General features: G+C 43.1%; 52 protein-coding genes and 2 tRNA genes. 25 read left to right on the forward strand and 29 right to left on the reverse strand.

Annotation, left to right across the window (positions count from 1 at the left end; all coding sequences use genetic code 11):
* The first annotated feature begins 242 nt into the window (after positions 1 to 242).
* Entirely contained in the window at positions 243 to 719 is a 477-nt protein-coding gene (locus DDT91_RS20770) for a GRAM domain-containing protein (protein ID WP_370539278.1), read from the forward strand.
* A 14-nt stretch (positions 720 to 733) separates the two neighbouring features.
* On the opposite strand, the gene DDT91_RS01070 is transcribed toward DDT91_RS20770, so the two are convergent.
* Complete coding sequence (locus tag DDT91_RS01070; protein ID WP_187174274.1) at positions 734 to 1,003, reverse strand: DUF6364 family protein; 270 nt, start codon at positions 1,001 to 1,003, stop codon at positions 734 to 736.
* A gap of 76 nt (positions 1,004 to 1,079) precedes the next feature.
* Here DDT91_RS01070 and queG point away from each other — a divergent pair, with 76 nt between their 5' ends.
* Positions 1,080 to 2,066 carry a tRNA epoxyqueuosine(34) reductase QueG gene (queG, locus tag DDT91_RS01075; protein WP_187174275.1) on the forward strand — a complete coding sequence of 329 codons (987 nt, stop codon included), beginning with the start codon at positions 1,080 to 1,082 and terminating at the stop codon, positions 2,064 to 2,066.
* Between the two features lie 39 nt (positions 2,067 to 2,105).
* Here queG and DDT91_RS01080 read toward each other — a convergent pair whose 3' ends face one another.
* From DDT91_RS01080 to DDT91_RS01090, 3 genes are all read right to left on the reverse strand, one after another.
* Complete coding sequence (locus DDT91_RS01080) at positions 2,106 to 2,516, reverse strand: META domain-containing protein (protein ID WP_187174276.1); 411 nt, start codon at positions 2,514 to 2,516, stop codon at positions 2,106 to 2,108.
* Between the two features lie 81 nt (positions 2,517 to 2,597).
* Entirely contained in the window at positions 2,598 to 3,455 is an 858-nt protein-coding gene (gene nadC, locus DDT91_RS01085) for a carboxylating nicotinate-nucleotide diphosphorylase (RefSeq protein WP_187174277.1), read from the reverse strand.
* Between the two features lie 52 nt (positions 3,456 to 3,507).
* Positions 3,508 to 3,900, reverse strand: a complete 393-nt coding sequence (locus tag DDT91_RS01090; RefSeq protein WP_187174278.1) for a DUF4783 domain-containing protein — start codon at positions 3,898 to 3,900, stop codon at positions 3,508 to 3,510.
* Positions 3,901 to 4,036: 136 nt separating this feature from the next.
* Between DDT91_RS01090 and gpmI the strand changes: the two genes are divergently transcribed.
* Together gpmI and DDT91_RS01100 are read left to right on the forward strand one after the other, a co-directional pair.
* Positions 4,037 to 5,563, forward strand: coding sequence for a 2,3-bisphosphoglycerate-independent phosphoglycerate mutase (gpmI, locus tag DDT91_RS01095; RefSeq protein WP_187174279.1), 1,527 nt, complete (start codon positions 4,037 to 4,039; stop codon positions 5,561 to 5,563).
* Complete coding sequence (locus DDT91_RS01100; RefSeq protein ID WP_187174280.1) at positions 5,560 to 6,117, forward strand: hypothetical protein; 558 nt, start codon at positions 5,560 to 5,562, stop codon at positions 6,115 to 6,117. Before gpmI ends, DDT91_RS01100 begins: the two co-directional genes overlap by 4 nt.
* 21 nt (positions 6,118 to 6,138) lie before the next feature.
* Here the strand turns inward: DDT91_RS01100 and DDT91_RS01105 are convergent, their stop codons facing one another.
* The 6 genes from DDT91_RS01105 to dapF form a co-directional block, all read right to left on the reverse strand.
* Positions 6,139 to 6,789, reverse strand: a complete 651-nt coding sequence (locus tag DDT91_RS01105; RefSeq protein WP_187174281.1) for a response regulator transcription factor — start codon at positions 6,787 to 6,789, stop codon at positions 6,139 to 6,141.
* Positions 6,790 to 6,870: 81 nt separating this feature from the next.
* Positions 6,871 to 7,644, reverse strand: a complete 774-nt coding sequence (locus tag DDT91_RS01110; RefSeq protein WP_187174282.1) for a S1/P1 nuclease — start codon at positions 7,642 to 7,644, stop codon at positions 6,871 to 6,873.
* Between the two features lie 55 nt (positions 7,645 to 7,699).
* The gene (locus DDT91_RS01115) at positions 7,700 to 8,890 is read right to left on the reverse strand and encodes a M20 family metallopeptidase (protein ID WP_187174283.1); all 1,191 of its coding nucleotides are present in this window, start codon (positions 8,888 to 8,890) and stop codon (positions 7,700 to 7,702) included.
* On the reverse strand, positions 8,871 to 9,413 hold the full coding sequence (locus DDT91_RS01120) for a hypothetical protein (RefSeq protein WP_187174284.1): 543 nt from the start codon (positions 9,411 to 9,413) through the stop codon (positions 8,871 to 8,873). The genes DDT91_RS01115 and DDT91_RS01120 overlap by 20 nt, the downstream gene beginning before the upstream one ends.
* Positions 9,414 to 9,509: 96 nt before the next feature.
* Positions 9,510 to 12,890 carry a preprotein translocase subunit SecA gene (gene secA / locus DDT91_RS01125; RefSeq protein ID WP_187174285.1) on the reverse strand — a complete coding sequence of 1,127 codons (3,381 nt, stop codon included), beginning with the start codon at positions 12,888 to 12,890 and terminating at the stop codon, positions 9,510 to 9,512.
* 99 nt (positions 12,891 to 12,989) lie between these two features.
* Entirely contained in the window at positions 12,990 to 13,763 is a 774-nt protein-coding gene (dapF, locus tag DDT91_RS01130) for a diaminopimelate epimerase (RefSeq protein ID WP_187174286.1), read from the reverse strand.
* A gap of 188 nt (positions 13,764 to 13,951) precedes the next feature.
* Here dapF and DDT91_RS01135 point away from each other — a divergent pair, with 188 nt between their 5' ends.
* Together DDT91_RS01135 and DDT91_RS01140 are read left to right on the forward strand one after the other, a co-directional pair.
* A complete protein-coding gene (locus tag DDT91_RS01135; RefSeq protein WP_187174287.1) occupies positions 13,952 to 14,707 on the forward strand; it encodes a superoxide dismutase in 756 nt (251 codons plus the stop codon).
* Between the two features lie 71 nt (positions 14,708 to 14,778).
* Positions 14,779 to 15,246, forward strand: coding sequence for a nucleoside triphosphate pyrophosphohydrolase family protein (locus DDT91_RS01140; protein WP_187174288.1), 468 nt, complete (start codon positions 14,779 to 14,781; stop codon positions 15,244 to 15,246).
* A 246-nt stretch (positions 15,247 to 15,492) separates the two neighbouring features.
* On the opposite strand, the gene DDT91_RS01145 is transcribed toward DDT91_RS01140, so the two are convergent.
* The 5 genes from DDT91_RS01145 to mutS form a co-directional block, all read right to left on the reverse strand.
* Positions 15,493 to 15,684 (reverse strand): GIY-YIG nuclease family protein, encoded by a 192-nt coding sequence (locus tag DDT91_RS01145; protein WP_370539279.1) that lies wholly within the window; start codon positions 15,682 to 15,684, stop codon positions 15,493 to 15,495.
* Positions 15,685 to 15,771: 87 nt separating this feature from the next.
* Positions 15,772 to 15,856, reverse strand: a tRNA-Leu gene (locus tag DDT91_RS01150).
* Between the two features lie 83 nt (positions 15,857 to 15,939).
* A tRNA-Gly gene (locus tag DDT91_RS01155) sits at positions 15,940 to 16,012 on the reverse strand.
* A gap of 129 nt (positions 16,013 to 16,141) precedes the next feature.
* The gene (locus DDT91_RS01160; protein WP_187174289.1) at positions 16,142 to 16,939 is read right to left on the reverse strand and encodes a LuxR C-terminal-related transcriptional regulator; all 798 of its coding nucleotides are present in this window, start codon (positions 16,937 to 16,939) and stop codon (positions 16,142 to 16,144) included.
* Between the two features lie 60 nt (positions 16,940 to 16,999).
* On the reverse strand, positions 17,000 to 19,603 hold the full coding sequence (gene mutS / locus DDT91_RS01165) for a DNA mismatch repair protein MutS (protein WP_187174290.1): 2,604 nt from the start codon (positions 19,601 to 19,603) through the stop codon (positions 17,000 to 17,002).
* A gap of 79 nt (positions 19,604 to 19,682) precedes the next feature.
* Here mutS and DDT91_RS01170 point away from each other — a divergent pair, with 79 nt between their 5' ends.
* The gene (locus DDT91_RS01170) at positions 19,683 to 20,216 is read left to right on the forward strand and encodes an RNA methyltransferase (RefSeq protein WP_187174291.1); all 534 of its coding nucleotides are present in this window, start codon (positions 19,683 to 19,685) and stop codon (positions 20,214 to 20,216) included.
* Here DDT91_RS01170 and DDT91_RS01175 read toward each other — a convergent pair.
* The 6 genes from DDT91_RS01175 to DDT91_RS01200 are packed head-to-tail and all read right to left on the reverse strand — an operon-like array spanning position 20,213 to position 23,756.
* Positions 20,213 to 20,620, reverse strand: a complete 408-nt coding sequence (locus tag DDT91_RS01175; protein ID WP_187174292.1) for a hypothetical protein — start codon at positions 20,618 to 20,620, stop codon at positions 20,213 to 20,215. The two genes, DDT91_RS01170 and DDT91_RS01175, sit on opposite strands and share 4 nt — an antisense overlap.
* A 23-nt stretch (positions 20,621 to 20,643) precedes the next feature.
* The gene (locus tag DDT91_RS01180; protein WP_187174293.1) at positions 20,644 to 21,102 is read right to left on the reverse strand and encodes a PaaI family thioesterase; all 459 of its coding nucleotides are present in this window, start codon (positions 21,100 to 21,102) and stop codon (positions 20,644 to 20,646) included.
* Positions 21,102 to 21,689, reverse strand: coding sequence for a hypothetical protein (locus DDT91_RS01185; RefSeq protein WP_187174294.1), 588 nt, complete (start codon positions 21,687 to 21,689; stop codon positions 21,102 to 21,104). Before DDT91_RS01185 ends, DDT91_RS01180 begins: the two co-directional genes overlap by 1 nt.
* Positions 21,690 to 21,739: 50 nt before the next feature.
* Positions 21,740 to 22,498, reverse strand: coding sequence for an SDR family NAD(P)-dependent oxidoreductase (locus DDT91_RS01190; protein ID WP_187174295.1), 759 nt, complete (start codon positions 22,496 to 22,498; stop codon positions 21,740 to 21,742).
* A 13-nt stretch (positions 22,499 to 22,511) separates the two neighbouring features.
* Positions 22,512 to 23,051 carry a YfiT family bacillithiol transferase gene (locus tag DDT91_RS01195; RefSeq protein ID WP_187174296.1) on the reverse strand — a complete coding sequence of 180 codons (540 nt, stop codon included), beginning with the start codon at positions 23,049 to 23,051 and terminating at the stop codon, positions 22,512 to 22,514.
* Between the two features lie 9 nt (positions 23,052 to 23,060).
* The gene (locus DDT91_RS01200; protein WP_187174297.1) at positions 23,061 to 23,756 is read right to left on the reverse strand and encodes a ComF family protein; all 696 of its coding nucleotides are present in this window, start codon (positions 23,754 to 23,756) and stop codon (positions 23,061 to 23,063) included.
* Positions 23,757 to 23,836: 80 nt separating this feature from the next.
* Between DDT91_RS01200 and DDT91_RS01205 the strand changes: the two genes are divergently transcribed.
* The 15 genes from DDT91_RS01205 to DDT91_RS01275 all read left to right on the forward strand — a co-directional run bounded on the left by DDT91_RS01205 (position 23,837) and on the right by DDT91_RS01275 (position 40,026).
* Positions 23,837 to 24,181 (forward strand): carboxymuconolactone decarboxylase family protein, encoded by a 345-nt coding sequence (locus DDT91_RS01205; RefSeq protein ID WP_187174298.1) that lies wholly within the window; start codon positions 23,837 to 23,839, stop codon positions 24,179 to 24,181.
* 5 nt (positions 24,182 to 24,186) lie between these two features.
* Positions 24,187 to 24,546, forward strand: a complete 360-nt coding sequence (locus tag DDT91_RS01210) for a hypothetical protein (protein WP_187174299.1) — start codon at positions 24,187 to 24,189, stop codon at positions 24,544 to 24,546.
* Complete coding sequence (locus DDT91_RS01215) at positions 24,547 to 25,308, forward strand: exodeoxyribonuclease III (RefSeq protein ID WP_187174300.1); 762 nt, start codon at positions 24,547 to 24,549, stop codon at positions 25,306 to 25,308.
* A 40-nt stretch (positions 25,309 to 25,348) separates the two neighbouring features.
* Positions 25,349 to 25,750: an ATP-binding protein gene (locus tag DDT91_RS01220; RefSeq protein WP_187174301.1), complete on the forward strand. Its 402-nt coding sequence runs from the start codon at positions 25,349 to 25,351 to the stop codon at positions 25,748 to 25,750.
* A gap of 3 nt (positions 25,751 to 25,753) precedes the next feature.
* Entirely contained in the window at positions 25,754 to 26,179 is a 426-nt protein-coding gene (gene ybeY, locus DDT91_RS01225) for an rRNA maturation RNase YbeY (protein ID WP_187174302.1), read from the forward strand.
* A gap of 76 nt (positions 26,180 to 26,255) precedes the next feature.
* A complete protein-coding gene (gene mnmG, locus DDT91_RS01230) occupies positions 26,256 to 28,121 on the forward strand; it encodes a tRNA uridine-5-carboxymethylaminomethyl(34) synthesis enzyme MnmG (protein WP_187174459.1) in 1,866 nt (621 codons plus the stop codon).
* A gap of 1 nt (position 28,122) precedes the next feature.
* A complete protein-coding gene (locus tag DDT91_RS01235; protein WP_187174303.1) occupies positions 28,123 to 29,016 on the forward strand; it encodes a class I SAM-dependent methyltransferase in 894 nt (297 codons plus the stop codon).
* Positions 29,013 to 30,704: an Ig-like domain-containing domain gene (locus DDT91_RS01240; RefSeq protein WP_187174304.1), complete on the forward strand. Its 1,692-nt coding sequence runs from the start codon at positions 29,013 to 29,015 to the stop codon at positions 30,702 to 30,704. The genes DDT91_RS01235 and DDT91_RS01240 overlap by 4 nt, the downstream gene beginning before the upstream one ends.
* Positions 30,705 to 31,160: 456 nt before the next feature.
* Positions 31,161 to 32,909: a long-chain fatty acid--CoA ligase gene (locus DDT91_RS01245; RefSeq protein ID WP_187174305.1), complete on the forward strand. Its 1,749-nt coding sequence runs from the start codon at positions 31,161 to 31,163 to the stop codon at positions 32,907 to 32,909.
* Positions 32,910 to 33,162: 253 nt separating this feature from the next.
* The gene (locus DDT91_RS01250) at positions 33,163 to 33,624 is read left to right on the forward strand and encodes a MarR family winged helix-turn-helix transcriptional regulator (protein ID WP_187174306.1); all 462 of its coding nucleotides are present in this window, start codon (positions 33,163 to 33,165) and stop codon (positions 33,622 to 33,624) included.
* Between the two features lie 44 nt (positions 33,625 to 33,668).
* Positions 33,669 to 36,074 (forward strand): 3-hydroxyacyl-CoA dehydrogenase/enoyl-CoA hydratase family protein, encoded by a 2,406-nt coding sequence (locus tag DDT91_RS01255; RefSeq protein ID WP_187174307.1) that lies wholly within the window; start codon positions 33,669 to 33,671, stop codon positions 36,072 to 36,074.
* A gap of 74 nt (positions 36,075 to 36,148) precedes the next feature.
* The gene (locus DDT91_RS01260; RefSeq protein WP_187174308.1) at positions 36,149 to 36,520 is read left to right on the forward strand and encodes a four helix bundle protein; all 372 of its coding nucleotides are present in this window, start codon (positions 36,149 to 36,151) and stop codon (positions 36,518 to 36,520) included.
* Between the two features lie 79 nt (positions 36,521 to 36,599).
* Positions 36,600 to 37,775, forward strand: a complete 1,176-nt coding sequence (locus DDT91_RS01265; protein ID WP_187174309.1) for an acetyl-CoA C-acyltransferase — start codon at positions 36,600 to 36,602, stop codon at positions 37,773 to 37,775.
* Positions 37,776 to 37,829: 54 nt separating this feature from the next.
* Positions 37,830 to 38,189, forward strand: coding sequence for a four helix bundle protein (locus DDT91_RS01270; RefSeq protein ID WP_187174310.1), 360 nt, complete (start codon positions 37,830 to 37,832; stop codon positions 38,187 to 38,189).
* 43 nt (positions 38,190 to 38,232) lie between these two features.
* Complete coding sequence (locus DDT91_RS01275) at positions 38,233 to 40,026, forward strand: acyl-CoA dehydrogenase family protein (RefSeq protein WP_187174311.1); 1,794 nt, start codon at positions 38,233 to 38,235, stop codon at positions 40,024 to 40,026.
* A 137-nt stretch (positions 40,027 to 40,163) separates the two neighbouring features.
* Here the strand turns inward: DDT91_RS01275 and DDT91_RS01280 are convergent, their stop codons facing one another.
* The 3 genes from DDT91_RS01280 to DDT91_RS01290 form a co-directional block, all read right to left on the reverse strand.
* Positions 40,164 to 40,664, reverse strand: coding sequence for a nuclear transport factor 2 family protein (locus tag DDT91_RS01280; RefSeq protein WP_187174312.1), 501 nt, complete (start codon positions 40,662 to 40,664; stop codon positions 40,164 to 40,166).
* Between the two features lie 19 nt (positions 40,665 to 40,683).
* Positions 40,684 to 41,217, reverse strand: coding sequence for a glycine zipper domain-containing protein (locus tag DDT91_RS01285; protein ID WP_255501988.1), 534 nt, complete (start codon positions 41,215 to 41,217; stop codon positions 40,684 to 40,686).
* 102 nt (positions 41,218 to 41,319) lie between these two features.
* Positions 41,320 to 42,117, reverse strand: coding sequence for a hypothetical protein (locus DDT91_RS01290; RefSeq protein WP_187174313.1), 798 nt, complete (start codon positions 42,115 to 42,117; stop codon positions 41,320 to 41,322).
* A 177-nt stretch (positions 42,118 to 42,294) separates the two neighbouring features.
* Here DDT91_RS01290 and DDT91_RS01295 point away from each other — a divergent pair, with 177 nt between their 5' ends.
* Both DDT91_RS01295 and DDT91_RS01300 read left to right on the forward strand, forming a co-directional pair.
* On the forward strand, positions 42,295 to 43,962 hold the full coding sequence (locus tag DDT91_RS01295) for a PQQ-dependent sugar dehydrogenase (RefSeq protein ID WP_187174314.1): 1,668 nt from the start codon (positions 42,295 to 42,297) through the stop codon (positions 43,960 to 43,962).
* Between the two features lie 87 nt (positions 43,963 to 44,049).
* On the forward strand, positions 44,050 to 45,114 hold the full coding sequence (locus DDT91_RS01300) for a PAS domain-containing sensor histidine kinase (protein ID WP_187174315.1): 1,065 nt from the start codon (positions 44,050 to 44,052) through the stop codon (positions 45,112 to 45,114).
* Here the strand turns inward: DDT91_RS01300 and DDT91_RS01305 are convergent.
* The 5 genes from DDT91_RS01305 to DDT91_RS01325 form a co-directional block, all read right to left on the reverse strand.
* A complete protein-coding gene (locus DDT91_RS01305; protein WP_187174316.1) occupies positions 45,111 to 46,718 on the reverse strand; it encodes a GMC family oxidoreductase in 1,608 nt (535 codons plus the stop codon). The two genes, DDT91_RS01300 and DDT91_RS01305, sit on opposite strands and share 4 nt — an antisense overlap.
* A 139-nt stretch (positions 46,719 to 46,857) precedes the next feature.
* Positions 46,858 to 48,513 carry an alpha-glucan family phosphorylase gene (gene glgP, locus DDT91_RS01310; protein WP_187174317.1) on the reverse strand — a complete coding sequence of 552 codons (1,656 nt, stop codon included), beginning with the start codon at positions 48,511 to 48,513 and terminating at the stop codon, positions 46,858 to 46,860.
* A gap of 85 nt (positions 48,514 to 48,598) precedes the next feature.
* Entirely contained in the window at positions 48,599 to 48,970 is a 372-nt protein-coding gene (locus tag DDT91_RS01315) for a hypothetical protein (protein WP_187174318.1), read from the reverse strand.
* A gap of 85 nt (positions 48,971 to 49,055) precedes the next feature.
* Positions 49,056 to 50,723, reverse strand: a complete 1,668-nt coding sequence (locus DDT91_RS01320; RefSeq protein WP_187174319.1) for a carboxylesterase/lipase family protein — start codon at positions 50,721 to 50,723, stop codon at positions 49,056 to 49,058.
* A 118-nt stretch (positions 50,724 to 50,841) separates the two neighbouring features.
* A complete protein-coding gene (locus DDT91_RS01325) occupies positions 50,842 to 53,997 on the reverse strand; it encodes an ATP-binding protein (RefSeq protein ID WP_187174320.1) in 3,156 nt (1,051 codons plus the stop codon).
* A 335-nt stretch (positions 53,998 to 54,332) separates the two neighbouring features.
* Here DDT91_RS01325 and DDT91_RS01330 point away from each other — a divergent pair, with 335 nt between their 5' ends.
* Positions 54,333 to 57,617, forward strand: a complete 3,285-nt coding sequence (locus DDT91_RS01330) for a S41 family peptidase (protein ID WP_187174321.1) — start codon at positions 54,333 to 54,335, stop codon at positions 57,615 to 57,617.
* Positions 57,618 to 57,671 lie beyond the last annotated feature (54 nt).

The following is a 57,671-nucleotide window of genomic DNA, read 5'->3' on the forward strand; positions in this document are numbered from 1 at the left end:
AAAATACACCAAAAACAAGCTTTCTTACCCTACCGATGAAGCTGTGCTCAAATCGGTCTTCTTGGCCGTGATGGAGGCTACAAAAAAATGGACCATGCCCATCCGAGACTGGGGCATGATCCTAAACCAATTTATGATTATGTTTGAAAACCGTCTAAAACTCTAACTAACCCCAAAATCTATTTACACACTTTTCGGGATAGTGTCGGTTTTCTAAAAAGCTAACAAAGGCCTCCTATGTAATGGGTTTTTTTTATTCTATCATTTTCTTTACTTCAAGATTTTTTTCAAATGATTATTCATTGATCGCTTCCTTATTTGGTTCAATCGCTGGAGGATTTGTTGGCTCCTACGTCTACTATCTAATTACAAAAAAAATTACTTTTTCACTTTTGGAGGAAATTGAGAGAGGTTTCCAAGCTACTATCATTCCCGAGTCAAGATTTGAGAGTTTTGTTGAAATTGGCGAGCATTTCAGCAAGAAAAGCGGTAAAATTTTTGTCACAGATGACTACCTGATTTTCAAACCAAATAGGTTTAATAGCTCTGAAAATCAACCTTTTGATAAAATACCTTTGAAGGATATCTCCTTAGTATCGGTTGAAAAGCCTCTTTTCTTAGGAAATGAAAAAATCAAAATTTCAGTTAATGAAAATCAATTTGTCATCACCCCTTTCGAAGAATGCTCCGAGGTGATGAAGTATTTGAAATCAGCGTGAAAAGGCTCTAAATTTTAACTCTTTTCCTCCTCCAATCCATATTTTTTCGCTAAGTACTCATGGCGCATTTCCTTGTCAGATTTTTCTTGGGGAGGAAAAGGGGGCTGATTTTTCAAATGCTCCAAAAGTCGTTTTGCAGCAAGTTGACTAGGTGACAAATCTTCATCCAAAGATTCCAATTTTCTTGAAATCAACTCAGAAAGAGAAATTCCCTGACTTTTAGCTAAGGCTTTGGCCTGATCAGCGATTTCTGTTTTTAAAGTGATTGTGATTTTTTTCTTCATAATAAGTTGGCTTCAGCTTTAGAAATTTACCTTTTTTCAAAGGGAAAAGCCAGAATCGAGCTATTTTCGAGTCCCTATGACCCCCGCCGAAAAACATGCTCAAATTCTCAAATCCACTGCCAAGCGATTGGGGTTTGACTATTGCGGGATTGCCAAGGCGGAGTTTTTGGAGTCGGAAGCACCCCGATTGGAAGAGTGGCTCAATCGGAACTATCAAGGAAAAATGGCCTACCTAGCCAATCATTTTGACAAACGACTGGACCCCACCAAACTCGTCGAAGGTGCCAAAACGGTGGTTTCCCTGATCTACAATTACTACCCGGAAAAGCAGCTTCCCCATCAACCCAGTGACATCAAACTGGCCAAATACGCCTACGGAGCTGATTACCATGATGTGATTCGGGCCAAATTGACTGAATTTTTGGAAGTCCTTCGGGAAGAAATCGGGGAAATCAACGGCCGCTCGTTTGTGGATTCGGCACCCGTCATGGAGCGGCAATGGGCGCAGCGGGCAGGACTGGGTTGGATAGGAAAAAACAGCTTGCTACTCAATCGGCAAATGGGCAGTTTTTTCTTTTTGGCGGAGTTGATCATCGATCTGGAAGCGACTCCGGACATGCCCTTGGCGAAAGACTACTGCGGCACTTGTACCGCCTGCATGGATGCCTGCCCCACCGATGCGATTGTGCAGCCAGAGGTGATCGACGCCTCAAAGTGCATCTCCTATTTGACAATCGAACTCAAAGAAGCCATTCCGAACGAGTTTGCAGCTAAGATGGAAAACTGGGTCTTTGGCTGCGATATTTGCCAGGATGTGTGTCCTTGGAATCGCTTTTCACGAACGCATCAGGAACCAGCTTTTCAACCTAATCCTGAACTTTCCCAATTCACCAATCGGGAATGGATCGAAATGACTGAGGAAACCTTTAAGCGGGTTTTTGCCAAATCTGCGGTGAAGCGGACCAAGTTTTCCGGAATCAAACGGAATGTGGATTTTTTGAAAAATGGGCTGACCTTAAAGGACGCGCGTGAGGACACTCGCTTGGGCGATCGAAGATCATGAAACAAAAAAAAGCTGAGATCTAGCTCAGCTTTTCTTCAATTACCTAAGTTTCAAAATCACTCGCTTTTTACTGTCTTTCAGCCAAAGTTCCCCACCGGAAATTTGGTAGCTCTCCACGGAACGAAGGGTTTCAAGGTATTTGTTTTCAAAGGCCTGATTTTGGCAAGCCATCATGGTAGAAGCCAAGTTTCCAAATTTCAGTGAGTTTCTTTTTCCAATCTCATAGGGACCGAAAATCCGATTACAGCTACCGTTTCCGTTGACCATTTTTTCACCGGAATTGAAAATCAAATGAGCGTCTTGGGGTGTATTTGAAGTTTGAACCGGCACGCCTAGCATTTCCACCACAGTCCATTGCTTGTTGGTCCATTTAGTGTCCGGAAAAGTTGATTTACATGCTGAAAAAGCCATCATCATCACAAGCGCCAAAATCACATTTCTAGTTTGCATATCTCTCAATAATTTGTTTTCAAGGATGTTCTTACGCATAAAAGAGGCCAAAAAATGAAAAATTGACCTTAAAATTAGTTTTTAAAATGCTTTCAGACTGATATCCAAGCTGTTTACTGAGTGAGTCAAAGCTCCCATAGAAATGTAATCTACCCCACATTCTGCCACTTTGGGGAGCGTTTGTTCGGTAATTCCCCCAGAAGCCTCGGTGCTGTACCGACCATCGATCAACTTTACAGCTTCCCTCATGGTGGCATAATCCATATTATCGAGCATAATATAATCCACTCCACCGACGTCGAGTACTTGCTGTACTTCGTCGAGGTTTCGGGTTTCGATTTCGATTTTGAGATTCAGACTATTCTCCGCGAGGTACTTTTTTGTTCGCGTGATCGCCTCCCGTATTCCTCCTGCAAAATCCACATGATTGTCTTTAAGCATGACCATATCATAGAGTGCAAAGCGATGATTTACCCCGCCTCCGATGTGTACGGCCCATTTTTCCATCAATCGAAAATTGGGCGTTGTCTTGCGGGTATCCATCAATTTTGCTTTGGTATGGGAAATGAGTTGGCTCAATCGATGAGTCTTGGTGGCAATGGCACTCATGCGTTGCATGCAGTTCAGAACCAGGCGCTCAGCAGACAAAATTGATGATGCTGAACCTTCGACCGTCAGTCCTATGTCTCCAGCACTGACCGCGTCACCGTCCTTTTTTAGCAAGTTTACCTTGATTTGGGGATCTACAGCCGCAAAAATCCGTTGGGCCATTTCTACTCCTGCCAGGATTCCGTCTTCTTTGATGAGCAGTCTTGCTCTACCTGTTTTTCCCTCAGGGATGGATGAAAGTGAAGAGTAATCACCCGGACCAATGTCCTCCTCCAATGCGGATTGAATAAAGTGCTGTAAGGCTTCGGGGGTCAAGTAGCTTGGTCTCATCCTGCAAAAATAGCCATTTCGACGGGCTAGAGACCGAAATCTTTTTTTGAAATCAGCTTTTCACAAAATCAAGGCTATAAATCCTGAACTGGTTGTCGGCCTGGGAGACTTTTATAAATACCTTATAGAGGGACTGGGCCGAAGCATATTCTCCAATGTAAGTGCTCACGCTTGTGTTATTTTCATTCTTAAACACTAAAGCAAAACCTTGGGGTGGATTTTTTTTGAAAAAGTCTCTTAAAACAATCTCTGCTTGATTTTTGGAGTAGTCACCCTGTTGCCCATTGATATTCAAAGAGATACTTGGATTGAAATATCGGGCTAATTCACTGCTAGACCCTCCTTGAATAGCAGAGATGACAGGGTCAATCTGTGCCATAGGTCTTTCACCACCTGTAGGCGAAATCCAAAGGAAGAGGAAAAGAAGAAGATTTTGGATTAGCATCAACCCCACGTTGGCAAAATCCAAGCCAAAAAGTGTATCAATAGGTTGTTTTCTAAATCAGGAGGAATTCTAAGACAAGATTTGTCCCAAATCTTTTTGGAAAGAAGTTTGGATCGAAAAGTAATATATTTGCCCCATGGACAAGAAAGTTTTACTGATGATTTTGGACGGTTGGGGAATTGCTACCAACCCAGCAGTTTCTGCGATTGACAAAGCCAAAACACCTTTTGTAGATAGCTTATACACCAAATATCCCAATGCCAAATTGGAAGCTTCGGGCCTTGCCGTAGGCCTTCCTGAAGGTCAAATGGGAAACTCGGAAGTGGGCCACATGAATATTGGGGCCGGTAGGGTAGTTTATCAGGATTTGGTGAAAATCAATCAAGCCGTAAAACATGGGGAGCTCAATACCAATCCGGTATTAGCCGCCGCTTTTGAAAAAACCAAAGCTGCCAAGAAAAAAGCCCACTTCATAGGATTGGTGTCTGATGGAGGTGTCCATGCACATATTGATCATCTCAAAGGGCTTTGCGATGCTGCCAAGCACCATGGAATGGAGCAAGTCTTTATTCATGCTTTTACTGATGGTCGGGATACCGACCCTAAAGGTGGAATCAAATACCTGGCAGATCTTCAAGAGTATTTGAAAACATCAGCCGGGAAAATTGCTACAGTAATCGGCAGATACTATGCAATGGACCGTGACAACCGCTGGGAGCGCGTCAAGCTTGCTTATGACGCAATGGTTCATGGGGAAGGAGAAAAGTCCAAAGACATCCTCGCTTCCATCAAAAAGTCATACGATAATAACGTTACTGACGAATTTATCCGTCCGATAATTCAGGCAGGAGCTAACAATAAGCCAATAGCAACCATAGAAGAAGGAGACCTGGTAGTCTGCTTCAATTTCCGAACGGATCGCGGACGTGAAATCACACAAGTCTTGACTCAGCGTGATTTTGAGGATTACAACATGAAGAAGTTGAATCTCGATTACATCACTTTCACCAACTATGACGATACTTTTAAAGGAGTTCAGGTCCTTTTTGACAAAGACAACCTGAACAATACCCTTGGGGAGGTTTTGGAAAAAGCCGGAAAAAAGCAAATCCGCATCGCCGAGACGGAAAAGTATCCTCATGTGACTTTCTTTTTCTCCGGTGGAAGGGAAAAAGAATTTGAAGGGGAAAGCAGAATCCTCTGTCCTTCCCCCAAGGTGGCGACCTACGATCTCAAGCCTGAAATGAGTGCTTTTGAAATTGCCGCCAAAATCAATCCTGAGTTGAAGAAAAAAAGTGCAGACTTTATCTGTCTCAACTTTGCCAATGCGGACATGGTGGGACATACCGGTGATTTCGATGCAGCTGTGAAAGCCTGCGAAGCAGTGGATACCTGTGCCCAAAGCGTAACTACCACTGCCTTGGCAAACGGGTATACAGTGATCGTCATTGCTGATCATGGCAACTCTGACATGATGATCAATGAAGACGGCACCCCTAATACTGCTCATACCACCAATTTGGTACCTTTTATTTTGGTTGATGACAAAGAACAAATTCCGGTCAAAGACGGAAAATTGGGAGATTTGGCACCTACCATCCTGAACCTTATGGGTGTGGATATCCCTGCTGAAATGACCGGAGAAATCCTGTTAAATTCATGAAGATTACAAAACTTGCATTCCTGGGGCTGTTCTTTTGGACAGCCTTTTCCTGTGTTCCTTCGAATGAAGAGGTAAAAATGGAAAAGTTGCCCTATTACGATATCAAGGGCCTTTTGAACCTGGAACTAGGCAAACTAGACAGTGCGACGGTAATCAAAACTTCCCGTATCAATGGAAAGGAGCACACCGAGGAAGTAGTATATTCTTTGCAGGACTGGAAAGAGGAGTTTGAATATTTCTATCAGGCAGACATCAATATTCCCTCTCTTGCTTCTTCCTATTCCACCGAGACCAAGTCAGATTACCTTATTCATAGGCTTTTACCTGATTCCAAGGGAAAAGTGAAGGAAATCACTATACGGTATGTTCAGAATTACCCGGCTTCTGTATTTTTCAAAATGAAAGAAGAAAACATCTTTTTTACATCCACCACCACTGGTGAATTTTACATCAGTCAAAGCAGCGGTAAACTGGATCATTACTACGTGGAGACTACTCAAAAGGTGATGTTTCTAAAACCGACAAATATTAAGATTTCAGGTCTTTTGAAATAATTATTCACTTGCTCCCCTTGTTTATCCCTCAATAATCCGGTTTTTAACCGCCTTCTGCACCGCTTCCATCTTGTTATGCACCTGGAGCTTTGCATAGATATTTTCGATGTGTTTACGGACAGTTTTTGGAGAAATGAAAAGATTTTCACCGATCTGATGGTAGTTGAGTCCTTTGGCTGTTTGTTCGAGAATCTCAATTTCCCTTGCGGTTAGGTTAATTTCTTCCTTGGTTTCTTCAAATTTCGGAGGATTACGAAGCAGCTTGAGTGCTTTCATTGCAATGGAAGGAGTCATCGCGGCACCACCTTCCAACGTGTCCAAAATACCTTGGTGTAGAGTAGGAGGATCCACCTCTTTCAAAAAATAGCCGTGCGCCCCGGCTTGAATCGCTTTGAAAATATGCTCGTCGTGGTCAAAGACGGTCAGCATGATCATTTTGATCTGCGGATATTTTTGAGCGACCTTTTCTACCGCCTCTATCCCATTCATCTTGGGCATCTCGATGTCCATAAGGATAAGGTGCACATTGGAGTCCTGTTCCAACCTATCCAAAAGCTCCTGTCCATTAGTTGCACAAAACTTCACTTCCAAATCTGAGAAAAGAGAAATTTTTTCCATAATAGCTTTAAGCAAAAAGCTATTGTCTTCGGCAATGGCAAGCTTGATGGGCATAGGCGTAACGTTTGAATGAAAATAAAAAAACGGCTCTCGTCATCCTAAGAGACAAAAGCCGTTTTTCAAAAGATTTGACTTTTATGGATAAATCTCTTCCAAAATCTGGGCTAGCCGAACACTTGCAGCAATCAGACGCTCTTCAGCAATATGATAGTTTTCGTACATGTACTGATAACTGATTTTCTTGTTTTCAGGCAGATTATACACCATAGGACGATAGCTGACAGCTTCTTTGAGCCAATCCAGCATAGAAGCCGAGCGATATTTTGCTTGCATTTCGGGAGTCAATCTCCGGTATAATTCATCACCGATTTCGGTGTAACTCATTCCCTGTCGGTCAATCATTCCACTGTCCCAGAGTGCATGCAGATTAGTAGGTTGATTGAAAAACTCAATTTTCACATCATTTCCGCCGCGGTCATCACCTGTGCCCACATGAAGTGGCTGGTGGATATCCTCTACCATGTGAATCAACATTTTTAGCTTTTCGGCCTCCGTTTTGGGATCCAATCCTCCAGCTTTGAGTTCTGCTTTGATTCGCTGGATGGCCTCATAGGCATCTCCGGTTTTCTCTTGAGTACTTGGATCGTATTCTCCGTTTTTGCTGTTTAAGTAGTGCCAAGTCGTGGCATAATCATAGTTTCTGTCGGATCTGATATCATCCATCCAAGTTCCGCTTTTGCTCAAAGACACTGGGTAGAGGATTCTTTCCACTTTCTTCTTGGTGGATTTTTTCATTTGGCGCTCAGCCATATACCCGATTAGGTAGTGACCCAATTGACCCCAAGCAAATACCTGAGAGGCCATTAGACTGAGGAGAAGCGTGAGAGTGAGAGTTTGTATCCTTTTCATTTTTTGCATAAAAAAGCGAAGATAGATCTTCGCTGATTTTTAGAGTTAAGGGAATTTATCCTTTGGAAAGTTCGGATACAGCCAGCCAAGCCATCAAGCCTGCTCCGATTTCCAATGCATCTTCTTCAATATCAAATGTGGGGGTATGGACTCCCGATACAATTCCTCGGGCTTCATTTCGGGTACCCAATCGGTAAAAGCATCCATCAATCTCCTGTGAGTAGAAGGCAAAATCCTCAGCCGCCATCCAAATATCCAGATCAAGTACATTTTCCTCGCCAAGATATGCTCTTGCTGCCTCCATGGACCTGGCGGTCAATTCAGGCTCATTTTTCAGGAAGGGATACCCTTTTCGGATCTCAAATTCCAGTTGACCCCCCATTCCTTCCACAATCCCATGAGCGATTTGAAGCATTTTTTCATGCGCTTTGGATCTCCAAGCTTCGTCAAGCGTACGGAATGTTCCTTGAATTTTCACCTCGTTTGGAATCACATTCGTGGCGCCAAGTGCCTCCACACGCCCAAAGGAAAGAACAGAGGGGATTTTGGGATTGGCTACTCGACTGACGATCTGCTGAAGAGCGACAATCATGTGGGAAGAGATCAATACGGGATCAATGAAAGTCTCTGGCATTGCACCATGACCGCCTTTTCCTTTCACGGTTATGTAGATTTCATCAGTGCTTGCCATGTAAAGACCAGGACGAAAACCCACTTTTCCGGAAGGAATCATGGGCATTACATGCTGACCGATGATTGAGGCAGGACGTGGATTTTCCAAAACTTTATCCTTGATCATCAAAGATGCTCCTCCTGGAACCAACTCCTCTCCCGGCTGAAAAATCAGTTTAATGGAACCTTCAAACTGATCCTTGATTTCATTCAGGATTTTGGCAGCACCCAAAAGCGATGCCGTATGAGCATCGTGTCCGCAGGCATGCATGACACCGGGATTTTGTGATTTGTAGGGGACATCATTGGCCTCCACAATGGGTAGTGCATCCATATCTGCACGAAGGGCAATGACTTTTTTCTCCGGATTCTTTCCCTTAATCAATGCAGACCAGCCCGTAGTAGCTTTGGATTCAATTTCGTTGATTCCCATTTGTCGAAGCTTCCCTTCCACAAATGCAGCTGTTTTGAACTCCTTGAATGAAAGCTCGGGATTGGAGTGAAGATGTCTGCGGTTGGCAATGACTTCTTCTTTGTACTCCTTAGCCAGGGATTTAATTTTGTCCTTGAGCATTTTGATCAGTTGTAACTGGAGGCACGTATTCTTTTCTTTGGAATCGATCCTGGACAATTCGTGCGGTTGGAAATTGGGTTTTGATTCTTGAAAAGGCCCGCTGAGCCTCTATTTTATAGGTGTATTGACCCACTTTGACCAAGTACCTGGGCTGTTGGTACTGCATTTCAGGAGTAATTTCCGGAAAGTATAGAACTAAATCATCACGGGTTTTGAATGCTTCATTTCGGTCTATTCCAGAATAGACCAACACGGTAAACCCACTAAAAAAAGGCTCCGATTTATTTTTATCGTAAATTCTTTTTTGCAATTCATTTAATTGACCATCCACCGCCTGAGAGGATGAAATTGCGTCATCTTCAGAATCCTGGTTGGCATTTCGAAAATCAGGATATTCAGGAAGTGAGCCTGACAAATCTTCTTGGTAATTAGAAAATGAGGAAGCATCACCTCCGGAAACTCCACCGGAAGTCTTACACCCCCAAATCACTAATGAAATTCCAATTACCAAGAATCTTTTCATACGGTTATAATTCGATTTTTTACAGTCAGAAGGAATTCAGCAGGAATCATTCTCGTCCAATGCGCATTCAGTAAATCCTGCATGATATCTTATAAACTAGTTCTCAATAACCACACAGACTCCGTCTGCGATATCTTGCTCAACACTTTTATACTTGACATCAAGCTTGGTGCTTCCATCCTTGTATTGTACAGAAACTTTGTCATTTCTTCCATAGACTTTTTCTGTCTTACGCGGTGCAACAGGCTGAGGGGCTGGTCTGCCTGCAGTAGCAGCCGCGGCGGCAGCCCTATTTGCGCCAGGATTCAATGTGCTTCCTACCTCTGCTTTTGAGGCTTGAACTTTGGGCTCGGGTGCTCGCTGGGCCTGTGCCTGTTGTACTTGGGAAGGATCCTGTTTAGGCAAATCGGCACGGGTGAGGAAAGAGATCATGTCTTCATTGAGCTTACCGATAAATCGCTTAAACATTTCAAACGCCTCAAACTTGTAGATCAAAAGCGGGTCTTTCTGCTCATAAACAGCATTTTGTACGGATTGCTTTAGATCGTCCATGTCACGAAGATGCTCTTTCCAATTTTGGTCAATGATGGCAAGGGAAACATTCTTCTCAATTGCACGGATCAACTCATGGCCTTCAGTCTGAATGGTTTTCTCCAAGTTGCAGACAATGCCAATTTGCTTGATTCCGTCAGTGATAGGCACCATAATGTCTTTCACGGTTCCGCCTCTTTCTTCATATACTCTTTTGAAAACTGGAAGAGCCGTCTGGGCAATCAATGCATTTTTCTTTTGGTAGGTCTCAAATGCCACAGAATAAAGCTCTTGAACGAGCTTTGCAGCATCCTTTGATTTTAGATCGTTTTCAGAAACAGGATAATCGACACCTAGGGTGGTGAAGATATTCATTCTGAGATTTTCTTCATCCCCTGTAGATTTACCCATTTCGATGAGACTTTCACAAACATCAAACAGAATGTTGAGAATGTCCAACTCCAAACGGTCTCCCTTGAGGGCATTTCTTCTTCGCTTATAAACTACCTCCCGTTGAGAGTTCATCACGTCATCATATTCCAAAAGACGCTTTCTGGTGCCGAAGTTATTTTCCTCCACTTTGCGCTGAGCTCTCTCGATGGATTTGGTGATCATGCTATGTTGGATCACTTCACCTTCTTCTAGACCCATTCTGTCCATGAGTTTGGCAATTCGGTCAGAGCCGAACAAGCGCATCAAGCTATCCTCCAGGGAAACGAAAAACTGGGAAGACCCTACATCTCCTTGGCGGCCGGAACGACCACGAAGCTGACGGTCCACACGGCGGGATTCGTGACGCTCAGTACCAATGATCGCCAAACCGCCGGCTTTTCGAGACTCAGGGGTAAGCTTGATATCTGTACCACGGCCAGCCATGTTGGTCGCAATGGTTACTGTTCCTGGCTTACCGGCTTCAGCCACAATTTCGGCTTCCCGCGCATGCTGCTTAGCATTCAATACCTGATGAGGTATCTTCTTCAAAGTCAACATTCGGCTAAGAACTTCGGAGATTTCGACCGAAGTGGTACCCACCAGTACAGGTCTTCCTTGGGCTACAAGCTCATTTATTTCGTCTGTTACAGCATTAAATTTCTCTCGGACTGTTTTATAGACTTTGTCTTCTCTATCCTGACGGATGATCGGTTTGTTGGTAGGAATGACGACTACGTCCAGTTTGTAAATTTCCCAGAATTCGCCTGCTTCAGTCTCAGCTGTACCGGTCATCCCGGCAAGCTTGTGATACATTCGAAAATAATTCTGAAGCGTAATTGTAGCGTAGGTCTGGGTTGCGTCTTCGACTTTTACATTTTCCTTGGCTTCGATCGCCTGGTGCAAACCATCAGAATAACGGCGACCCTCCATGACACGACCCGTCTGCTCGTCAACGATTTTCACTTTTCCGTCCACGATAATGTATTCGGTATCGCGCTCAAACATGCAATACGCCTTGAGCAATTGATTGACGGTATGGATACGCTGGGCTTTTACGCTGTAGTCCTTGATGACTTCTTCTTTTCGGATAAGCTTTTCTTTGTCATCAATGGTGGTGTCTTTTTCCAATTCGGCGATCACAACTCCGATATCCGGGAGAATAAAAAAGGTTGGATCTTCGTTTTTGGCAGTCATTGCCTCAATCCCACGGTCTGTAAGATCTACGACATTGCTCTTTTCATCAATGGTAAACAACAGCGGCTCGTCGGCCTCTGGCATATTTCGCTTGTTGTCCTGCAGGTAATAATTCTCTGTTTTTTGAAGAATCACGCGGATTCCAGGTTCAGAAAGGTATTTGATCAGAGGCTTATATTTAGGAATTCCTCGGTAAGCTCTGAAAAGTGCCAAACCACCCTCTTTTTCATTTCCGTCAGCAATATGTTTTTTGGCGGTAGCCAAAAATCCCTGCACCAACTTCCGCTGCTCCTCCACCAAAGTGGATACACGGGGCTTCATTTGTTCAAATTCATGGACATCCCCTCTCGGAACAGGACCGGAAATAATCAACGGAGTACGGGCATCGTCAATCAATACGGAGTCAACCTCATCGACCATGGCAAAATGATGCTTGCCCTGTACCAAATCTCCCGCTTCGCGGGCCATATTGTCACGGAGGTAATCAAAGCCAAATTCATTGTTGGTCCCATACACAATGTCACAGGCATAAGCCCTCTTTCTTCCAAATGAATTAGGCTGGTATTTGTCAATACAATCGACGGTCAATCCATGAAATTCAAAGAGAGGAGCATTCCACTCGGAGTCACGCTTGGCCAGGTAATCGTTGACAGTGACCAGATGAACTCCTCTTCCAGAAAGCGCATTGAGGAAAGCCGGCAGGGTTGAAACTAGCGTTTTACCTTCACCCGTCGCCATTTCAGCGATTTTTCCTTTGTGAAGAACCATACCACCAATGAGCTGCACGTCATAATGGACCATATCCCATACAACCTCATTTCCTGCTGCAATCCACTTATTATGCCAAATAGCTTTTTCGCCCTGTATTTCCACGTTAGGCTTGGATGCTGCCAACTCGCGGTCACGCATGGTAGCGGTCACTTCCAATTTTCCATTTTCCTTGAATCTGCGGGCCGTCTCTTTTACAATCGCAAAAGCATTGGTCATCACCTCATCCAGCACTTTTTCCAATTCCGTATCCCGCTCTTTTTCGAGCTTGTCTATTTCATTGAAAAGCTGGTCTTTCTGATGAATTGCCTCGGAAGGAAGCGTATCGATCTGATTTTTCAAGTCCACGATCTTTCCATCGATGGTTTTGAGTCGATCGTTGATTTTAAAACGCAGTTCCTGGGTTTTTTCCCTTAGCTGATCATCACTGAGCGACTTTAATCCTGAAAAAATCTGATTGATCTCCGTGACTTTAGGGAGGAGTTCTTTGATATCTCGATCGGATTTGGTGCCGAAGATTTTGGCCAATCCTTTTGCAATAAAATCTAGCATGGTATTGTGTTGATTCCCTTTTTGGGGCCTTAAAAATAAGCCCTTTTTATTAGAATTGATAATTAGGCTTCTACAGCGAATGCCTGTTTGTTTAATGGTTTAAATATTGATTTTTCCGCTGAAAACCTGTTCAGCCGGTCCTATCAGCCATATGTCATGAAATCCGCCTGAGGTATCATTTTGAAATTTAACGGACAATTTTCCTCCTAGCGTATTGATTTTTACCAAGTTTTGGTTTTTCTGTGCTCCATAGACAATCGCCGCCGCGGTCACTCCGGTACCGCATGAAAGCGTTTCATTTTCTACTCCTCGTTCATACGTGCGCACAAACACTTCATTTTCATTGATTCCCTCTACGAAGTTGACATTCGTTCCGGAAGGGGCGTAGCAGGCATCATACCGGATGGATTTACCCTGATCAAAAACAGGATAATCCCTCACGTGGTCAACAAACCGTATGTGATGAGGCGAACCGGTATTCACAAAGTAATCGCCCATACTTTGGGTTATTCCTGCCACATTTCCCATCAGCAACTCCACCTGATCACCTACTATCAGTGCTTCATGAGGGCCGTCAATTGCCAAGAAATGGGTTTTTTCTTTGATAATCCCTAAAAATGCAGAAAAAGCGACTGCGCAGCGTGCGCCGTTTCCGCACATACTTTGGGATCCGTCCGCATTGAAATAGATCATTTCGAAATCATAATTCGAATGGTTTCTGATCAGAATCAGACCATCTGCTCCAATTCCGAATTTGCGGTCGCAAAGGTTTTGTACCAAGGACAAATTCTTTTCGTCAAATCGCTGATCACGATCATCGACCATCACAAAGTCATTTCCGGTTCCTTGGTATTTATAAAATGAAAGTTCCATTTGATTTTAGATATCGGAGCAAAGACAAAAACTTATCCATAACCCCAAAGGCACACAAACTTAACCAACTTGTCAGAAAATCAGACTTATTGTCCGTCTGTCCATTCCAAATTCGTCAGAATATCTCTAGTTTTCGCAACCATCTCTTCCATGAGTTGGTTTTAAACTAGCATCTAACTCCACAGACTATGAAAAATAAAAACACAGACCTAAGCCGGAGAGCATTTGTAGCAAACACAGCGAAAGCTGGACTGGCTGTTGGATTGATTGGCTCATCAATTTCTGATTTGCTGGCAAAAGGGGTGGAGATTCCAGAAAATTTTCCGTTTTCCACCGGATTTTCCCAAAATCCACTTTCCTATGCCTACACGGCACTCGAGCCACATATCGATGCTCGCACGATGGAAATTCACTACACCAAACATGCAGCCGCCTATGCCAGCAATTTGAAAGATGCCGCCAAAGAAGAGGGAGTAGACACCTCCAAGCCTTTGGAAAATGTGCTGGGATCGATATCTAAGTATTCGATGAAAATGCGAAACAACGGTGGAGGGCATTACAACCACGAGCTATTCTGGAGCATCATGGCCCCTAATGCGGGAGGCAAGCCAGAAGGAAAATTGATGGAAGCGATCACCACTTCTTTTGGATCTTATGAAGCATTTGTGACCCAGTTTGAAAATGCGGCCAAATCCCGATTTGGGTCGGGTTGGGCGTGGTTGAGTGTGACTGCGGAAAAAAAACTCATCGTGTCATCCACGCCCAATCAGGATAATCCTTTAATGGACGTTGCGGAAGTAAAGGGGACTCCAGTATTAGGCCTGGATGTGTGGGAGCATGCCTATTATTTACATTACCAAAACCGCAGACCGGATTACGTGAGTGCTTTCTGGAATGTCATCAACTGGAAAGCTGTCGCTGAGCGATATCAAGCAGCTATCTAAACAATTGAAATTTAAGGCCGGAAAATCCGGTCTTTTTCTTTTATTTCAAGCCTGAATCAAGATTCAATACCATGCAAGATCCAAAGTCCCTCACTTCAGTAGCCCTTTTTCACCAAACCTTCAAACACCCTGTACTTCCGGAACCTACCATCCCTTCTGAGACTCGCTGTAACCTTAGGGTATCGCTTTTATCTGAGGAATTGAAAGAACTTGAAGAAGCAATCGAGAACAAAGACATCGTAGAAATCGCCGATGCGCTATGTGATCTGCAATATGTATTATCAGGAGCAATTCTGGAATTTGGCTTAGGAGAGAAGTTTAAAGCCTTATTTGATGAAGTGCAGCGCTCCAATATGAGCAAGGCCTGCAAAACCGAAGAGGAGGCCAAAGCCACTGTAAAACACTACGAAGACAAAGGAACTCCCTGCTTTTATGAAAAAGAGGGCGACTTATACCTAGTATTCCGAGAAGGAGATCACAAGACGCTGAAATCCGTCAATTATTCTCCGGCGGATTTGAAAAGCATTATTGAAAAGTAGATTTTCAAACCTGATTGAAACAACCGGTTTAGGCGACTAGACCGGTTTTTTTGTGGAAAAAGCCGATCAAACTGCAAGATTAAAATTCACCATGAGTTGATACATCTTTTCCCAAAGAGGACCTAAAATACAAAAAGCCCCTCATTTCTGAAGGGTTTTGGATTTACCTGCCAAAGGCAGGCCAGGAGCGGGAATCGAACCTGCCTACAGCAGGCAGGCCCGCACAGACGATATGGCCACAAGATTTTATATCAGTAAATTCCTTAAAAACCTATTGCCAGAAGTTGTTTTTAGTCTCTTTTCCTCAGCCCTTGCCTCTTCCCTAGTTAGCTTTTCAACACAATAAATTAATTCGAATGGAGAATAGGGCTTAGTCGTTTTTTCATAGCCTGAATTATGCCTATGTAGCCTTTCTTCTACATCTTGAGTAATCCCCACCTAGATGTAGTTTTTAATTTTACTCTTGATGGCATAAACAAACATGGTTAAAAATACAAAAAGCCCCTCATTTCTGAAGGGCTTCTGTACCAGGAGCGGGAATCGAACCCGCACGGCCGATATGGCCACAAGATTTTAAGTCTTGCGTGTCTACCTATTCCACCATCCCGGCTTGCTCTACCGTTCCGTAGAGATTTCAAGACTTTAATTTACGATGTCCTGAAATGAAAAAGCCCTTTTTCAAGGGCTTTTTTGAGCGAGAGACGAGATTCGAACTCGCGACCCCGACCTTGGCAAGGTCGTGCTCTACCAACTGAGCTACTCTCGCATTAAAACTTGCTTTGACCGTTGTCGAAGCGAATTGTGGATGCAAAGGTAAGGCCGTAAAATATTTTTGCAAGACGAATGGCAAGAATTTTTTCGAGCTTCAACTTATTTTTTTCTTTCTTCCTGATTTTCAGAAGTCATAGGAAGCCAAAATTTTCACCATTTCACCGACATTCTTGGCTCCAAGCTTCCTTAGAATATTCTTTCGGTGAGTTCCGACCGTATTCAATGAGATATTCAAAATCTCAGATATTTCTTTGGATTCTTTTCCCTGAAGAATTAAATCAACAATTTCCCTTTCCTTTCCTGTAAGCTTTACCTCTTTATCTGTTGGGGAGTTTTTACTTACAAAAATTTTCGTTCCATCATCTTTCGTAAATGAATAATTCCAATCATAGCCTTTAAGCTTTGGTGGAGTAAAAAGTTTAATGATAATGTGCAGGTCCATGATAAAATTTCCAGCCTCATCGATTACATAGGGTCTTACTTTTGCAGTAACCCAAGTTATCTCCTGGGTTTTCCTATGTACCCACCGTGTCGTATAGGAAAACTGAAACGTATGACGCTCACTGATAGAAAGTGAATGAAATACCTCAAATACTATTTTTTGGAAATTGAATAGCTCCGGTCGATCATCGGGATGAATCATGGCAAAGGATGTTTCCATTCCTTTGTTTCGGAACATAGATTCTGGATAGCCCGTCAGTTCTTCGACATTTCCTGTAAAAAAAGCCAAGTTCAGATTTCTATAATCAAAACAGGCAATTAAGAGCCCCTCTTGCATTCCTATTGTATTACTCAATAGAAGGAGCTCTTCCTTCAGTTTCTGCTCATCGATTTCTCCCTGAAACTGTTGCTCTTTCCAATCTCTAAAAAACTTGGTAAACTTATCCTGCTTCTTAAGGTCCTTCAGTAATACCTTATCCATATAAAAATGTGGCTTGTATTAGTTTTTAGTTATTTGAAGTTAATAAGAAAATAGATTTCATTATTCCATTTTCTTTTTAATCTCATGCAATTTTAGGAGCGCTTCAATCGGGGAAATAGTATTGATATCAATCTCATCGATAAGCTTCTTAGCTTCAGTGAGTTTGGGATCCATTTCAAAAAGACTCAACTGGAAATTATTTTTAGGAACGGTTTTGAAGGTTTCCTTTTTTTCTTTCAAAGCCTTGTCTTTTTCCAAATGACTCATGATTTCAGCTGCCCTGAGTACCACAGGGTTGGGCATTCCGGCCATTTGAGCCACATGAATTCCGAAACTGTGCTCGCTACCTCCTTCTTTGAGTTTCCTCATAAAAATGACTTTGTTTCCAACCTCTTTGACCGCCACATTGAAGTTTTTGATCCTCGGAAAGTCACTGGCCAACTGATTCAATTCATGGTAATGGGTGGCAAAAAGCGTCTTTGCTTTGAACGTGGGATGGTTGTGCAAAAACTCCACAATGGACCACGCAATGGAAATCCCGTCGTAGGTTGAAGTGCCACGACCGATCTCATCCATCAGTACCAAGCTTCGATCCGAGAGATTATTAAGGATACTTGCTGTCTCGGTCATTTCGACCATGAAAGTAGACTCTCCTTTGGATAAGTTATCTGAAGCCCCCACCCGGGTGAAGACCTTGTCAATAATTCCGACTCGGGCAAAAGAAGCCGGTACAAAGCTCCCCATCTGTGCCATGAGCACAATCAAGGCCGTCTGTCTCAGCAAGGCAGACTTACCAGCCATGTTGGGACCGGTGATGATCATGATCTGCTGACTGTCATGATCGAGGTAAATGTCATTAGGCACGTAATGTTCTCCTACCGGAAGTTGCTTTTCGATCACCGGATGCCGACCATCCTTGATCTCTAGCGTCTCAGTGTCTGAGATTTTCGGTCTGTTGTACCCGTTGCTTAGAGCTACTTTTGCAAAAGAGAGCAAGGCATCCAAGGTGCCTAAGACCCTTGCATTTTGCTGGATTTGGGTAACGTACTGGGCTGCTTCTAGCACCAGTTCCTGAAAATATCTTTGCTCCAAAGCAATCATGCGCTCTTCGGCATTGAGAATTTTTTCCTCGTAATCCTTCAGTTCAGGCGTAATGTAACGTTCTGCATTGACCAAGGTCTGCTTTCGGATCCACTCGGCAGGGACTTTGTCTTTGTGTGCATGGGTCACCTCAAGGTAGTAGCCGAAGACTTTATTGTAGGAAATCTTGAGGGAAGAAATACCCGTGTTCTGAACTTCCCGCTGCTGAATTTGGACCAGAAAATCCTTGCCCTTATTCGCCAGACCCCTGTATTCGTCCAATTCCGCATCGACGCCGTCTTTGATCACTCCGCCCTGATGAACCAGCATAGGTGGATCTTCCTGAAGCTCCCGTTCAATTTTTTCCAGCAAAAACTCACAGGGATGAATCTGATCTGAAAGTCGCTTCAGGGTAGGATTTGATTGATTTTTCAACAGTTCCTTAATGGGAAGTGTAGCCTTAAGCGCCCGCTTGATCTGATTCATTTCGCGGGGATTGGCCCTCCCGACCACTACTTTGGAAATCAGACGCTCCAAATCTCCAATGTGACGGAGCTGACCTAGGATATCTTCGATCAAGGTGGAGTTTTGATAGAAAAAGTCCACCACATTGAGCCTTTCCTCGATAGGTTGCTTTTCCTTAAGCGGAAGTACCATCCACTTCTTCATCATCCTCGAACCCATCGGAGTGACGGTTTGGTCAAGGATTTGAATCAAGGGCACTCCACCCTCATGCTGAGGGTAGACCAGCTCGAGATTTCGGATGGTAAACTTGTCCAGCCAAACGTACTTCTCCTCGGCAATTCGTGAAATAGAAGAAATATGCTGCACCTCCCGATGCTCAGTTTCCTCCAAGTAATACAAAATCGCTCCTGCAGCTACAATTCCTGACTCAAGCTCCTCGATACCAAAACCTTTCAGATTGGCTGTGCCAAAGTGATTTTTGAGTTTTTCGTAAGTAAAGTCAAACTGATATACCCAATCTTCGCAGTGGAAGGTGATAAAGTCATTTTTGATCAGTTCGGCAGCAGTTTTTTTGGCTGCTTTGGAGAAAATGAGTTCGGATGGAGCAAAACTCTGCAAGAGCTTTTCAACATAGGCAGCATTTCCCTCAGCACACATAAATTCACCGGTGGAAACATCCAAAAAGGCGATTCCATGCTTTTCCTTTCCAAAATGAATTGAAGCGAGGTAGTTGTTTTTCCGGGTATCGAGTACCTGATCATTGTAAGATAGACCCGGTGTAACCAGTTCGGTAACTCCTCTTTTGACGATCCCTTTGACCATTTTGGGATCTTCGAGCTGATCGCATATAGCCACACGATTTCCGGCACGGACAAGCTTGGGGAGGTAATTGTCCAAGGAATGATGGGGAAAACCGGCCAATTCTATATGTGAGGCTGCCCCATTCGCTCTTTTGGTCAAAACAATATCCAATACTCTGCTCGCCACTATGGCATCTTCACCAAATGTCTCATAAAAATCACCTACCCTAAAAAGTAACAAGGCCCCCGGATGTTTGGCCTTGATGGCGTTGTACTGCTTCATCAGGGGAGTTTCTTGTCCGTCTTTGGATTTGCTCATGGGTAAAATGGAATTGTCGTACTTTTGGAATCGGGAATAAGGCCTGAAAATAGCCGATTAGGGCAGGAGATCAAAAAAGATGAAGAAATTAAGCATGGAGGAACTCGACAGATTGTCTGTGGAAGAGTTTAAAAAAACAGAAAAATCACCTCTTGTTCTTGTATTGGACAATGTGCGAAGTTTGAATAACGTCGGATCGGCTTTTCGTACAGCCGATGCTTTTCGAATCGAGAAAATCTATCTCTGCGGCATCACCGGCACTCCCCCTCACCGAGATATCCAAAAGACAGCACTCGGTGCCACCGAATCCGTGGAATGGGAATATTGTCTTCATACGCTTGAGGCAATCGGAAAGCTAAAAGCTCTAGGATTTCAGATATGCGCACTAGAACAGGTAGATCGATCCATATCGCTGAATGAATTCACGCCTCTAAAAGGAGAAAAATATGCCTTAGTCTTCGGAAATGAAGTTTTTGGCGTGGAAGAAGAAGTCCTCCAAAACTGTGATACCGTCCTGGAAATCCCTCAATTGGGTACCAAGCATTCACTTAATATCTCTGTGAGTCTAGGGATCGCCGTGTGGGATCTGATGGTGAAACTGGAACAGTTTTAATCTTTCAAAAAGCGGTACCGAATCCCAAAAGATCCTCTAAATATGGATTCGTTGCCTACTAGACCCGCGGCTTCAATATGAAAACCGAAATCTTTTTTGTCAAAAGGGTAAATATTTATACCGGCCGGAATTACAAAGCCCTCAAAACTTTGGACTCGTCCTCCAAATCCTCCATAAACGTCCAGTCGGTCATTTTTGTAGAACACCCTATTGATCACCAATTCCAGAGATACATCTGAAAAAAAATTATCAGTGCCTACCCTGAACTCAGGAAGCCATTTCTCTCCAAGTTGCTTATTTACTCCTACAAAGGGAAGATTGCTTTGATGATAAGATACGGTCCACTGAGCAAAAGAAACAGTCGAAACTAAACCAAAGATTACTAAAAGAATAAGTTTTTTCATGAGCGAAAATTAGCAAAACTAAACTAATATCCAAGCTCACTAAGTTTCACATGCGTTTTGATCAGATTGGAACTGGCTTTGGCTACGATTTTTCCTGTTTCTTTTCGGATAATTGCTTCCCAGTGATTCAGATTGGATCCCGAGCGAATTAACTTTGCCGTGACTTCGAGCTTTTCGCCAATCTGAGCAGCTGCCAGGAAATCCACATTCAAATTGATACTGGTCATCAGGTATTCTGATCCCGCCACAAAATTTCCCATCCCAATCACATCATCCAGCATCAAGGAAGCTATTCCTCCGTGGAGAATTTTCCCCGGATTGCACATTTCAGGACGGACGCAATATTGTACTTTGATATGGTGATGGTCTACTTCCAAAAGAGTACCACCAAGCCAATTGCCAGCAGCAGAGGGTGTTCGGTCAAGCCTTTTTCCAATAAATGACTTGAAAAACTCGAGTTGAGGGGTAGTTGAGTTATCCACTAATTGTCAGCTTGATTAATCAGCCGAAAATAGTCTTCGGCTATGGTTTTGAAAACTTCTTTTTCCTTTTCGGTGGACCAAATTGGGAAACTTTGATTTTCTGCTCTTAACTCGATTTGATAATTGGCTTCTATCCAGGGTTTTAACTGATTCATCAGCCGGAAATGATCCTGATTATTCCCAATGGAAAATTGTATCGATTGAGAATCTGAACCCGAATAGGCATGAATAGAAATGGGATATTCTGCATTCAAAAGTTCGAAAAAGATATACGCTCCATCTTTTACCGGATTGAGAACAATCACTGGATCAAAGGTCGGAAAAGAATCAGACTGCATCCTTTTCCCATGTCTGAAAAGCGTCATTCCCGCATCACGTCTTACTTCCCGATCGTAATGGATGGAACGGACATTCAGAAAGTAAAGCTTCTCAGCATCGGAAGCTTTGAAAGTACGATCCAATCCTGTGTTGTCTGCCCGATAGGAATTGAAAAAGGAAAAAATGAAAACCAGCCCCAAAGAGGAGAAAATGAAGATTTTAAGAATCTTGATGAGCTCGGGAGTGAGCACCGGATCTCTCGCAGGCATGGAAATGGCTTTTCTATATAACCAAGAGGATAGAGAGAGGTTTTAAAAGCCTACCTCACATAGGATCCTGCATTCATATCGATAGACGTGCCTGTGGCATGATCCGCAAGTCCCGAACAGAGTAACGTGACCATGGGAGCGATGTCTTCCGGCAGAGTCAGTTCTTTCAGCGCAATGTCTCTGAGTGCAAAGTCTTCTCCATATTCAGCCAAAATATCGTTGGCCATGTCTGTTCGTGTAAATCCCGGAGCTATCAGGAAAGCTTTGATCCCTAGTTTCCCATAATGCCTGGCTATCGAACGGGTTAAGCTCACTAATGCGCCTTTGGATGCTGCGTAAGCCAAATAATCCGGAGTATCTCCACGGAATGCCGCCCGAGAGGAGATCATCACAATTCGGCCATTTTCCTGGGGCTTTGCCTGATCGATAAATTCTTTGCTGAGAATCCCGACAGCGGTAGCATTGACCGCCATCACTTTTTCCCAGATTTGGAGCCATTCACCTGTAGGCAGCGTATCCGGAGCCATGGGGGAAATGCCGGCATTATTGACCAAAGCAGTCAATGGTCCGTATTTTTCCACCAATCGTGGAATAAAACCCACCACTTCAGCAGATTGGGAAAGATCACAAGCCTCAATATATGCTGGATTCTTGAGTTGGCTCAGTAGGCTTTCTGCCTCGGCTTGATTGGAATTGTAATGGATAATCACCTCAGCACCTGACTCAGAAAGTTGTCTTGCGATAGCTCTGCCGATTCCACGTGAAGCTCCGGTAACAAGTATTCGCTGGTTTTTAAGAGAAATGTTCATCGATATTCAGGATTTACCGGTCAAAATTTCTCAATACTAAATGCTGCACATGGGCCAGATGATGCGTGGCATGCCAGGCATACATCAGCGTGACTTCATCCAAGGATTGGGAACGCTGCTTTTCAGGATGGAAAAAAGTTTTTTTGAAGTCTTCCGGCTTCATCACTTCCAAAATGGTCACCCATTTGAGATGGATTGCCTTGATTACGGCCAAAGAAGGTTCAATTGGCAAATTGGAATCCGAAAGCTTTGCCCATTCGGCTTCTTCATAAGGTTTAATAGTTGGGTTATCTTCCGTCAAGGCAAGTTTGAAACGGATAAAAGCATTCATATGACTGTCTGCACAATGGTGGATCAACTGCCGAACAGTCCAGCCTCCCGGGCGATAGGGGGTATCGAGCTGCTCCGGAGAAAACGAACTAACCGCGGTAAAAATCAAGCTTGGAAAACTCCTCAGCGTCTGGATGGCATTTCCAATCGATACTGAACCGATGCTTTCAGGGAGTGTAAATTTTCCGATGGGATATTTGAGAAATTCGATGTCTATGCTCATGGTCTTGGATTATTGCCCACCTGCAGCGATGGTAGCCAAATCTACATGTTTTGCCCCACAGGCCAAAAGGACATTTGCACAGGCACAAAGTGTGGCTCCAGTGGTGATCACATCATCGACCAATAGAATACGAAGTCCGCTGACATTCTCCGTTTCTTTTAAATCAAATACCTCATCCACATTTTCCAATCGCTGAAGTCTCGATTTTTTGGTCTGTGTCTCAGTGAATTTTTTCCGATCCAGCAGTTCTTTGGCAGGGATTTTCAAAGATTGAGAAAGGCCATAGGCAAACTTTTCACTTTGATTATATCCTCTTCTCTTTTGCTTCAGAGGATGTAACGGTACGGGAATGATGATATCCCATTCTCCTGAATACCCATTCTGGGACAGGGTAATTCCATATAGCCTTCCCATTTCTTCTCCTATTTCAGGCTTGTTTCGATACTTCAGCAGATGCAGGAGTTTTTGACTTTTTCCTTTTTTAGTAAACCGGATAAAAGCCATGGCCCGATTTACCGGCATCAATCCTTGAAGTTTGGCGGTCAACTCATTGTCAAAAGCACGAAGGTGAAAATTTGCCCTTGGAAGCGTACCCTGACAAATTGTACAGAGGCAAGGTTCAAAATCAAAGAGGCTTTTGCCGCAAAGAGGACAATTGCGGGGGAAAATGAGATCCAAAAAATCTTTCCAGAAAAATAAACGCATAGCTAAAAAGTGTTGTTGTTCCTCCTTAGGGTAGAATAAGCTTTATATTTACCCTTTGGACTATATTAATCCTTAAGTTAATGAATCTGATAGAGGAATTCAACGAGTACCGCGCTAAAATGAACGAGCGCATCCTGTCTGAAGACAATAAGGTGATCAAACGTTTTTTCAATTTGGACACCAATACCTATGCAGAAGGTGAATTGGATGTGAAAACCAAAGAAATGATCGGTTTGGCCTGTTCAATGGTGCTGAGATGTGATGATTGTATCAAATACCATTTGGGCAAATCATTTGAAGCTGGCGTTGGGAGAAAAGAAGTTTTCGAGGTGTTTTCCATTGCCATGATCATTGGAGGGTCAATTGTCATCCCTCATTTGCGAAGAGCCGTAGAATACTGGGAAGAACTTGAAAATCAAGTATAAATAACATGTTTAAGCGGGATTTGGATCTTGAAAAGCGCTGGTCAAAACTATTAGACGGGCTCAAGGACACCATTGGTAAAAAACCCAATGATCTAAATGGCGTACTCTTCTTGATAGGAGTACAGGAATTAGGTCAAGGGACAAGAACCTTTTCCAAAGAGCAAAAACAGGATTTGATGCACATTGCCGTTTGTAAAGTACTGAGCTATGCAGGGTTCTACGAGTTGGACCACGTGGATCAGGAAGGCTGGCCTCATTGGAAACTAGTGAAAGAATTGCCGCATTTTGACTTGTTGGAACAAGAAAAATTGCTCAAACTTCAAGTCTTGGAATACTTCGAAAAAGAGTACCAAATAGAAATTTGAATGAAGTTAATCTCATATAATGTAAATGGAATCCGCTCAGCCATGAACAAAGGTTTTGTGGATTGGCTAAAGGAAGAAAATCCAGATATCATTGGATTACAGGAAATTAAGGCTCAGGAAAAGGATGTCGATCCAACAATTTTCCAGGACTTAGGCTACGAACTGTACTGGTTTCCTGCAGTGAAAAAGGGTTACAGCGGTGTAGCCATTTTCACCAAGATCAAACCCAAAACTGTGAAATATGGAATGGGACTCAACAAATACGATGATGAAGGACGAATGATACAGGCCGATTTTGAAGGTTTCTCATTTATATCCTCCTATTTTCCTTCTGGAACTACGGGCGATGTGCGCCAAGATTTCAAATATGAGTTTTTGGACGACATCTTTGGATACATGCAAGACTTGAGAAAGGAAAACCCAAGTCTGATTTTGAGCGGTGACTATAACATCTGCCACAAGCCAATCGATATTCACAATCCTATATCCAATAAAAACTCTTCCGGCTTCCTTCCCGAAGAAAGAGCATGGATGGACAAGTTTACAGAATCAGGATTCATTGACACATTCAGACATTTCAACCCGGCACCGCATCAGTATACTTGGTGGAGCTTTAGGGCAAATTCACGGGCAAAGAACCTCGGTTGGCGCATAGATTACCACATGGCAACCAAGGCATTGCAAAACAAACTGAAAAGTGCCGTAATTTTGTCGGATGTCAAGCATTCGGATCACTGTCCGATTGTTTTGGAAATTGATTAAAAAAAAGACAATAAATTATATCTCATAGATTATTTCTCTGATGAAGTCTATAAAAATTTCAATTCCTTCTCTAATAGAGAACATTAAGATCATCGAAAGTTTCATTGACAATGCCAAAGAAAACTTCGAGATCAACGATGACATCTATGGGAACATTATGATTTCAGTGACTGAATGCATCAGTAATGCCATCATACACGGAAATCAAAATGATAAGAATAAGCTGGTTCACATGGAACTTCGTATGGAAGATGGTCAGCTTAAGTTTATCATTGAGGACGAAGGGGAAGGGTTTGATCTTGCCATTTTACCTGATCCAACCGAACCTGAAAATATAGAAAAGCCAGGAGGGAGGGGTATATTCTTGATCCGGCACTTAAGTGACGACGTCAAGTTTGAGGAAGGAGGAAAGAAAACGATTCTTTCTTTTTACATAGATTAGGATATGGCGATCAATTTCTTTACGGAAGACATCAAGTTTGATCTGTCGCAAAAACAAAAAAGAAAAAATTGGCTGAAGCAAATCGCTCAATCCGAGGATTTCAAACTAGGCGAACTGAATTACATCTTTTGCTCAGACGAGTACCTCTATCAGATCAACGTGGATTACCTCAATCATCATACTTATACCGATATTATCACTTTTGACAATTCGGAAGAAGAAAAGGTGATAGAAGGAGATATTTTCATCAGTATTGATCGGGTGAAAGAGAATGCTCAAAAACATAAACAAGAAGAATCATCAGAACTAAGCAGGGTGATCTCCCATGGTCTTTTCCACTTGATGGGGTATAAAGACAAAACCAAGTCTGATGCTGAAGTCATGAGAAGTAAAGAGGCTCTTGCCATAGAATTATTCAAAACACTATAAACGTTCCACGTGAAACATGGGAAATCCTTTAATTGGATTCTCTATGTTCCACGTGGAACATCAACAAAGAAAAGTCATGTTTCCAAAATATGATGTGATAGTAGTAGGCGCAGGACATGCCGGCTGTGAAGCTGCACATGCAGCAGCAAAGATGGGCTCAAAGGTATTATTGTGTACAATGAACATGAATACCATAGCCCAAATGTCCTGTAACCCTGCCATGGGTGGCGTAGCAAAAGGGCAGATCGTCCGAGAAATAGATGCTTTGGGAGGAATGTCAGGCATCATATCCGACAAATCCATGATTCAGTTCCGTATGCTCAACCGATCAAAAGGACCTGCCATGTGGTCTCCAAGAACACAAAATGACCGAATGCGATTTGCAGAAGAGTGGAGACTTGCTTTAGAACAAACTCCTAATGTAGATTTTTGGCAAGAAATGATCAGTGGACTGCTGGTAAAAGACGGTAGGGTAAGGGGAGTCCGCACTGGAATCGGGATAGAGATAGAATCAGAAACTGTAGTCTTAACGAATGGGACATTCCTGAACGGCATAATTCACATTGGAGAGAAACAATTTGGCGGAGGTCGAACAGGAGAGTCAGCAGCAAAGGGAATCACAGAACAACTGGTTCAACTTGGCTTCGAAGCAGGACGAATGAAAACAGGAACTCCACCAAGGGTAGACGGAAGAAGCCTCGATTACTCCAAAATGGAAGAACAACTTGGAGATGAACAGCCAGAAAAATTCTCATACTTGGAGCTTACCAGACCACTGGAAACTCAAAAAAGCTGCTGGATTACCTATACCAATAAAGAGGTCCATCAAACATTGGAAACTGGGTTTGATCGGTCTCCTATGTTTAATGGTCGAATTCAAGGACTAGGTCCAAGATACTGCCCAAGCATTGAAGATAAAATCAACCGATTTGCTGAAAGAGAGAGGCATCAAATCTTCGTGGAACCAGAAGGATGGAACACTGTTGAAATCTACGTCAATGGATTTTCAACATCACTTCCGGAAGATGTACAATATAAAGCCTTAAGACTTATCCCAGGATTTGAGAATGCAAAAATGTTTAGACCCGGATATGCAATTGAGTATGATTTCTTCCCTCCAACACAACTCAAACTTACTCTTGAGACTCATTTGATCGAAAACTTGTACTTTGCGGGTCAGATCAATGGTACAACAGGATATGAAGAAGCTGCTTGCCAAGGACTAATGGCGGGCATAAACGCAAGCTTGAAAGTTCAGGAAAAAGATCCATTAGTATTGCAAAGATCTGAAGCCTATATCGGAGTGCTAATCGATGACCTGATCAATAAAGGAACAGAGGAGCCTTACCGTATGTTCACTTCAAGAGCTGAGTTTAGACTTTTATTAAGACAGGACAATGCGGATTTGAGATTAACAGATATAGGTCACAAAATCGGTTTGGCAGACGAAGAAAGACATCAAAGTATGCTCGATAAAAAGTCTCAAACCGCTAAACTGATTAATGATCTTAAACAGAAGAGATTCGCGCCGGAAGAAATTAATGCAGGCTTGACAGAAATTGAAACGGCGGCAATTACTGAAAAAATCAGTGCCGAAAAACTTCTCAAACGTCCACAGATAGGCATCGAAGAATTGAAAAAAATCCATCCGGATCTTAAAGCCTATCTTGGCAAATATTCCAAGGAAGTACTCGAACAAGCTGAAGTACAAATCAAGTATGACAGTTATCTCGAGAAAGAAAAACAAATGGTAGAGAAACTTTCCAATATGGAAAACTTTAGAATACCACCCAAGTTCGATTATTTGTCCATTGCAGCACTTTCGAACGAGGCAAGGCAGAAACTGAATAAAATCCGTCCCGAAACTATGGGACAAGCCTCTAGAATCAGCGGAGTTTCTCCTGCAGATCTATCTATTTTGACTGTGTACTTAGGAAGATAAAATGCCCGAAAGACTCACAAAATGCCCACTCTGTAAAAGTGGGCATTTTCTTAACCATATTGAGATCACAGATTATGCAGTAAGCAAAAGTTCCTTTGTGCTCTGCAGATGCTCTGAATGTCAGCTAGTATTTACCAATCCTAGACCAACTTCCGAAGAAATTGGTCCTTATTATGATTTTCCGGAATATTACTCACATCAGGACCAATCCAAGAATCTGACTCAATGGATTTACCAAAGAGTAAGAAATTACAGCATTTCCAAAAAAGTGGAATTAATCGAGCAGTTTGTTGAGGAAGGTAAACTCCTGGATTATGGCTGTGGAACTGGCGAATTTCTATATGAAGCTAGTATCAACCTTTGGAAAGTAGTAGGTATAGAACCCAATGAGAAAGCCAGAATTCAGGCAAACAAGAAATTGGGAGGCAAAGTTATAGCCTCAATTGATGATCTTAAAAAAGACAGCCTGTTTGATGTCATCACGCTATTCCATGTCCTAGAACACATTCACGACCTAAGGAAAACAGTTAAAAAGATTTTAACTCATTTAAAATCAGGAGGTTATTTGATCATTGCTATTCCAAATCACGAATCATGGGATGGTAAACACTATGGAAAATTCTGGGCAGGATGGGATGTTCCAAGGCATCTATACCATTTCAACTCCAAGACAATGGACCGCTTTAAAGATGAATTTGACCTAAATCTAACCGAAATCAAACCCATGGTCTTTGATTCCTTCTATGTAAGCTTATTATCAGAAAAATATAAAAATCCCAATTCTTCCATATTTTCAAACTATGTACAAGCGGTGAAAAATGGATTAAAATCCAATCAAGAGGCAAATTCACCAGGAAACTATTCCAGCAACATCTATATATTCCAAAAAAAGTGAAGTGGATTAAAAGTATATATGCTCTTTTTCTAACCCTATTACTTTTTGCGTCCTGCGCAAAACAAAGTTCACCCACGGGCGGACCTAGGGATGAAAAACCTCCCTCATTAATAGAATCTAATCCTAAAGACCAATCACTCAATACCAAACCTAGCGAAATCAAATTGATATTCGATGAATTTGTGACTTTAGAGAACGCTACCAAAGGCGTAGTAATTACACCAAGAATCAAGAAAGATGAAGTTGAGTTTACAGCCCTAAAAAACACGGTTACTGTAAAATTAAATCAAGACCTAGAAGACAGTACAACTTATGTATTTGATTTTCAGAAAGCTGTGGTGGATTTATCCGAAAAAAATCCAGCTGAAAATCTTAAAATCGTTTTTTCGACAGGAAACTCTATTGACAGTCTAAGCTTATCAGGAAATATTGACTTTTACTATCCAGAAAATAAGGAGGACTTCAAAAACGTCTTGGTAGGTCTGTATCCTATCGATGATACGACCGACGTTTTCACATCACAGCCATATTACTTAGGCCAAGTGGATACTCTGGGAAACTTCAAAATCACCAATATCAAAAATGGTGAATACAGGGCTTATGCCTGGAGAGATACAAACGGCAGCCTAAAAGCAGAATCAAAGTCTGAAGATTACGACTTCTTGCTCGACACACTAACTCTCAATGAAAGTACCCAAAACTTACAATTCAATCTTTCTAAAGCAGACCTAACACCGATAAAAGTTCTTAGATCATCCACATTTGGGAAAAATTATGACGTCATTCTCAACAGGAACCCAGTATCAACAAAAATCCAAAATGAGCTAATAGGCAAGGAATATTTCTACATCAATTCAGACAAACGGATAAGGATTTATCCCAACTCATTGAAAACCGACAGCATTCCTTTTCAATTAAGTCTAATAGATTCAGTAGGTTTTTCGAAAGACTCACTCATTTATGCAAAATTTCAAGACTCAGACCGTAAACCTGAAAAACTTGAGATTACAGCAAACTCCGGAAAAAGTTTTTACCAAAATCTCGAAATCGAGCTCAAATTCAATAAGCCAGTACTAAACATAAACACCGATTCTCTCTTTATCCAATACGATACAGCATCTTTCATCCCAATCAACAAGGAAATGCTCTCCTTTGCCGATTCAGCAAAAATGGATCTACTGAAAGTAAAACTTTTTATACCCGACTCCCTTAGTAAAGAAATTTTCACCATAAAGGCAGCCGATTCAACATTCACCGATATTGAAGGACAGGTAAATGAAAAAAATCTTTCAGCCAACTACCGGAAATTGAAGCGGGATGGATTAGCGGATGAGATTTCAGGAAAGATTGAAGGTGCAAATCCACCCTTTATTATTCACCTGTTAAATAGTAAGGACGAGCTTATCAAGGAGATTTTCATCGATCGAGGAAACACATATTCGTTTAAACTTCTCGAACCAGGTACTTATAAACTAAGGGTAATCGAAGATTTAAACGGAAACCGGCGTTGGGATCCATCAAACTATACACAAAAAAAACCAGCCGAAAGGGTATTTTATTACACTGGAGAAGAAAACAAAAATGAAATTATTGTAAGAGGTGGATGGACACTGGAAGATCAAAACCTAGAGGCAAAACCACACACTGGTTTACCAACCAAGAAAAAAAATGATGTGGACAACCCATAAAATTTCTGTGTAAAACTGTAGAATAAACGATGACAACTCAGACTTTTTCCACTGATGAAAGATCAAGAAGCCAAACATGAACCATTACTGAGGATAAACCCAAGTTTATCCACGTCTATCAAGTAAGTTTTCAACAGAACAATTACACACAAAACATCGCAAGAACTAATCCACAAAAAAAAGAAGTAAATAAATAGATATCATAAAATCAATTACTTATAAGTGGAAAACACGTGAATAACCTGTTAAAAAACCAAGAAAAAAAAGAGCTTATTTGTGGTTAACACTCAATGGGACCTTTTTCCACAAATCCACAGACTTAATAACCTTAATAAGTTTTTTTAATTAAATAAAATAATGAAGATATAGGGATGTGAAAAGTGTGGATAGCATAACATTGTGATTCATTTTTTGATTTGGTAATATTAGATCACATAAACCCAAAATCCTTTCAACATGCAACTCACACGCCTATTTGACCTGCTTCCGTATCAAATCACCAAATACGACAAGGAGGTAGCTTTTGCCAGAAAAGAAAATGGAACTTGGAAGACCTATTCCTCCAAAGACGTTAAAAAGATAGTTGATAATCTAAGTTTAGCATTTTTAAATCAGGGAATCGTCGAAGGCGATCGTATTGCCATTATTTCTGAAAACAGGCCTGAATGGAATTTCATCGACTTGGCTTTACAACAGATTGGAGCCATTTCGGTACCCATGTATCCTACCATTACATCGGAAGACTACTCGTACATTTTCAATCACGCAGAAGTGAAAATGATTTTTGTAGGAGATCAGGTGATATATGATAAAGCTGCACAGGTCGCAGAGGATCGTAAAATTTATTCTTTTGACTATCTCGATGGAGTTGAGCATTGGTCATCCTTGAAAGAAAAAGGTGAATCAGGAGACTTAGCCACTTTGGAGGAATCCAAATCAAAGGTTGGACCGGATGATCTTTTTACAATCATTTACACCTCAGGTACAACGGGAAGACCTAAGGGGGTCATGCTGACCCACAAGAATGTCCTATCCAATTTGATATCTGTTTCCCATATCATGTCTCCTCCACCCGGAACTTCCAAAGTGTTGAGTTTTTTGCCCCTTTGTCATATTTATGAGCGAACGGCTTCTTTCTGTTTTATCTATTTGGGATTCTCGGTTTATTATGCCGAAAACATGGAAAAAATCGGCGAAAACCTCAAAGAAGTTCAGCCTCATGTTTTCAATACTGTACCAAGACTGTTGGAGAAGGTATATGATAAAATTGTGGCTAAAGGCTATGAACTTACAGGCGTTAAGAAAAAACTATTCTTTTGGGCTCTCAACCTGGGATTAAGATACGACCCGGCTGCGAATATGGGAGCTTGGTATGATTTTCAACTTAAATTGGCCAATAAGCTTATTTTCTCTAAATGGAGAGAAGCCTTGGGCGGAAATGTGATGCAGATCAATTCAGGAGCCTCTGCACTTCAGCCAAGATTAGCAAGGGTATTTTGGGCAGCAGGCATCAGAGTCTGCGAAGGGTACGGTTTGACTGAAACTTCACCGGTTGTAACTGCTTCTATTGGAACCAAGGAAGAAATTCGGATAGGTTACGTCGGAAAAATCGTAAAAGATGTTCAGGTGAAAATCGCAGAAGATGGCGAAATTCTGGTCAAAGGACCCAACGTGATGCAAGGATACTACCGAGAGCCTGAAATGACCGCAGAGGTACTTAAAAACGGCTGGTTTCACACAGGAGATATCGGGGAGCTGGATGGAGATTATCTCAAAATCACTGATCGCAAAAAAGAGATGTTTAAAACCTCCGGAGGCAAGTACATTGCCCCTCAGGTAATGGAAAATAAATTCAAGGAATCACCGCTTATCGAACAACTCATGGTAGTCGGTGACGGCCGTAATTATCCTGCTGCATTGATTGTCCCAAGTTTTGACGGTTTGAAAGAATACTGTAAGCGAAAGGATATTCCTTACACATCTGATGAAGAGATGGTTAGTAAGCCTGAAATCAAAGAGAAGTATCAAGCAGAGATAGACTCTTACAATAAGTATTTTGGAAAATGGGAGCAGATCAAGCGTTTTACTTTGTTGGACAAACCATGGGGAATTGATACCGGGGAGCTAACTCCAACGATGAAATTGAAACGAAAAGTCATCTCTCAAAAGTATCAGAAGCAAATCGACGAAATCTACCAGGCTTAACCGTCTGGTTTTTTTATGATTAAATAGAAATCAAGGAAAAAATATTCCCAAAATTTATTATCGGATTTGTATCAGTTAGTCAATTTTTATTCCGATATGAATTAAGATTAATCTAAAATTTAGATTTTAATTTTATTTTTTCGGCTTATTGCCATTTTTAATTTGTGATGCATGCATAACTTTTTTTGAAAATAGTATGCATGCATACAAAACTTTTTTAACTTAGAAGTCTCCATTTTTCGAGCAGAGGTCCATGAAAAGAGAAGAAACAGTCGATTACCACATCAAAAGTGCCTGGCATGCCATTTCCCGCATGTACAATCAGCAAGCCGCGGAAGAAGGATTCACCACGGCAATAGGTTTTGTCTTGATCAACATTAATTCAAAAGAAGGAACTCCGGCGACCAAAATTGCTCCTTTAATTGGTTTGGAGACCCGCAGCCTTACCCGAATGCTCAAAACCATGGAGGAAAAAGGCCTGATCTACAAGAAAGCTGACCCAGTGGATAAACGATCTGTCAGAATATTTCTCACAGCAGAAGGCAAACGGAAAAAAGAAATCTCCATCCAAACCATCATGAAATTCAATCTGATGGTCAGGGAGGTTGTAAGTGAAGCCGAATTGGAGGTCTTTTTTGGAGTCTTTTCCAAAATCCAATCCGTCATCGACCAAGTTCAGATCAGTGAAATCAACAAGCCCATATTTGAAATATAAACCCAATCCTAGTCAAGGATTTTAACTACCAAAAACCCAAAAAAATGAACAGAACCATTAAAAAAGTAGCCGTTTTAGGTTCCGGAGTGATGGGCTCGCGTATTGCCTGTCATTTCGCAAACATCGGCGTTCAGGTACTTTTGTTGGATATTGTTCCATTCGAACTTACGGAAGAGGAACAAAAGAAGGGGCTCAGCAAAGAGCATCCTGCGGTCAGAAACCGGATTGTAACTACTGCCTTGCAAAACACACTCAAGGCCAATCCTTCTGCTATTTATGACAAGTCGTATGCGTCTCGCATTACCACGGGCAATTTTGAAGATGATCTTCCAAAAATCAAAGATTACGATTGGGTCATCGAAGTTGTTGTGGAGCGTTTGGATATCAAGCAGCAACTTTTCGAGAAGGTTGAAAAATTTCGCAAACCTGGAACATTGATCACCTCCAATACATCAGGCATTCCTATGCATTTGATGTGCGAAGGCAGATCTGAAGACTTCCAGGCACACTTTGCCGGAACTCACTTTTTCAATCCTCCCCGTTATTTAAGATTGTTGGAAATTATTCCGGGTCCAAAGACGAAACCGGAGATCATCGACTTTTTGATGGATTATGGTGATCGGTACTTAGGCAAGGAAACGGTACTTTGTAAAGACACTCCTGCCTTTATCGCCAACCGAATCGGAGTGTATGCCATCATTTCAGGCATGCACGCGATCGAAAAGGCAGGTTTTGGCGTTTCTGAAGTCGATAAATTGACCGGTCCGGTGATCGGTCGTGCCAAATCTGCCACTTTCCGTACTATGGACGTGGTCGGACTCGATACCACGGTCAATGTAGCTAACAACCTCTACAAGGCACTTCCTCATGACGAATCGCGCGACAAATTCAAGCTTCCCAAAATCGTCGAGGTTCTCTACAACAACAAATGGTTTGGAGACAAAACAGGTCAGGGTTATTTCAAAATGATCCGTCACAAAGACGGAAGCAAAGAACTGAAAGAACTCGACCTGAAAACCTTTGAATACAAAGACGTCGAAAAACCCAAGTTTAAAGCCTTGGAAGCTTCCAAGGAAATCGATGATCTCAAAAAGCGCCTTAAGTTCTTGGTGAATTTTGAAGACCGAGCCGGAGAATTTTATCGAGCTTCTTTTTACGATTTGTTTAAATATTGCTCACACCGCATCCCCGAGATCTCCGACGAGCTCTACAGAATCGATCAGGCAGTTTGTGCGGGATTCGGTTGGGAACTAGGACCTTTTGAAACTTGGGATGTCCTTGGTGTAAAAGAAACAGTAGAGAAAATGGAAGCTGCCGGCGAAAAAGCAGCGTCTTGGGTTCACGAAATGCTGTCTGCAGGCCATGAATCTTTCTACAAGGTCGAAAGCGGAAAGAGAAAGTACTACGACATTCCTTCCAAATCTTATGTGGAAATCCCGGGCATCGAAGATTTCATCATCCTTGATACGCTTAAATCAGCAGGCAAGAAGGTTTGGGGAAATGCCGGATCGACCATTTACGACATGGGCGATGAGGTGATTGGATTGGAGTTCCACACCAAAATGAACTCCATGGGTGCCGAAGTGATCGAGGGCATCAATACAGCGATCGGAATGGCCGAAAAATCATACAAAGGCTTGGTCATTGGAAACGAAGGCGGAAACTTCTCCGCAGGGGCCAACTTAGCCATGCTCTTCATGTTTGCAGGAGATCAGGAGTTTGACGAAATCAATCTGATGATCGCCCAATTCCAGAACACCATGATGCGGGCCCGATACTCATCCGTGCCGGTGGTGGTAGCTCCTCACAATATGGCTTTGGGTGGGGGATGTGAACTTTCCCTTCATGCAGACCACATTCAGGCGCATGCCGAATTGTACATGGGCTTGGTCGAAGTCGGTGTGGGGTTGATTCCTGCTGGTGGCGGAACGAAGGAAATGACCCGAAGATTTGCCAATGGGGTCATCGCCGGAGACGTGGAGCTCAATCAGCTTCAGGAGTACTTTATGAATATCGCCACAGCGAAAGTTTCTACTTCAGCTGAAGAAGCAAGAGGACTGGGTTACCTGAGAGCTCAAGACGGTATTTCACTGAACAGAAAACGTCAGTTGGCAGATGCAAAGGCTAAGGTGATTTCTCTTTATGATTTGGGCTATACGCAGCCTGTACAGCAGACCAATATCAAGGTTTTGGGAAAGACTTCCTTGGCACTTTTCGAGGCGGGAATTACAGGTATGATTTACGGAAATTATATCTCTGAGCACGATGCCAAGATCGCCAGAAAACTGGCTTGGGTAATGTCAGGAGGCGATTTGTCCTCACCGACTGAGGTGTCAGAGCAATACTTGCTTGACTTGGAGCGTGAAGCTTTTTTGAGTTTAACTGGCGAGCAAAAGACGCTGGAGAGAATCCATAGTATTCTTTTCAAAGGAAAGCCACTTAGAAACTAGAGTCAAGAAGCGAGAGACAAGAGTCAAGAAGTGAGAAATCAAATCCAAAAAACAGACTTAAAACAAATCTGAAAATGAGACTGAAACATAATTTCAAGAACCTAAAAGTTTGGCAAAAAGCGGTGGATTTAGCTGTCAATGTGTATGAATTGACTAAATCTTTTCCTTCTGAAGAAAGGTTTGGAATTACTTCTCAAATGAGAAGATCCAGTGTATCCATTTCATCAAACATCGCCGAGGGAACAGCTAGAAATTCTTCAAAGTCATTTTCCAATTGTTTGGATATCAGTTTGGGAGAAAGTTTTGAATTAGAGACTCAGGGAATTATTGCCAATAGAGTTGGAATATTGAGTGAAGAAAAGTTCACCACTTTCAGTGAGGAGCTAGCTGAGGTCCAGAAAATGATAATTGGATTAAAAAACACCATTGAGGATAATCCTTACTAGGCGGATTCAGTCTTGTTTCTTGTCTCTTGAATCTTGTTTCTCAAGCTCTAAAAGACATTTAAAAACTAAAAAAAAACTAATGGAAGCATATATAATAAACGGATATAGATCAGCGGTTGGAAAATCGAAAAAGGGAGGATTTAGATTTTATCGCCCAGACGACTTGGCTGCTGATGTGATCAAGCACTTGGTGGCGAATACTCCGGGTCTCGAACCCAAAATGGTCGATGACCTCATCGTGGGAAATGCCGTTCCTGAAGCGGAGCAAGGCATGCAAATGGGCCGGATGATTTCTCTCTTGGCCTTGGGAATTGATACTCCCGGATTTGTAATGAACCGCTACTGCGGATCTGGATTAGAAGCCATCGCTCTGGCAGTTGGAAAGATCAAAGCCGGAATGGCGGATTGCATCATCGCAGGGGGTACGGAATCCATGTCTTTGGTACCGATGATGGGCTACAAAACTGCCCTCAACTGGAAAATCGCCTCGCAAACGCCTTCTTACTACCTCAGCATGGGGTTGACTGCGGAAGAGCTTGCCAAAGAATATGAAATCACTCGTGAGCAAGCTGATGCCTTTTCGGTAAGATCTCATGAAAAAGCTTTGTCGGCGATTGCTGCAGGAAAATTCAAAGACGAAATCGTACCTGTAGAAGTCGAGGAGACTTACCTTGATGAAAAAGGAAGGAAAAAAACCAGAAAGTTCACCGTGGATACCGACGAGGGACCTCGTGCAGGTACGACCATGGAAGCTTTGGCAGCATTGAAGCCGGCATTTAAAAACGGAGGTCAAGTCACAGCCGGTAATTCTTCGCAGACATCCGACGGAGCTGCATTTGTCGTGGTCATGTCCGAAAGATTGATGAAATCTTTGGGATTGGAGCCTGTCGCAAGAATGATGTCCTATTCTGTGGCCGGAGTTGACCCAAGAATCATGGGTATCGGTCCAAAAGAAGCTGTGCCAAAGGCTCTGAAACAAGCTGGACTTACCTTAAATGACATTGACTTAGTCGAGCTCAATGAAGCATTTGCCGCTCAGGGCCTTGCTGTCATGAAATCCCTTGACATGAATCCTGATATTGTCAACGTCAACGGAGGTGCAGTCGCCTTGGGTCACCCACTCGGATGCACCGGAGCCAAACTCTCTGTTCAGATTTTCAATGAACTGAGAAGGCAAAATAAAAAATACGGTCTTGTCACTGCCTGTGTAGGTGGTGGTCAGGGTGTAGCGGGCATTTACGAGTTACTCAAGTAGTACTAAAAGACATTAGACGCTAGACACAAGACGTTAGACTCAACGACAATAGCTATGCATAACTACAAGGAATTGAATGTATGGAAAAGATCTATAAAGCTTTGGGCTACTATTTATAAGCTCACGGCAAACTTTCCTAATGAGGAGCGCTTTGGTCTTATCTCTAAATTGAGAAGAGCATCTGTATCAGTTCCATCAAATATTGCAGAAGGAGGTGGTAGCAGGACAGACCGGGAATTTCTTCATTTTCTTGGTGTGGCCCATGGGTCTATTTGTGAATTGGAGTCTCAGCTTTATGTAAGTGTGGAATTAGAATTTTTCAATTTTGATCAAATCGATTCCATCACTGCCGAATTAACTGAAATCCAAAAAATGCTTTACGCACTAATCCAAAAATTTGAAAATCAAGCGTGACTATCTTAAGTCTTAAGTCTCACGTCTTTAATCTTAATATCATATGGCAACATTATCAAAATCCATCCAAGGCGGAGAGTTTCTTATCCGCGATACAGAGGCTCAGGCGATTTTTATTCCTGAAGAGTTTACCGAAGAGCAACGAATGATGGCTCAGGCCTGTCAGGATTTCATCGATACGGAAATACATCCCAATATCGAGGAAATTGACAGCATGAAAAACCCTGAATTAGTCCCATCCCTATTCAAAAAAGCAGGTGAATTGGGTCTATTGGGCATTTCTGTTCCTGAGCAATACGGAGGATTGGGCATGAGTTTCAATACCTCCATGCTGATTGCAGATATCATTGGGGGAGCAGGTTCTTTTTCTACCACTTATGGCGCACACACGGGCATCGGTACATTGCCTATTTTGTATTACGGTACAGAAGAGCAGAAGCAAAAATACCTTCCCAAACTCGCCACAGGCGAATGGGCAGCTTGCTACTGCCTGACCGAACCGGATGCGGGTTCTGATGCCAATAGCGGTAAGACCAAAGCCACCCTCACACCGGACGGGAAGCACTATCTGATCAATGGGCAAAAAATGTGGATTTCCAATGCCGGATTTGCCGATCTATTCATCGTATTTGCCAAAATCGGAGACGACAAAAACCTGACAGCCTTCATTGTGGAAAAGACCTTTGGTGGAATCACCATGAATGAAGAAGAGAAAAAGATGGGTATCAAAGGATCTTCCACCCGTCAGGTATTCTTCAATGACTGCCCGGTACCGGTAGAAAACATGCTTTCTGAGCGTGGCAACGGATTCAAGATTGCAGTAAATATTCTCAACATTGGTCGGGTAAAACTTGGTGCAGGCGTCCTAGGTGGTGTCCGAGGCGTGACCAGTCTCAGCATCAAGTACTCCACTGAACGAAAACAGTTTGGAGTCAGCATCAATACATTTGGAGCCATTAAATCCAAACTGGCCGAAATGGCCACCCGAATTTTTGCTACCGAATCGCTTTGTTACCGTGCCGGACAGGATATTGAGGATCGAATGGGCGCTTTGGCTGCAGAGGGTCTGCCGGATGCAGAAGCCAAATTGAAAGCCTTGGAGCAATTTGCCATAGAGGCAGCCATTGCCAAAGTTCACGCTTCGGAGGTATTGGATTATGTCGTAGACCAAGGGGTTCAGATTTACGGAGGAATGGGCTATTCGGCCGACGCTCCAATGGAAAGGGCTTACCGAGATGCTCGTATTTCCAGAATCTACGAAGGAACCAACGAGATCAACCGCATGCTGATGGTGGGCATGGTGCTAAAGCGCGCCATGAAAGGGGAAATTAATCTCTTCGAACCAGCGATGGCTGTGGCTTCAGAACTTACCTCTGTACCGTCTTTTGAAAGTATCGATGCTTCAGAGCTTTTCGCAGTGGAAAAAGACATTCTCAAAAAACTCAAAAAAGTCTTTTTGATGGTAGGAGGCAAAGCCGCCATGTCGCTGCAAGATCGAATCGAAGACGAGCAGGAGATCATGATGAACCTGGCCGATGTGATGATTGAAATCTATGCAGCAGAATCCGCAATTCTCCGAGCTGAAAAAATCGCCATGCAAAACGGCGAAGAGTCAGCCAAAAATCAAATCGCCATGGCTAAAATTTACCTCTACGAAGCAGTAGACAAGATTGAGGCAGCAGCCAAAGAAGCGATTGTATCTTTCGCCAAAGGGGATGAGCAAAAAGTTCTTTTGATGGGACTGAAGAGGTTTACCAAGCCTGACTTTATCAATGTCAAGGAGCTTAGAAGGCAAATAGCCGATTACATGATTGCACAGGGAAAATACCCATTTTAAACAATAGAGATAGATAGGTTGAGTCAAAAGCCTCCGGTTATGAAAGCGACCGGAGGCTTTTTTTGACACTCAAAATCCAAATAGATTGATTTTCAAGCTGAAAATCACCGTACGTCGCTGGATTCGAAAAGTTTGTTCTATTCCATGGGGACAAATCCATAGCCTAGTTGTCGGAGAGCATCCGCTTCATTGTAGAAGGTAATGCTTTGGACAATTTTTCCATTCTCCACCTTGTAATTACTATTTGCCAAGAGTTTCACAGAATTTCCATCCTTATAGGTGATGGTGAGTTCTGCCCAATTGGCTACCCATTCCCCTTTTGCATCTCCGTCGGGAATCGTTACTGCGGCAAATTTAGACTTGGTGTACTCAATTTTTTCGTAAAGGTTCTCAATGTTGTACTTCCAGCTTTCCACAGCCTGGGCCTTGGTGATAGAGTCTCCGTAGGAGGGACCCATTCCCAGATAATTTTCATCCAGGTAATTGCTCATTGCCTCAAAATCCATGGCTTCCACTGCGTTTACGTAGCCTTCTACCAGTTTTACATTTTCTGAGTTTTTCTGATCTGGGGAAGGGGAGCAGGCAAAAACGAAGCATCCTAAACCTGCCAATAGAACCAGTTTTTGTATCGATTTCATTTCGTATTGTTATTTAGCGTTATTTGATGGTGTAGCCTTTGCCTTCCATACAGACAGTAAATGCCTTTGTAAAGCTTTCTTTTATTTGTTGCTCTTGTGCGGAGACATTGGCCTGTGCCTGTTGGTTTGCCTGTGCTTGAGCCATTTTTCCTGCCCGTCTTCCTGAAAGGCCTCCTACTATTGCGCCTACAGCTGCACCTTCACCTGCATCACCGGTGATTGCTCCTATAGCAGCACCGGCGGCAGCGCCTTTGGCGGCACCTATTAAACCTCCACCGGTTGGACCTGACTGAACTGGAGCAGCCTCAATTTTTGGCAAATCAAGTGGATCAATTCCCGATTGTTCAACCGCCCAATTGTAGCATTCAAACTCGTCCTTTTTTTGTTGGGTCTTGCTTTGCCCTTTGGATGGATAGACAAAGAGTCCCATTTTTTGGGAGATCTGGTTGTAGGACATTTTTGCTGTATCCAACTTAATTGGCGCTTGTTGAGCCTTTCCTACTATCGTTGTTCCAAAAAAGACTATCAGGAGAAATAGTTTTGTTGTGTTCATTGGATTTTGAAGGTTGGTTTTGTGGATTGCCTATTCCAGAATTCAAAGTTTGATTTTTTTTATTGGTTCTAAGGGTTAAATGGCATTTTTGGACTATGCCGTTTATTCACCCTCTTGTTTAAACAAGGCTCTTAGTTCAATGAATTTGGAGTTTTCTTCCTCCAAAGTGACTAAACCAAAACGTGGCCTATCTAAGTCCATGATTGAAAATACGGTTAGGGAAAGCATTAAAGAAAACCCTACTACAATGATCCAATCGAGTTTATTTTTTCTTTCATAGCCTAAAAGGAATGTGGAGAAAACACATAAAATGATGAGAAACCATTGGATGGAGTTGGGAATATTAGCCTCACCTGCAGCTCTCCTGGAAGTAGTTAAATCTATCATTTCGTTTAGAGCAGGAATAATTTCAGAGGTCTTGACCAAGACAAGGTCCTTTCTTGAATATTCAGAAATTTGTTTCCAAATAGTTTTTCCCAGTTCATCAGATTTATTGAAATGGAAAAGAATTTTTTCGACATCAGTACCAGATTCATTAAAAGCAATCCTCTCCTCCAGATAATTTTTTAGGCTTAATTTCAGTTCTTTCCTCATGGAGTCCGGGAAAACTTCCGCTCTCAGGATTACTGTTCCTATTGCGTTGGCTTCCTCTATTGCCAAGGATCTCCGGGTATCAAACCTGGAATTGGCCATACCGAAAGAAAAAGCCAGGATTAAAGCCAGCAATCCCAATAATGTGGAGCTGATTAACCCCATTTCTTCATTGATATAATTGACCGATTTTTGGATTTTGTATTGTCTTGTTTTGTATCCGGCGAAAAATGCAAGGATGAGCAACACGAAAAGAATGGTTGCGATTTCGAGAGGAGACCAGTAATCAATGGAGGATAGCTGAAGCATATTCTAGCTGATGTAGCATAAAATGTCTTCTAAAAGATAGATTCTGGGAAATTAAAAAATAATGATAAATGTCAGTAATGAAGGAAATGTAGCTTATGAAATGGATTCCGAAGAAATTCCCGCAAAGAAAAAGGCAAGGAGTTTTTCCATGAAAAGGAAAGCCCCAAATTAGTATCGATGAAAAATCTGTCTACCGTCCTCTTGTTGTCAGCGTTTTTGCTATTTTCCTGTGATCCCGGGAAAAAAGAATTTGGCTTGGAGATTTCCACCGATGCCAGTCAAATTTTAAAAGGAAAAACGTTATTCGAGCAACAATGCTCCACCTGTCATAATTTCAATGAAGACGCCATCGGTCCTAATCTCAGTGGGCTTACCCGACAGATCGAGACCCAATGGATTCGTGATTTTATCAAAAACCCAGCTGCTGTCCTTGAGGCAAAAGATCCGCGTGCTGTGGAGCTCCTGGCAAAGTATAAAACCCAAATGCCTGGTTTTCCGGCATTGACAGACCAGGATATCGAGTCCTTGCTGAGTTACATGCATACCTTTGAGACCCTGCCGATTCCAATCAGTGGCGATACCACTTCCAATCTTATTCCTGAGAAAGTCCAGGACTCTGGAATTCGGCTAGAACTTGAGCTTTTCACCCAACTCCCCGCATCAGACACCGTTCCGCCTTTGGCAAAAATGACCAAAATGGAGCCCATTCCCGGCACCCAACGACTTTTTATCAACGACCAAAGAATTGGCCTTTACGAAATAGAAAACCAAAAGCCAGTACTTTACCTCAACCTGAAAGAAAAGCGACCCGCGATGGTCAGCAAGCCCGGTTGGGCAACAGGTGTCGGCAGTTTTGCATTTCACCCTGAGTTTGAAAAAAACGGGCTTTTCTATACTTCCCACACCGAACCGGGAGGCACTGCACCTTCGGACTTTGGCTACACCGATAGCTTAGAGGTATTTATGCAATGGGTCTTGACCGAGTGGAAGGCCGAAGATCCCAAAGCCAAAGTCTTCAAAGGAAGCGACCGTGAAATCCTGAGAATCGACAACGCTTCTCAGGCCCATGGAATGCAGGAATTGACGTTTAATCCTTATTCCAAAAATGGCGATGCAGATTATGGTCTGCTCTACATCGGTTATGGAGATGGTGGAACAGCCGAAAAACGCTTTGCTGGGATCTCCAATCATCAGGGAAAGGGTATTTACAGTAGCATACTGAGGATAGATCCAGCTGGCAAAGACGGCAAAAACGGAAAATATGGCATTCCAAAAATCAATCCTTTTGCGGGCAAGCCTGGGATGGCCGGAGAAATCATTGCTTATGGATTCCGCAATCCCAATCGTGTCTTTTGGGATGACAAGGGAAATCTTCATGCTACCGATATTGGTCAACACAGCATTGAGGAAATCAACCGGATCGAGCCGGGTAAGTTTTATGGCTGGCCCATTCGAGAAGGCGCTTTTGTTATCAATCCTTTCGGAAGTTTTCGCACTCTTTACCCATTGCCTGCGGATGATGCGAAATTTGGAGTTTCCTATCCACTGATTCAATTGGAGCATGATGAGACTGTGGCAGTCATCGGTGGATATATGGTGTCAGAAGGGCCTTTGAAAGGTAAATTTGTTTTTGGAGACGTGCCTTCCGGAAGGTTGTTTTTTGCTGATCTCCATGAATCCTCCAATCCGGAAGTAAAGTCTTGGGGGGTTACTTTTGAAGGAAAAGAAGTGTCAATGAAAACACTCGTCAATCACGACCGGGTGGACTTGAAATTTGGAATCGATTCGGATAAAAAAGTGTATATCATGAGTAAAACTGAAGGCAAGGTGTATAAACTCAAATAGTCCATGCAGATAGGTTTTATTGAGTCTTATCAAAAAAAAGATACAAAAGAGTCACTTTGATCCTACCTTTTGGCTAGCTCCCAAACCATGGAATCACCCAACTTCGACTACGAGCTTTTCTTCGAGCTATCGCCAGACCTTTTGTGTATAGCCAGTTATGATGGTTATTTCAAAAAGGTAAATTCATCGGTTTCCAAGGCACTTGGCTATTCGATGGAGGAACTTTACAGTCGACCAATCAATGACTTTGTACACCCCGAAGATAAGTTTACTACCGCCAGAGTCCGGGAGCAGCTACATCAATCCAAACCCTTACTGAATTTCGAAAACCGGTATTTGACTAAAACCGGAGAAACGGTATGGCTTTCTTGGACTTCTATGCCCGTGGATAGCCAAAAGGTTGTGTTTGCCATCGCTAAAAACATTACCCATAAAAAAGAAATTGAAGCTCAGAGAAATTCTCTTCTTTCGCAATTGAGTCAGTTAAATCAAGAGTTGAAGCAGCTGACCTTTTCTACGTCCCATGATCTTCGGGCACCGGTAAACAACCTTCTTTTGGTCTTTGACCTATTGGATGTCAATAAAATAGAAGATCAAGAAACACTTGAGTTGATTCAACTGCTTAGAAACTCCGGAAAAAGACTTTCTGATACTCTCAATAAATATGTGGATATCCTAAAGGAGCGTCATGAAAAAGAAGTTCTGAAAGAAAGAGTAAATTTTGACCAGATCCTGAATTCGGTATTGGACTCAATCAAAACATTAATAGAGTCTTCAAAAGCCAAATTGACTATAGATTTTTCTGTGATTAATCTGGTGGAATTCAACTCGGCATATATGGAAAGTATCTTTCTAAACTTGATAACCAATTCGATTAAGTATGCTCGACCAGGAATTCCCCCAGAAATTTTCATTTATTCAGGAGTTCATCAAGGCCAAGTTCAATTAATCATAGAGGATAAGGGACTTGGGATGGATTTGAAAAAAATCGGGAATAAGATTTTTAAAATCAACCAGTCTTTTCATGGCCACCCCAATAGTAAAGGAGTCGGATTGTATCTAGTCTATCATCATGTTACTTCTTTGGGAGGAAAAATTGAAGTAGAAAGTGAAGTGAACCAAGGCACCCGATTCACTATCACTTTTCCTTAGTTTGTATCCTTTAAAATTAATTCGGAAGCCTTTTCTCCGATCATGATCACAGCTGCATTCGTGTTACCTGCCACAATGGTGGGCATAATGGATGCATCTGCGACTCGTAGGCCTTCAATTCCAATGACCTGTAGTTTGGAATTGACCACAGCATCAGGATCATGTCCCATTTTGCAGGTACCTACCGGATGATAGATCGTTTCGACTCGTTGGCGTATCAGCTCGATGATTCCTTGGTCGGTCTGATCCAATGGGCAGACTAGTTCTTTTATATGTGGTTTGAACGCTTCCTGTGCGAAAATTTCAAGGGCTTTCTTCGCTCCGTTGACCAAGGTAATCAGATCTTCTTCCTCAGAAAGAAACTTAGGCTGAATGATTGGAGCTTCCAAGGCATGGCTTGATCGGATTCCGACATATCCGATGCTTTTGGGCTTAAGCAAACTTGGTAAAATGGTAAATCCATCTTCTTTGGGATAGGTGTCCAGATTGTACAGGTCTGTTTTGCCGTCATTTCCAACCTGGATTGGAGTAAAATGGAGCTGAAAATCCACCGGTTTGTCTATTTGAGTCGAGTAAAAAGCCACTGCCTCCAAAGGGCTGCAGGTTAGGACCCCTTTGCTGGTGATCAAGTATTGGATAAAATCTTTGGCTTGATTCCAAGGGGTGAGGTGATGATTGAAGCCCTCTTGAGTCTTGGAAAAAGCGGATACCGGGAAGAACAAATGATCTTGAAGGTTCTTTCCAACTCCGGGAAGCGATTTCACCAGATCTATTCTCTTATTTTTTAACTCTTCCGGCTCTCCGATTCCTGAAAGCATCAATAGTTGGGGAGATTGAAATGCCCCGGCACAAAGGATTACTTCTTTTTTAGCAAGGATTCTTTCGCTTGAGTTTTTTCCGGTGAAGTACTCCACTCCTACTGCCCGATCCTTTTGGATCAGAATTTTCTTCACTTGGGACTGCGTAAGGACTTTTAGGTTTTTGCGAGAAAGGATGGGTTTTAAAAAGGCCTCTGCAGTACTATGCCTTTTTCCGTTTTTGATAGTAAACTGAAAGTACCCTGCTCCTTCTTGTTTTTCTCCGTTATAGTCCGGACTGGCAGGAATCCCGGCTTGTATGCATGCTTCTACAAAAGCCCGGGCATAGGGAGTTTGGTGACTTTTGGCAAATTCGACATGCAGGGCCCCATTTTTCCCATGAAAAGAATCATTCAAATCAGCATTATGCTCAGATTTTTTGAAATAGGGCAATACGGAATCATAACCCCAGCCAGGGTTTCCAAGATTTTCCCACTCATCGAAGTCTGCTTTGTTTCCCCGTACGTATGCCATGGCATTGGTTGAACTTGAGCCTCCGAGCACTTTTCCTCTTGGAAGGTAAATGCGGCGGTTATTCACAAACTCCTGAGCCTCGGTCCAAAACCCCCAATCCACTGCTGTTCGGTGGAGCTTCCCATATCCCCCGGGAATTCCGATCTCCTTCTTTTTTGCCGGCCCTCCTGCTTCAATCAGGAGGACTGAAAATTCTCCATTTTCACTTAGCCGATTAGCCAAGACACATCCGGCGGATCCTGCTCCTACTATAATGTAGTCAAATGATTGCATATGGTGTGGGATTCAAAAAGAATGAGCGAATTACTTTCACAAAAGATAAAAAATTAATTGACCAGTTCGTCAACCCTAGATATAAACAAAAACTGCCCTGATTTTCAGGGCAGTTGTTCGATTGGAGAGCGAAGGAAGATCAATGGTACATCAATTCATAGTATTCCCTTGCCATACGGTTACTTTCAAATTCATGCCTTACATCGTGCATACCGGCCTGGACGATATCTCTCCACTTCCTCTTATTGCTATAGTAAAGCGGTAAAATCTCCCCTTTTAGAATTTCATAAAGGTGATCCAGGTCATGCTCATCCTGATCCTGGATACTTAGGTTGTGATAATCGGCTTGAGGGACGATAAAGCAGTTTTCACCATGACGGGCAAATTCACAGATCCAGCCGTCAAATGTACTGAAGTTGACAGCTCCGTTCATGGAGGCAGTCATACCGCTGGTACCTGATGCCTCTCTGGGAACTCTAGGATTGTTGAGCCAAATGTCTGATGCTTGTTTCAACCTCTTGCTTAGCGCAAGTTCATATCCTACGCATACCGCTACATTTTTGTACTTTTTGCTAAGGTGTACCAGGGAATTAAACACCGATATAGCTCCATAATCCATAGGATAGGGTTTTCCAGCCCATATGATTTGGACAGGATGCTGGGTATTACTTACCAATTCTTCAAATTTTTCCATGTTTTGGGTGATCAGATCCGGGCGCTTATATGCCGCAAATCGTCTTGCCCATACAATGGTCAGGACATCAGGATCTAAGATTTTTCCGGTTTGATCAGCCACAATTTCGAACGCCCTTTTCTTTAAATACCGTTTTCTGTCATCAAATCCTTCATTGTCAGCTTCCTCCATAAATCGATAAAGCTGTTTATCTGCCCAATATTTCCAGTTTTGAGCATTGGTAATGGATTGAATCTTTGGAATGTCGTCATAGTGACCCCACATTTTGCGACTCACCTCTCCGTGCAGTTTACTGACTCCATTGGCCTCCCTTGCAAAACGCAGCGCCGCCAAGCTGTGGTTGAACATATTTCCTTCGATCCCAGTCATCTGATGAACCTCAGCAATGCTAAACCCATAGAAATAGCTCATTTTGTCACAGAGGTAAAACTCGTGCTTCTCATTTCCTGCCTCTTCCGGTGTGTGAGTGGTAAAGACCAGGCGTTTTCTGACTTCTTCCTTGCTACCAAATTTCTTCATGAGGTAGAATACACTGCTGACTCCATGTGCTTCATTCAGGTGATATACATCCGGATTGAAGTTGAGCTCGTCAATCAATTTGGCACCTCCCAATCCCAAAATCATCATTTGGGCTATTTTGGCAGCTGTGTCAGAATCGTACAGCTTGTGAGTGATGGTTTGACTGAGGTAGTCATTCTCAGGCAAGTCCGTACTTAACAAAAATAGCGGAGCTGACTTGAAGGTTTCAGGTGGTAAATACCAAGCCTTGACCCATACGGGTTGATTGTGGACTGGTACGGTAAATTTGATCCCGGTGTCTACCAGGAAGCTGTACGTTTTTTCATACCATTCGGGCTTCAGCGTTTGATCCTGGTTTCGGCTTTGGTCATAATAGCCATACTTCCAGAGTATTCCGATTCCGATGAGGTTTTGTTTTAACTCATAAGCGCTTCGCAAATGTGAACCGGAAAGGAATCCCAATCCCCCGCTGTAGATCTTGAGAGGTTGGTGAATGGCAAATTCCATGGAGAAATAGGCCACGGATTTAGAGTATTCCGGAGTGGTTGGGTAAGGAACTTTATAATTTCTAAAATCTGTCATAGGTCAATAGTTTAGGGCCAAAAGTTAAGGGAATCCTTCGATTGTAAAGGTTTCAGGTTATTTTTTCTAAGGGGATTTGTGGTAATTAATTTTTTCCTGCGAGGAAAAAGATACCATAGATCAGGTATGAACCGACGAACGTCACAGGCATGACAATGACCAAGCCGATCATAAGCTCAAAAGGGAAAAGGTTGTGAGAACTTGGATCTAAGGTGAGATCGAACACTATGCGAGATAACATCCCAAGCATTACACCGAAGGTTACTCTCAATGCATTTTGGGCGGGTTCATTTTTTCGGATCAATCCCGCAATAATCACTGCTAGTAAAGCTCCTGGAGCTTTGATGAAATAAAGAGATTCATAGAGTGCTCGTTCCTCTGAAAAGTCTGCCGTCCAATATCCCAAAGCTCCCACCATAAAGCCAAGTGTGAGAATCAACCAATTGATTTTCTTCATAGTAATTCAATAAAAAAGACTTGAATAATCAAAAAGCCGAAACTTTCTGAAATATCCAAGTCTTTGATTGTATTCGATTTAGAAATTATGCCGCTGGAAGTGCTTTTCTCGCTTCTCGATCCGGATCATTTTTCACTTCACAAGTGTCATTCAGGATCATGGTCTCTCCATTTTCAGCAGTGAATTTTGGCCAGTTAGGAAGAGTTCCTGTATTTGGATTTCCTGTTTTCATAAAGGCTAAAAGGGAAGCAGACATTTTCTCAGAAAGCAATCTGGGACGCTTACCTCCTCCAGTATGCGTGTACATCCGATCGGTATTGTCGTACCAAAAGCAAATATCGATGCAATGGAACGCCCGCATCCGCCCATTGTACAGATTAGGCTCCCAGCCAAACCATGCCATGTAAACAGGAGCTTTCTGTTTGGCTTTCGCGTTTCCGCAGGCCACGGCATTTGCCCGATTGGATGCGGCTAGCGTCATGATCTCAGCTGGTTTTTTTCCGGGGAAATTGGCCGCATAAGCCCGATAGACTTCCGCTGACTTGTCACCAAACCGTTGCTTCATCGCCTCGATGATTTCTGCTTCTCCAGCATTATCAAGTTGTGCATTGGTGCGGGTAGCGCCCCATTCGTGAAAAGTCGTGCAGATCATCAGTGGCATATCAGCCGTGTGGTCATTGGGATTGGAGAAAAATTCCCCTTTGGGCACATGCACCCCATCCGCCACAGGACCAAATCCGCCTCGGAATCCCGGTTGTGGATTTTCCTTTCGCATTCGGTCCAGCGCTTTGTTGGCTATATCGAGGTATTCTCTCCAAGGAATTTCCTGAAGTTTATCCACCTCTGAGGTAGAAAGTCCAGCAGCTTCCAATACAAACTGACCCAGTTTGCGGCTGTATTCCTGATCATTCGCCCGCAGCATACTGCCGCTGAGTGCGACACCTTTGTGTACAATTCCTTTGGCTGCCGGCATGGACATGGTGCAGGTTACTTTGGCCCCGCCCCCGGATTGACCCATGATGGTGACATTACTTGGATCTCCGCCAAAGTTGGCGATGTTGTCACGTACCCATTCCAGGGAGGCGATGATATCGAGCTGGCTGACATTGCCTGAAGCAGCATATTTCTCCCCTCCTACTCCCGACAGGTCTGTGAATCCAATCGGACCCAGTCGGTGATTGATGGACACAAAAACCACATCCTTCCCCTTGGCAAAATTTTCTCCGTGGTAGCCATCCTGCTCGATTCCGTTGCCATTGGTGAATCCTCCCCCATGCAGCCAGACCAGTACCGGACGTTTTTTACCATCGGCAAGTCCGTTGGTCCAGACATTGAGTTTTAGGCAGTCTTCGCTGACATCGTCATAGTTCCAATGATCAGCAAAGGAATAATGGACATTGGCGTATCGTCGATCCATGATTTGCGGAGCTGTATTTCCCCACCAGATGGTATCCTTGATTCCCTCCCATTTTTCAGGTTTTTGTGGAGGCATAAATCGGTTTTTGCCGGAAGTATCGGCACCATAAGGAACTCCGAGGAAAGTGTATACCCCATTAAGCTGATATCCGCGGATTTTTCCATAGGAAGTATTGGCTACCGCAATGTCGTCTCCGATAAAGAGGTATTGCTCATCTGAATCGGCTAAATTCTGATTTTGCTGAACAGAAGAAGCCTGGGAAGAAAATGGAACAGCAGCAACACCTGCCGCACCAAGCCCGATTTTCTGTAAAAAGTCGCGTCGGTTATTTTTCATGGATGGTAATGGTTTAGTGTCAATTCTATTGTCTCAAATTGAGAAAATGGAATTGAATTTCCTATCCTTTGAAATTGATTTTAAAGGCATTAATACCTGAAATAGGCCGAATTTCACTTCATGCGGGAAGATGAATACTGAATTGGGTTCCTTTTCCCTCCTCAGATTCCACCTTCAGCTCTCCTCCATGCGCCTTGATGATGTCGTAGCTTAAGGATAAACCCAGACCTGTACCCTCACCGGCAGGTTTGGTGGTAAAGAATGGCTGGAAAATCTTTTCTTTGATGGAATCAGGGATTCCTGAACCGTTGTCCGAAATTGAAATTTTCACCCCCTTGCCTTCCTCATAAAGGCAGGTGGAGACGGTAATGCTCGGTTTATAATCAGGCTCTCCCTTTTTGGCCCGGTCATTTACTGCATAGAATGCATTGTTGATCAGGTTGAGGATTACCCGCCCTAGATCCTGGGATACCACGGGGATTTTGGGGATGTTGGGATCCAAATCAGTTTTGAAGTCAGCCGAGAAACTTTTGTCCTTAGCTCTCAATCCGTGGAAGCTGAGTCGAAGACATTCGTCTGCCAAGGCATTGATATCGGTCAGCTCTTTTTCGCTTGAACTTTTTCTGCTGTGGGCCAGCATGCCTCTTACGATGGATCCGGCACGCTTGCCGTGATGATGGATTTTTTTGAGGTTTTCCTTCAGGTCAGTGGCTATTTCTTTTACTTCCTCCAAATCTCCTTTCTCTATTTCCTCCGTCATTTCATCGATGAGCTCTACTCCAAGTTCAGAGAAATTATTCACAAAATTCAGTGGGTTCTGAATCTCATGGGCGATGCCTGCGGTGAGCTCGCCAAGGGAGGCCATCTTTTCGGATTGGATCAGTTGGGCTTGGGTGGATTTGAGGTCTGCGAGGGATTTTTCCAAAGCAGCGGTTCGCTCATTAACCCTTTCTTCCAAAAGGAGGTTTTCAGCTTTGAGCTTTCGAGAGCGCCATTTTACGATGCCTGTAATTGCAGCACCAATAAGCAAGGCATAGAGTATATAAGCCCACCAAGTGGCATACCAAGGAGCGAGAACTACAAATGAATAGACCGATTCCTCGCTGATTCTTCCCGTATGGGCCATTGCCCGTACATGGAAAGTATAGGTGCCGGGAGAAAGGTTGGTGTACTCCTTGAAGCGGTTGTCATTCCAGTCCACCCAATCAGAATCAAAACCCTCCAAATAGGTCTGATACTTGGTTTTCTTCTCCTCTTCGAAATACGGCGCCGCAAATTCAAAGCGGTAGGAATTCTCTTTTCGTTCTACAGCAGGCACATCCTTTTTTCTACCGTAAAAAGGCAAGGGAATGGTATCGGTCTTGGTTTCTATACGCCGGATCAGCGTGAAAAATTCCTTATCGGTCTGATTGTCTTTTTTGGGGTCGTAGCGGATTAAACCTTTGGGAGATCCAAACCACATGATGCTATCCTCGTCGATAAAATCTACTTGAGATAAATAAGGGGTTATGGAATTGGGTCTCTCGTCCTTAACAAATTTCCCTTCAGTATTCCGCTTGAGGATATACTTCTTTTTATCTAATGATTCATACCAGAGAATGCCTGATTTGTATTGGGTGAAATCATATAGATCTTTCTCCACAGCACTAAAGTCTTCTGTAGCCACAAATTTTCCATCCTCCGATGAATACTTCTGCATGCCCTGAGGGGAAGTCATATAAAACTCTCCATTAATCATGGAAAAAGAACCCGAAGGATCTACATCAAAAACAGTCGGTTTGATGACCTGATTTCCTATGGATTCCACCCCATTATCCTCTATTTCCAGTACATATAGCTTTCCTTGACCACTTGTAAAAATTTTTCCATCTTTTCCTTCATTAAAATAGTTTGAGATTGGGCCTATTCCCGGAACTTTTCCCCTTAATTCCCATGGGAATTGTTTGGAAAGGCCTTTTTCATAGAGAAGAAGCCCCGTGGTAGTTCCAACTAAAAGTAGATTTGGGTAATCTTTTGGAATAATTGAAGTTTGTGGTCGGCTCCCAACTTCTGGAAAATCCAAACGAATGGCTTTACCATCCCGAATTACCTGCAAACTTATTCCAGGAACAATCAAATCTTCCCCATCACCCAACAATTCAACAATTTCTCTATTCTCATTTTGCAAGCCTGATTTGAATTCCCTTTCAATCGCATCAAATTTGATCAAACCAGTATTGGTCCCTAAATAAAGTTCATCCCCTTTTTTTTCGATGGAACGAACTGCTGAGTTGATTCCCAAGTCTTTTCCAAAACTAAGAATCGGAGAATCTATTGCTATCCTGGCCATACCGTCCTCCGTTGTTACCCAAAGCCCATTGTTTTTTTCAAGGTAAATACCTGTTACCACATCCGAATTCAGGCCTTGCTCAGATCCTATCCTTTTGAGTATTTCTCCTTTGGGATTCATGATCACTACTCCCCCACCTAAGAAGCTGAGGATATAGTTTCCCTGATGGGATATTGCACCGTAAAGTTGATTTCCTTCTTGGATCACTGGGTCTACTTCGGTCGGAAACTTTGTTAAAGTACCTTTCTCCAAAAAATAGAACCCTGTGTTCACTCCACCAAGAAGTATGGTATTACTATTCTTTTCAGGATAGGGGAGCATCACACTTACAGCCTCTTTTCCAAAAATAATTTCGGTACCTGGAATCAAGGTTAATTCCTCACCTTCGAGTAGGAATAAACCTCCTTCTACTTTTCGGACATAAAATTGATTTCCAACCAAAAAACCTTTTCCAAACCGTGTTTCTGACAGCCATGATTTTAGGGATTTTAAGCTGAAGTCTTCCCCCAATTCCAATCTGATGATGTAATTCTGACTTCGAAGTAGGATAAATTCATTCAAAAATAAGATATCAAAGATGATTAATCCGGATTTCAGTTCCTCAGGAATTAGGTGCAATAGCGAAACTGCCCTCGCTTTACCTTTTTCGTCAATTTCCAGATAGCCAAAATCAAGGCCCCCGTAAAAAATTCTTCCCTTGCTGTCCTTTGTCAGACTTCTTACGGTTACATAATCCCTGATATTAAAAATAGAACGCCAGGAAACCCCGTCATATTCAAACATTCCACCTGTCGTTCCAAAATACATCAGTCCAGCCTCGCTCTGTATGGCAGCCCAGACCGATGGACTTCCTCCATACTCCTCGGAAGTATAAACCGAAACCGGGAGTCTTCCGATCTGTTCGAGGATGGATTGTCCAATAGAACTCTTGGGAAATAGGGTCAAAAAACTGAGCGTAAAAAAAAGAACTAGGCGAATTGAAAATGATCTCTTAAGAAGGGCCATAGAGTAAAGCAATGGATATTTGGTGGATTAAAAGACTTGAGTTCTTTTTAGAGAACTGAGCCTGAATTACTAGACATAAAGCTCAAATTTTTGGAAATCAGCAAAGTTTGTCCTCGATTTTGGCTTTTGGAAATACTTAATTATTAGTAAAATATTGCAAATAAGTTATTTGACCAAATAAATTTTGGCTAGTCCCAGTGGTATAAAAGAAAAGTCATCGCCTTCCATTTTTTCCTAACTTCCCACTCTCTCAGAATGACCCAAAGATTTCACTTATGAAAAAATTCTTTGTCCTCGCCCTAAGTCTGATTTCCCCATTGATCGGAATCAGCCAACCCACTCCAGGTTACTTTATGCACCCGGATGTCCACGGAAATACCGTCATCTTTGTGGCGGAAGGGGACCTGTGGAAAACTTCCCTCACAGGAGGCGAAGCCATCCGACTGACTACGCATGCAGGAGAAGAAAGCTCACCCAAAATCTCCCCGGATGGAAAATGGGTAGCCTATGCCGCCACTTACGAAGGACCGACAGAAGTGTATCTGATTCCAATCTCCGGAGGATTGCCTCGTCGATTGACTTACGAACCTGCTGCCTCGATCCCGACGGATTGGAAATCGGCTACCGAAGTCGCCTATGTGACCAATCAGTATTCCACTCTGCCACGCCTTAATACAGTACTGATTAATATCGAAAACGGAAACAAAAGTATCCTTCCGCTGGAAATGGCAGCCGAGGGGAGCTTCAATACCAGTGGTGACACGTATTACTTTGTCCGGCCGACTTTTCACAACAATGTGACCAAGCGCTATGAAGGAGGCACTGCCAGACAACTTTGGAAGTTTACCTCAGGGCAGGCTGAAGCCATCAAACTTACCAGCGACTACAAAGGAGAAGACCATCATCCTGTGTACCATAATGGGCGGGTGTATTTTCTTTCTTCCCGTGACGGTATTCAAAACGTCTGGTCCATGAACGAAAACGGCTCCGACCTGAAGCAGCATACCAAGCAGTCTAGCTTTGATGTACGGGAGCTTTCGCTTCATGGTACCAACCTGGTGTATCGATCCGGGGCAGATTTGTTTGTGCACGATTTGTCCAGCGCTCAGGAGAAGAAATTGGCGGTCAGCTTGACTTCTGATTTTGATCAGTTGAGAGAGTATTGGATCGATAATCCGGCCAGTTATATCAGTGCTATTTCTCTCAGCAATGACGGTGAAAAAGTGGCTTTGACTGCTCGTGGACGTGTTTTTGTCTTTCCGGCAAAGCAGGGAAGATCACTTCGTTTGAGCCAAAAAGACGGCGTTCGCTATCGGGATGCGGTTTTTTCTTCGGATGGAAAAGATATCCTGACCTTCTCTGACGAAAGCGGGGAGTTTGAAATCCACCAATATTCCGGCTTGGGACTAGATCAGGGAAAAAAGTTAAGCAGTGACGGTAAAACACTCAGATTTGGACTTTTGCCTTCTCCCGATGGGAAAAAGCTCGCTTACTATGACCTCAATAACGATCTCTGGATTCAGGATATAGCCACGGGCAAAAAAGTAAAAACCAATGCATCCGATGAGGATATCAGCGGTGCGATGTCCTGGTCTCCTGACAGCAAATGGCTGGCTTACGGACAGGCGGCTTCCAATACCTTTATGCAGCTTTTTATTTTCAATCCGGAAACAGGTAAGCGAATCCCTCTGACTTCCGACCGGACGAACAGTATGAACCCGCAATGGAGTCCGGATGGTAAGTGGATCTATTTCATGTCTGACCGGAATTTTGAATCCCGTATCGGATCCCCTTGGGGCACACGTCAACCCGAACCGTTCTGGGAAAAGCAAATCAAAATCTATCAGCTGGGCCTGAGAAAAGGCTTGGTTTCCCCTTTCCAACCCAAAAACGAACTTAAACCAGCCGAAGATAAAAAAGCAGAGGGACCTGTCACGGTTCAAATCGAGGAAGACGGACTTATGGATCGGGTCCGTGAAGTACCTGTTCCGGCTGGAAACTATAAGAATCTGATCGTTACCGATAAGGCTCTGTACTATCACCGAGTGGGACCGGGAATGGGCATTTATTTTGGAGGAGGTGCGTCCAATGAGGATAATCCCGCCCTGATGATGACGCCGATTGATGAGAAAGCCGAGCAAAAAGTCTTTGCTGATAAGATCAATAGCTTTGTCACTTCAGGAAATAATAAGTACGCAGTCCTCAGACAGGGCTCCAATCACTACGTGGTTGAGTTGGGAACCTCTCCGATTTCTGACCTCTCTAAAAACCGGTTGGACCTGAACGGCTGGAGGTTTTCTGTTGACCCACGGGAAGACTGGAAGCAAATCTACACCGATGCCTGGAGAATGGAGCGGGACTACTTCTACGACCGCAATATGCACGGCGTGGATTGGGACGCGATGTATCAAAAGTACCTGCCTTTGGTGGATCGAGTCACGACCCGTAGGGAGCTTTCGGATGTGATGGGAGAGTTGATCGGAGAGCTAAGCGTCTTGCATACTTCTGTAGGTGGAGGGGATCTGAGAAATGGCGATGATCAAATTCAGTTTGGGATGCTGGGAGCGAGATTTTCCAAAAATGACAAGCTGAGAGGTTACACTATTGATCATATTTTCCAGAGTGATCCGGACTATCCTGATGAAATGTCACCTTTGGCTCATCCGGATATGAATATTTCTGAAGGAGACGTAATCACCCATATCGATGGGGTTTCGGTCATGGATGCACCTGATTTGCTGTACCTCCTTCGTGACAAAGCCGGAAAACAAACCCGAATCAAAATGCTGAGCAGTGCCGGTGCAGACAAAGGTGACCGAATCATCGTTCCAATGTCTTCCTCTGCTGAGTCCAATCTCCGATACAATGAATGGGAGTATACCCGCCGTTTGATGGCTGAGGAAAAGTCAGGAGGAGATATCGGCTATGTACACCTGCGCGCGATGACCGCTCCGGATATCGGGCAATGGTACCGGGATTTTTATCCACAGTTTAAAAAGAAAGGTCTGGTCATCGACGTGCGCCACAATCGTGGAGGAAATATCGATTCCTTCATTTTGGAAAAGCTGATGCGGGAGGTTTTCTTCTATTGGAAGAGCCGAACCGGAGAACCGTATTGGAACATGCCGTATGCCTATCGCGGACATTTGGTTTTGCTCGTGGATGAGTTTACGGCTTCGGATGGGGAGGCTTTTGCAGAAGGCTTCCGCAGACTGGGCATGGGCAAAGCAATTGGTGCCCGTACTTGGGGAGGAGAAGTGTGGCTTTCCGGAGTGAATACGCTGACCGACAATGGTGTGGCAAGAGCGCCGATGAATGGGGTGTATGGAGTCGTTGGTGGGGACAACAACGACGGCGAAAAGACAGAATGGCTGATCGAAGGAGTTGGGTTTATCCCGGATATCGAAGTGATCAATCTACCCAAGGCGACTTTTGAAGGGAAAGATGCGCAGTTGGATGCTGCGATTGAGCATTTGAAAGAATTGATCAAAGCTGATCCTAGACCTATTCCAGCGCCGCCGGCTTATCCGGATAAGAGTTTTAAAAATGGGAAGAATTGATAATGCCTAGTGGTCGGTGGTGACACAGAACACGGCGAAATACAGGAAACAAAA

Origin of the sequence: Algoriphagus sp. AK58, assembly GCF_014324365.1 — a bacterium.
GTDB lineage: Bacteria > Bacteroidota > Bacteroidia > Cytophagales > Cyclobacteriaceae > Algoriphagus.

Coding starts and splice junctions, on each gene's coding strand:
- DDT91_RS01185 (WP_187174294.1), bottom strand. CDS start 21,689: ATGCCTGCGAGAGATCCGGTGCTCACTCCCGAGCTCATCAAGATTCTT.
- DDT91_RS01160 (WP_187174289.1), bottom strand. CDS start 16,939: ATGGATAAGGTATTACTGAAGGACCTTAAGAAGCAGGATAAGTTTACC.
- DDT91_RS01105 (WP_187174281.1), bottom strand. CDS start 6,789: ATGCCCATCAAGCTTGCCATTGCCGAAGACAATAGCTTTTTGCTTAAA.
- DDT91_RS01285 (WP_255501988.1), bottom strand. CDS start 41,217: ATGAACACAACAAAACTATTTCTCCTGATAGTCTTTTTTGGAACAACG.
- DDT91_RS01190 (WP_187174295.1), bottom strand. CDS start 22,498: ATGAACATTTCTCTTAAAAACCAGCGAATACTTGTTACCGGAGCTTCA.
- DDT91_RS01280 (WP_187174312.1), bottom strand. CDS start 40,664: ATGAAATCGATACAAAAACTGGTTCTATTGGCAGGTTTAGGATGCTTC.
- DDT91_RS01260 (WP_187174308.1), top strand. CDS start 36,149: ATGAGACTGAAACATAATTTCAAGAACCTAAAAGTTTGGCAAAAAGCG.
- DDT91_RS01080 (WP_187174276.1), bottom strand. CDS start 2,516: ATGCAAACTAGAAATGTGATTTTGGCGCTTGTGATGATGATGGCTTTT.
- DDT91_RS01115 (WP_187174283.1), bottom strand. CDS start 8,890: ATGCTCAAGGACAAAATTAAATCCCTGGCTAAGGAGTACAAAGAAGAA.
- DDT91_RS01305 (WP_187174316.1), bottom strand. CDS start 46,718: ATGCAATCATTTGACTACATTATAGTAGGAGCAGGATCCGCCGGATGT.
- gpmI (WP_187174279.1), top strand. CDS start 4,037: ATGGACAAGAAAGTTTTACTGATGATTTTGGACGGTTGGGGAATTGCT.
- dapF (WP_187174286.1), bottom strand. CDS start 13,763: ATGGAACTTTCATTTTATAAATACCAAGGAACCGGAAATGACTTTGTG.
- DDT91_RS01195 (WP_187174296.1), bottom strand. CDS start 23,051: ATGAGCATAGACATCGAATTTCTCAAATATCCCATCGGAAAATTTACA.
- DDT91_RS01315 (WP_187174318.1), bottom strand. CDS start 48,970: ATGAAGAAAATCAATTGGTTGATTCTCACACTTGGCTTTATGGTGGGA.
- DDT91_RS01120 (WP_187174284.1), bottom strand. CDS start 9,413: ATGAAAAGATTCTTGGTAATTGGAATTTCATTAGTGATTTGGGGGTGT.
- DDT91_RS01140 (WP_187174288.1), top strand. CDS start 14,779: ATGCAAGATCCAAAGTCCCTCACTTCAGTAGCCCTTTTTCACCAAACC.
- DDT91_RS20770 (WP_370539278.1), top strand. CDS start 243: ATGGGTTTTTTTTATTCTATCATTTTCTTTACTTCAAGATTTTTTTCA.
- DDT91_RS01070 (WP_187174274.1), bottom strand. CDS start 1,003: ATGAAGAAAAAAATCACAATCACTTTAAAAACAGAAATCGCTGATCAG.
- DDT91_RS01175 (WP_187174292.1), bottom strand. CDS start 20,620: ATGAAAAAACTTATTCTTTTAGTAATCTTTGGTTTAGTTTCGACTGTT.
- DDT91_RS01295 (WP_187174314.1), top strand. CDS start 42,295: ATGAAAAATCTGTCTACCGTCCTCTTGTTGTCAGCGTTTTTGCTATTT.
- mnmG (WP_187174459.1), top strand. CDS start 26,256: ATGTTTCCAAAATATGATGTGATAGTAGTAGGCGCAGGACATGCCGGC.
- DDT91_RS01110 (WP_187174282.1), bottom strand. CDS start 7,644: ATGAAAAGGATACAAACTCTCACTCTCACGCTTCTCCTCAGTCTAATG.
- queG (WP_187174275.1), top strand. CDS start 1,080: ATGACCCCCGCCGAAAAACATGCTCAAATTCTCAAATCCACTGCCAAG.
- DDT91_RS01200 (WP_187174297.1), bottom strand. CDS start 23,756: ATGCGTTTATTTTTCTGGAAAGATTTTTTGGATCTCATTTTCCCCCGC.
- DDT91_RS01170 (WP_187174291.1), top strand. CDS start 19,683: ATGAAGAAATTAAGCATGGAGGAACTCGACAGATTGTCTGTGGAAGAG.
- DDT91_RS01215 (WP_187174300.1), top strand. CDS start 24,547: ATGAAGTTAATCTCATATAATGTAAATGGAATCCGCTCAGCCATGAAC.
- DDT91_RS01290 (WP_187174313.1), bottom strand. CDS start 42,117: ATGCTTCAGCTATCCTCCATTGATTACTGGTCTCCTCTCGAAATCGCA.
- DDT91_RS01090 (WP_187174278.1), bottom strand. CDS start 3,900: ATGCTAATCCAAAATCTTCTTCTTTTCCTCTTCCTTTGGATTTCGCCT.
- ybeY (WP_187174302.1), top strand. CDS start 25,754: ATGGCGATCAATTTCTTTACGGAAGACATCAAGTTTGATCTGTCGCAA.
- glgP (WP_187174317.1), bottom strand. CDS start 48,513: ATGACAGATTTTAGAAATTATAAAGTTCCTTACCCAACCACTCCGGAA.
- DDT91_RS01220 (WP_187174301.1), top strand. CDS start 25,349: ATGAAGTCTATAAAAATTTCAATTCCTTCTCTAATAGAGAACATTAAG.
- DDT91_RS01210 (WP_187174299.1), top strand. CDS start 24,187: ATGTTTAAGCGGGATTTGGATCTTGAAAAGCGCTGGTCAAAACTATTA.
- DDT91_RS01205 (WP_187174298.1), top strand. CDS start 23,837: ATGAATCTGATAGAGGAATTCAACGAGTACCGCGCTAAAATGAACGAG.
- DDT91_RS01330 (WP_187174321.1), top strand. CDS start 54,333: ATGAAAAAATTCTTTGTCCTCGCCCTAAGTCTGATTTCCCCATTGATC.
- DDT91_RS01245 (WP_187174305.1), top strand. CDS start 31,161: ATGCAACTCACACGCCTATTTGACCTGCTTCCGTATCAAATCACCAAA.
- mutS (WP_187174290.1), bottom strand. CDS start 19,603: ATGAGCAAATCCAAAGACGGACAAGAAACTCCCCTGATGAAGCAGTAC.
- DDT91_RS01250 (WP_187174306.1), top strand. CDS start 33,163: ATGAAAAGAGAAGAAACAGTCGATTACCACATCAAAAGTGCCTGGCAT.
- DDT91_RS01320 (WP_187174319.1), bottom strand. CDS start 50,723: ATGAAAAATAACCGACGCGACTTTTTACAGAAAATCGGGCTTGGTGCG.
- DDT91_RS01275 (WP_187174311.1), top strand. CDS start 38,233: ATGGCAACATTATCAAAATCCATCCAAGGCGGAGAGTTTCTTATCCGC.
- DDT91_RS01100 (WP_187174280.1), top strand. CDS start 5,560: ATGAAGATTACAAAACTTGCATTCCTGGGGCTGTTCTTTTGGACAGCC.
- DDT91_RS01265 (WP_187174309.1), top strand. CDS start 36,600: ATGGAAGCATATATAATAAACGGATATAGATCAGCGGTTGGAAAATCG.
- DDT91_RS01135 (WP_187174287.1), top strand. CDS start 13,952: ATGAAAAATAAAAACACAGACCTAAGCCGGAGAGCATTTGTAGCAAAC.
- DDT91_RS01235 (WP_187174303.1), top strand. CDS start 28,123: ATGCCCGAAAGACTCACAAAATGCCCACTCTGTAAAAGTGGGCATTTT.
- nadC (WP_187174277.1), bottom strand. CDS start 3,455: ATGAGACCAAGCTACTTGACCCCCGAAGCCTTACAGCACTTTATTCAA.
- DDT91_RS01255 (WP_187174307.1), top strand. CDS start 33,669: ATGAACAGAACCATTAAAAAAGTAGCCGTTTTAGGTTCCGGAGTGATG.
- secA (WP_187174285.1), bottom strand. CDS start 12,890: ATGCTAGATTTTATTGCAAAAGGATTGGCCAAAATCTTCGGCACCAAA.
- DDT91_RS01270 (WP_187174310.1), top strand. CDS start 37,830: ATGCATAACTACAAGGAATTGAATGTATGGAAAAGATCTATAAAGCTT.
- DDT91_RS01300 (WP_187174315.1), top strand. CDS start 44,050: ATGGAATCACCCAACTTCGACTACGAGCTTTTCTTCGAGCTATCGCCA.